The organism is Amycolatopsis sp. NBC_00345 (assembly GCF_036116635.1).
Lineage (GTDB): Bacteria > Actinomycetota > Actinomycetes > Mycobacteriales > Pseudonocardiaceae > Amycolatopsis.
Window position 1 is genome coordinate 567,338 of record NZ_CP107995.1, and the last position, 57,671, is coordinate 625,008.

The following is a 57,671-nucleotide window of genomic DNA, read 5'->3' on the forward strand; positions in this document are numbered from 1 at the left end:
GTGTCGTCGGGCTCAGTTGCGCGCACCGGCTGGCTGAAGCGGGCCACCGCGTCACGGTGTGCACGGCGGGCAAACCGGGGGAGTCCACGTCGGCGGTCGCCGGCGGGCTGATCTACCCGCCGATGCTGACCGCGGACGAGCGCGTGACGCGGTGGACGGACGTGAGTGTCGGCGTGTACCGGCGGTCGCTGGCCGCGCCGGGCATCCGGTTCCTGCCCGGTTCGATCACCCACGGGGCGGACCAGCCCAGCCCGCCCTGGCTGTCGGCCATGACCGACGTGACCCGCGACGGCGAGCGCATCGGCTTCACCACGGCGCTGGTGGACATGCCGGTGTACCTCGCGTGGCTCGCGGAGCAGGTGGCCGCGCTGGGCGTGCGCACGGAGTACGGCACGGTGGCGTCGCTGGCGGAGGTGGACGCGGACGTCGTCGTCAACGCCGCCGGGCTCGCCGGGGGAGCGCTGGCCGGCGACGACACGCTGGTGCCGGTGCGCGGCCAGCTCGTGCACCTCGCCGACCCGGGCCTGACCTCGTGGGCCGTCACGGAGGAGGGCGGCGAGGTGACGTACGTGATCCCGCACGGCCGCCACGTGATCTGCGGCGGCACCGAGGAAATCGGCCGCGGTGACCTCGACCCGGACCCGGCCGTCGCGGCGGCCATCGTGCGCCGGTGCCGGGCGTTGGTGCCGCGACTCGGTGACGCCGCCGTGCTCGGCACCCGCGTCGGCCTCCGGCCGGGCCGCCCGTCGGTGCGGCTGGAGCGGATCGGGAACGTCGTGCACGACTACGGCCACGGCGGCGCGGGCATCACCCTGGCCTGGGGCTGCGCGGACGACGTGGTGGAACTGATCTGAGTCGCCCTGTCTAGCGACAGCGGCTGATTGCTTGCCCGTTGCGTGCCCTGACGGCCGCCCTCCATGGTGTTGAGCGCGGCGAACAGAGCTTTCGCTGCGCTGAGCGTCGATACGGCGGTCGAGGCATCGGTGGGTGAGTGTGGACAGTTCACTCTCGGCGATCTTGCCGATGGTCCTGATCACTCGCTGGCCGTCTCGGCGGCTGGCTCAGCGAAGGTGCACGAGGTCGATCAGAAAGACGTTGATGGCGGAGACATTCGACCGATCTCAGCTTAAGACGAAGGCGCGTGGCCCTTTCCACGTCCAACCTCGGGGCGGCCCTCCCGGCCTGCGCCACGACAGACTATGGTTGCCAGGGTGTCCTTGATCACCTTATCCGTGAGTAGCTATCGATGCTTTGCAAGCGAGCAAACCATCGATCTTCGGCCGATCACATGCTTGTTCGGACGCAACAACTCCGGCAAGAGCGCGTTGGCTCGCGCACCGCTTGTGGTGTCCACCGGCGTCCGCACAGACTCACCGACTCCGCTGGACCTCGACTCCGTCGGGGACGACATCGTAGGCACTTTTCTTGAGCTTATCCATGGAAACCGGCCACACGGCAGCCTCGAAATCGGCATGACTTTCGATGACTCCCTGCCTGCCCCTTTGCGAGTGTCGATCAAGATTCAAAACATCGACGAATACCATACTCAAGTTGTCAGCGAACTGGAGCTGGAGTCTGGAGACGATCGGTTCTCGATGATCTGGCAAGGCGGAGACCTAAATTCAGGGCCTGCCGAATATTCAGTCTCGGGAACCGGCTTTGAATTGCACGGTGTTCAGATCACTTTTCGTGGTCTATTGCCAGAAGTAATCGATCCGAAGAATTTTCTGGATGCAGCACACGAAGAACTGACAAAGGCATTCGACGCAATCAGAAAAAGCTTTGATTCAATTCGCTACCTTGGACCATTTCGTGACCGACCCTCTCGCTTCTATCGAATGCCCAGCAGAATGCCAAGAAACGTTGGCCAGAGCGGAGAGAACACCGCCGGAATTCTCGCGACTGATCTCGTGCGGAATCAAGGAGGCTTGATCAGTTTTATTAACGAACACTTCGGCAGCAGTTTACCCGGGTGGTCCATCAACACCGTTGAGGCCGGCGGTCTATACAACATCGTCCTCCAGTCGAAGAGTGACGCTGGACTGCGGGTAAACTTGACCGACACTGGAACGGGTATTGCGCAGGCACTACCGATATTTGTGCAGCGCGCTCTGGATCTCTACCGCCCCGAAGGGCATCCCGTGTTGGAGATAGTAGAACAGCCGGAACTTCATCTGCACCCTGCTGCACACGGAGCCATAGCCGACCTATACCTTGCCGCGGCGAAAGACACCAAAACCAGATTTGTCATCGAGACACACAGTGAGACCTTCCTTCTCCGCTTACGGCGTCGAATCGCTGAGGGCGAAGTTGATCCCAAAGATGTGGCTATCTACTTCGTAGATAGCACAGGGGGCAGGAGTCATGCTCGCAGGATCAATGTCGATCGGTCCGGAAACCTGGATTACTGGCCGGAAGGGGTCTTCTCTGAGGATTACTACGAAGCTCGACAACTAACTCGCGCACAGCTGGCACATCTGGGCGAGAACGATGCTAATTGACATCGAAGTCGCCGCATTTGTTGGCGGACCAAGAAACCTCAAAGACCTCCTTGTGCTGATGGGAATGTTCGCCGACGGGCGCCATCAATGGATGCCGAGCGACCACGCTACCCTCGCGGCTGCGCACAGTTATTTCAGGGAACATGCTCCCACTATTGCCGACTCCACTATCGTGCTAGCAGAAAAGGCACTGGTTGCGACCGTTTGGCAGCCGGGGCAAGCTTCGATGCCGCTACAAATCAACGATGCAGATGTCCGCGACGCGACGGAAGACCTCAGCAAGGCTGCGGTCCTTGTGGTCGAAGACCTAACAAATGACGGTCACTTCATTCGCGCACTGGCGAAAATCTTCGAAAAGGAAGCCATCTTGTCTGCGCTAGAAAGGAAATGGCTGGTTATCAGGCATTCTGGCGGAGAACGACTCGAGATCGTAGCCAGGGCTGATCGGGAAAATTTCTCCAACATAGTGCGAGTCTTCGCCTTGCTCGACAGTGACAAGTTGACTCCCGAGCAGCAGACAAAAAGTCATAAAAAAGCTCAGCGACTGGCGGAACTGGGCATCAAGGTACATGTACTAGAGATGCGCGAAGCTGAGAACTATGTGCCGAATCAAATACTGGCACTCTGTGGGGCAAGTCGTACTAAATCCTCCCGAAAGATCACTCACCTCAAGAAACTCACAAAAGAGCAGAGGGCATATTTTGACATGAAGCACGGGTTTGGCCCAGAGGATCAGCCTGCACGAATTCATGAAAAACAAATAGACCTCTATCTGGGATTATCGGAACAAACAAAGAATGCGCTATGTGGCGGATTTGGAAATTCGATCCTGAAGACATTTAATGAGCATTCGAGGACGATTTCTTCGAAGGTCTATGACGGTATGACAATTAACTCTGTAAAAGAAGTCAAAGAACTTCTGTCGGCAATACAAAGTATACTCTGAGAGGGAATTTGCGCGTGACATCATCAGAGCTCGGAACAGTGGTAAAACCAGAGGTCATACTCCTGGAAAACGTACTGGGAGAGATCGCCACCGGGCGACTCAGGGTGCCAAAATTTCAGCGCCCATTTGTATGGCGTCCTGAGCAGATGACTGAGTTATTTGACAGTATCGATAGGTCATACCCCATCGGAAGTCTGCTCATCTGGGAGACCAACATCCAATTGGCGAGTCTTGACAAGATCGCCGATTTCGAAGTTCCTCCACCCCCTTTGGACGGCCGCGTTGCGTATCTCCTCGACGGACATCAACGTCTTTCTACTCTCTTCGGGTGCTTGCGAAAAACTGTTCCAAATACCAACAGTGACGAGCAACACGACTGGCTGTGGGAAGTCTATCGAGTTCTCGGAGAAAGAAACGATCGGAATCAGTTTCAACACTGGAAGAAACCATCGTTGCCTCCTGAGAATTATCTTCCAATGCGATCAGTGCTGCGGACAATGGATTTTCTCACTTTCGCACGCAGGCTACAGGAAGCAGAGAAATTCAGCGATCGAATCGATTTACTCGTTGACGAGGCCGAAGAGCTGGCCCAACGGTTCAAGTCTTACCAGATGGCCACGGTTCGCCTAGTGGGAGGTGACCTGAAGCAAGCTGTTACGGTTTTTTCCCGTCTCAACAGCAGCGGCCAGTCGATGACGCCCGACCAGATGGTGTCCGCGCTGACTTACCAGAATGACGACACGGAGACTCTCGCAGATCGCATCAAGGGTATCCAGGAGGATGTGGACTCTGACGGCTTTGGCACCGTGGCATCGATCACCATATTCCGGTCGATACTCGCAGTTGCTGGCGAAGAGGACGTTCAAGAAGCCCGCTGGGAAGTACTTGCCGAGCGAATCGGCGAAGGCTTGGCCGAGTCTGTCGAGGAGACGGCGACGGCACTGCGACGTGCCGTAGAATTTCTTAAAAAGGACGTTGGGGTACCGCTTGCGCGACTCGTCCCCTACAACGCTCAGATAATGTTGCTCGTGGCATTTTTTAATGCTGCCGACAATCCCCCTCAGAAGAAGCTTGATATTTTGTCAAAGTGGTTTTGGACTACTTCTTGGTCGGGTTACTTTGCGGGCGCCAACACCACTCAGATCAAATTTGCACTACAAGAGATGAAGAATTTTGCTGAAGGTCGGGGAAATCTTGATCTCAGCGGGCAGGTGGCACGTCCATTTCCTGACAGGTTCGACATGCGAAGTGCTAGGATTCGATCCTTTATTATCTGGGAATTGCAGCGTTACTCCCAGCGGCTGGACCATGCTGGTGAAGCAATCGATGCCGTCTCCTTGCTGGCAAAGCTGGATACCGGCGCATACCGACATGTTATGACACACGGGAAAGACGCGTCCAGTCCGGCAAACCGTGTCGTTATGCCCACTCTTCCAGGTGTTTCTATCAAGCGAACGCTGTTAGGCCTCGCCGACGAGATGGGAAATGAAGTATTAGCCAGTCATGGAATACCAGCAAAAGCTGTTGAAAAACTTCAATTAAACGATACCGGAGGCTTCATCAAAGAACGAGCTGCATTCCTTGCTGAAGAAGAACGCAAGTTCATTTCGGAACTTGGGGTACCGCTTTCGAAGAAGATTGCTGCGGAGGCTGACATCGACACGGACTGAGCCTGACTGGAATTGCTTACGCGAGCGCTACAGCGCTAAAGTGTGGCGCTCGCGCGAGCAGGTTCGGCTAGTTCCGGGACCCCGCCTCAGCCGGTGAACTCCGCGTGGTCGGCCTCGGTCTGGTCGGCGTACCGCACCGCGTACGCGCCGATCGCCTCGTCCAGATGCTCGTCGTCGGCGAAGTAGCCTGCGAGCAGTTGCGGGTGCAGGGAACGGGTGTGCGCGCGGGCCAGCAGGGCGCCGGCGAGGCGGCCGTAGTCGTCGAGGTGGTTCTCCCGTAGCGCGGCCGGGTCGATGGCGCCCTTGAGGTTGCGGAACTGCCGCACGATGAACGGCACTCCGTCGATGGTCGTCCAGCCCAGCAGGATGTCCGACTCCGCCTGCACGAGCCGGGCGCCGTCGACGATGCGGCGGCCCTCGTGCTCCGGCGCCGGTACCCCGAGGTGGGCCGCCAGCGCCGAGGGCCGCGCCTGTTTCACCTGCAGCACCAGGTCTTCCTCGTCGTTTCCGTGCAGCAGCACGACGTAGCTGCGCAGCCCGACGCTGCCGGTGCCGACCACCCGGAACGCGACGTCGGCGATCCGGTACCGCGCGGCCAGCGTCCGCCGCGATTCGCGCAGGGTGTCCACATAGGACACCAGTCCGCCGGCCACGGCGGCCGCGGTGGCGTCGTCCACATGGGTCAGCACCGGCGGGTCCTCGACGAACCGGTGCCGGGCCAGGCCGGTCTCGTGGTCGTCGACCTGCTGGGTCCACTTCGCGACGACCTTCGCGCTGGTGTTGCGCCGGGCTTTCTTCTCCGCATCCGCGAAGTCGTCGATCAGCTCGTCCGCCCGCGCCTTCGACAGCACGGACGCGTCCGGCAGCGCGTTCCACGACTGCAGGTACGGCAGCTCCGCCAGCGCCCGGATGGTGCGGCGGTAGGACTTCACCGCGTCCTCGGCCGCCTCGCGACAGCCCGCATCGCCGATGCCGCCCTCGCGACCGGCGAGCACGAGGCTGGCCGCCAGCCGCTTGAGGTCCCACTCCCACGGGCCGGGCACGGTCTCGTCGAAGTCGTTGATGTCCATCACGATCCGGCCCTCGGGCGTGCCGTACAGCCCGAAGTTGGCCGCGTGCGCGTCGCCGCAGAGCTGGGCGGCCAGCCCGGACGACGGCGTGCCCGCGAGGTCCGCCGCCATCAGCCCGGCCGCGCCGCGGAAGAAGGTGAACGGCGAGGCCGCCATCCGCTCCCGCCGCAGCTCGACCAGCTCCGGCAGCCGTCCGGCGTTGCTCGCCGCGAAGTACTCCTGCGCGCCCGGCCGGTCCGGGGCCGCGGCCGCGTGGTCGTGCGCCGTCACCGGCGCGCTGTCACGCAGCCGCTTGCCCCGCGCGTACAGCTCCGCCGGTTCGACGCTCGTGGTGCCGACCAGCGGCCGTTCCACCCAGTCCCCTCGGTTCATACCGGGCTTAACGAGCGAACCGGGCGAAACGCTCCCGAGATCAGTTCACGCCACGGATGACCTGGGCGATGGCGTCGATGCCGCGGTCCAGGTCCTCGCGGGAGATCACCAGCGGCGGCGCCACGCGCAGGGTGTTCTCGTGGGTCTCCTTGCACAGCACGCCGAGCCCGGCCAGCGCCTCGGACGCCGCGCGCCCGGACGGCCCGCCCGGCGCGATGTCGATGCCCGCCCACAGGCCGCGGCCGCGGACCTCGGACAGGCCGTGGCCGACCAGCCCGGCCAGGCGCTCGTGCAGGTGGGCGCCCAGTTCGGCCGAGCGCTGCTGGAACTCGCCGGTGTTCAGCAGCCGCACGACGGCGCGGCCGACCGCGCACGCCACCGGGTTGCCGCCGAACGTCGAACCGTGCTCGCCGGGCTGCAGGACCCCGAGCACGGCCCGGCTGCCGACCACGGCCGACACCGGCAGGATGCCGCCGCCGAGCGCCTTGCCGAGGGTGTAGACGTCGGCGCGCACGCCCTCGTGGTCCAGCGCCAGCACGGTGCCGGTGCGGGCGAGGCCGGACTGGATCTCGTCGGCGATCAGCAGCACGCCGTGCTCGTCGCAGGCGCCGCGGACGTCGGCGAAGTAGCCGGGCGGCGGCACGACCACACCCGCCTCACCCTGCACGGGCTCGATCAGCACGGCCGCGGTGCGCGGGGTGATCGCGGCGCGCAGGGCCTCGGCGTCGCCGTAGGGCACCGTCACGAAGCCCGGCGTGAACGGGCCGAAGCCGGCGCGCGCGGTCTCGTCGGTGGAGAACGACACGATCGTGGTGGTGCGGCCATGGAAGTTGGCTCCGGCGACGATGATCTCGGCCGTGCCGTCCGGGACGCCCTTCACCTGGTGCGCCCACTTGCGCGCGACCTTCACCGCGGACTCCACGGCCTCGGCGCCGGAGTTCATCGGCAGCACCATCTCGGTGCCGGTCAGCTCGGCCAGCTCACGGCAGAACAGGCCCAGCTGGTCGTGGTGGAACGCGCGCGAGGTCAGCGTGACGCGGCCCAGCTGCTCGATCGCGGCGGCGATCAGCGCGGGGTGGCGGTGGCCGAAGTTCAGCGCCGAGTAGCCGGACAGGAAGTCCAGGTAGGACTTGCCGTCCACGTCGGTCACGGTGGCGCCTTCGGCCTCGGCGATCACGACCGGCAGCGGGTGGTAGTTGTGCGTGCTCCAGCGCTCGTCGAGTGCGATGAACCCGTCGGCGGAGGCAGGGGTGGCGGTCTCCCGACCGGCGAACGTCGTCATGGGTTCAGGCTAGGCGCTGACTGCGGGGAGATCAGCCGGGAAACGTTGCTTTCACCCGTCGTTCGTTGCGCAGTCCGGCGGGATCCCCGGCGAATCGATGCGTACGGGGGACGGTGCCACTCCGATTCACCCGGGAACCACCCGGCCGGGTGGTTCCCGGGCACCGTGCGCGAGGGCGAAGGCCGCGACCTGAGGTTATCGTCGCCGGATGGCGAAGAAGGAGAACGGGAACCGGGTCCGGGACGCGCTCCGAGCGGGGGCGGAGCTGCCGGACCCGGCCTCCTCGCCGGTCGGGCCGGCCAAGAAGGCGAAGGGCGAGGAGAAGCTCGCCACCGCCGGGGAGCGGCTCTCGGCCCTGCAGGAGGCGCTGTACGCGGAGGGCACGGCCGGCGGCGGCCGCAGTGTGCTGCTGGTGCTGCAGGGCATGGACACCTCCGGCAAGGGCGGCACCGTCGGCCACGTGCTGGGCCTGGTGAACCCGATGGGCGTCAAGTACACCGCGTTCAAGAAGCCCACTGCCGCCGAACGCCGTCACGACTTCCTCTGGCGTGTCCGCAAGCAGCTGCCCACGCCCGGCCGGATCGGCGTGTTCGACCGCTCGCACTACGAGGACATCCTGGTGCCGCGGGTGTCCGGCCTGCTCACCGCGGCCGAGCGGCGGCAGCGCTACAAGGAGATCAACGCCTTCGAGCGCGAGCTGGCCGACGGCGGCACCACCGTGGTCAAGGTCTTCCTGCACATCTCGCCCGAGGAGCAGCTCAAGCGGCTGCGGGCCCGGCTGCAGCGGCCGGAGAAGCGGTGGAAGTTCGACCCCTCGGACCTCGAAGCGCGCAGCCACTGGACCGCCTACCAGGAGGCGTACGCCGACCTGCTGGCGAAGACCTCGCCGGACACCGCGCCCTGGTACGTCGTGCCCGCCGACCGGAAGTGGTACCGCAACTGGGCGGTCGCCGAGCTGCTGATCGAGGTGCTCACCGAGCTGGCGCCGCAGTTCCCGGAACCGGCCTACGACGTCGAGGAGGCGCTGGCCGCGCTGAAGGGTGTTGGCGTGGTGGGCTGATCGTCTGAAAGAGTGCCGGACGTGACCGACTCTGTTCTCGACGCCGCTCTCGACGACCTCTCGTTCCTCCGCCGCCAGGCCCGCACGCAGCGCTTCACCCTCGGCGCACCCAAGCTGTTCACCGTCTCCCCGGACGGCTCGCGCGTGCTGTTCCTGCGCAGCGAGTCCGGCACCGACCCGCGGCACAGCCTGTGGGCGCTCGACCTCACCTCCGGCGAGGAGGCGAAGCTGGTCGACGCCGCCGAGCTGCTGCCCGGCGACGAGGACCTGCCGCCGGAGGAGCGGGCGCGCCGCGAGCGCTCGCGACTGACCGGCAGCGGCGTGCTGGCGTACGGCGTCGACGACGCGTTCACGGTCGTGACCTTCACCCTGTCCGGCAAGCTCTACACGCTCGACCTGGCCACTGGCGAGATCAAGGTGCTGGTCGACGGCTCGGTGATCGACCCGCGGCCGAACCCGGCGGGCACGCACGTCGCCTACGTCCGCGACGGCCGGCTCCGGGTGATCGAGCTGGCCACCGGTGTAGACCGGGTGCTCGTCGAGGAAGACGGCGAAGATGTCACCTGGGGCCTCGCTGAGTTCATCGCCGGTGAGGAGATGGACCGTCACCGCGGCTACTGGTGGTCCCCGGACGGGCGTTCCCTGATCGCCGAGCGCTCGGACCGCGGCCCGGTGCCGCGCTGGACCATCGGCGACCCGGCGAACCCGCAGAACCCGCCGAACGTCGTCGCGTACCCGTCGGCCGGCTCGCCGAATGCCGAGGTGTCGCTCGCGCTCCTCGGCCTGGACGGCAGCCGCGTCGACCTCGCGCGCGGCGACTGGGAGTACCTGGTCACGGTGCACTGGTCGGCGGGCGGGCCGCCGCTGCTCGCGGTGCAGCCGCGGGACCAGCGCTCGCTTTCGGTGCTGGCGGTCGACGTCGCGGACGGCTCGGCCAGCGTGCTGCACACCGAGACCGACGAGCACTGGGTCGAGATCCTCCTGGGCGTGCCGGCGTGGACCGCGGACGGCCGCCTGGTCACGGAGAGCGCCGCCGACGGCGACCACCGGCTGGTGGTGGACGGCACGCCCGTCACGCCGCCGGGCCTGCAGCTGCGGTCGGTGCTGCACGTCGGCACCGAGGTCCTCTTCACCGCCTCCGACGACCCGACGCAGGTGCACGTGTACCGCACCGAGGGCGGCACCGTCCGCCGTCTGTCCACTGAGGACGGTGTGCACGGCGGTGCGGGCAGCGCGGGGCTGACCGTGGTCTCGTCGTGGGGCCTCGGGCACAGCGGCCCTATGGTGCGCGTGCTGCGCGACGGCGAGCCGGTGGGATCGATTGTTTCGTCCACTGTGGACCCGGAGATCGTGCCGAACCTGACCTGGCTGACGCTGGGCGAGCGCGGCCTGCGCGCCGCGCTGGTGCTGCCGCGCGGTTACGAGCCGGCCGAGGGCAAGCTGCCGGTGCTGCTCGACCCGTACGGCGGCCCGCACGCCCAGCGCGTGCTGCAGAGCCGCAACGCGTTCCTCACGCCGCAATGGCTGGCGGACCAGGGTTTCGCGGTGCTGGTGGTCGACGGCCGCGGCTCGCCGGGCCGGGGCGCGGCCTGGGAGAAGGCGATCGCCGGGAAGCTCGCCGAGGTCACGCTGGCCGACCAGGTGGACGGGCTGCACGCCGCCGCGGCCGCGCACCCGGAGCTGGACACCGAGCGCGTCGCGATCCGCGGCTGGTCCTACGGCGGGTACCTGTCGGCGCTGGCGGTGCTGCGCCGTCCGGACGTGTTCCACGCCGCCGTCGCGGGCGCGCCGGTGACCGACTGGTCGTTGTACGACACGCACTACACCGAGCGTTACCTGGGCACGCCGCAGGACGCGCCCGAGGTGTACGAGAGCAACTCCCTGATCGCCGGGGCCGGCGAACTGTCGCGCGCGCTGATGCTCATACACGGCCTCGCCGACGACAACGTGTTCCCCGCGCACTCGCTGCGGCTCTCGTCGGCGCTGCTGGCCAAGGGGCGCGCGCACGTGTTCCTGCCGCTCGCCGGGGCCACGCACATGACGCCGCAGGCCGAGGAGGTCGCGGAGAACATGATGCGCACGCAGGTCGAATGGCTGTTGCGTGAGCTTTCCGCCGTCGCAGCCGACAAGGAGGGGGCGTGAACACACCATCGCGCCAGCCTGTTCATGCCCCCGACCGGGTGCGGGTGTCCCGCAAAGATAAGGAGAATTCATGAGCCGCTGGGGCCTTACGATCCCGCTCACGGGTGTGCCGCTGACCGAGCACCGCGAGCTCATCGAGCAGCTGCCCGACCTCGGCTACACGGACGCCTGGACGGCGGAGACCGCCGGCACGGACGCGTTCACGCCGCTGGTGCTGGCGTCGCAGTGGGCGCCGCGGCTGCGGCTGGGCACGGCGATCGTGCCGGTGTACACCCGCGGGCCGGGGCTGCTGGCGATGAGCGCGTCGACGCTGGCGGAGCTGGCGCCGGGCCGGTTCGTGCTCGGCATCGGGGCGTCCTCGCCGGTGATCGTGGAGAGCTGGAACGCCGCGGAGTTCACCGAGCCGTTCGCGCGGTCGCGGGACACGCTGCGGTTCCTGCGCTCGGCGCTTGCCGGGGAGAAGGTGAGCGAGAAATACGAAACGTTCTCCGTGGGCAAGTTCCGGCTGGAGCGCGCCGCGGACCCGGCGCCGTCGATCATGCTGGCGGCGCTGCGGCCGGGGATGCTGAAGCTGGCGGCCCGGGAGGCGGACGGGGCGATCACGAACTGGCTGGCCGCGTCCGATGTGGCGCAGGTGCGCGGGGTGGTGGGGCCGGACGTCGAGCTGGCGGCCCGGATTTTCGTCTGCCCGACCGAAGACGCCGAGGCAGCACGGGGGCTGGGGCGGATGCTGATTTCTTCGTACCTGACCGTGCCCGTGTACGCGGCGTTCCACGAGTGGCTGGGACGCGGAGAGGCGCTGGCGCCGATGCACGCGGCCTGGGCCGCGGGGGACCGGCGGAAGGCCAACGAGGTGATCCCGGACTCCGTGGTGGACGAGCTGGTGATCCACGGGAGCGTGGCGTCGTGCCGGGAGCAGGTTCAGGCCTATGTGGACGGTGGGCTGACCACGCCGATCATCGCGTTGCTGCCGACCGGCGGTGACCCGTTCGAGCAGGTGCGGGGGCTGGCGCCGAAGGCCTGATCCGCCGGCGGGCGGGCAGCTTCCGGCGCCCTTGGTGGACGACCGCGGGTTTTCTTGCTACTACTCGGAAGATCGGCGGTCCCCACCCCGAACCCAGGAGGTTCGCACGATGACGATCGAGGCTCGCCCGTACCCGTTCCCGGAGGTCCCGCAGCTGGATCTGGCGCCGGAGTACGGCCAGTTCCGGCGGGCCGCCGGCCTCGCCCGGCTGGAGATGCCCTACGGCGGCACGGCGTGGCTGGCGACCAAGCTGGCCGACGTCAAGCTCGTGCTGGCCGATCCCCGGTTCAGCCGCGCGGCCGCGGTGGGCGCGGACGCGCCGCGCACGTTGCCGATGATCGAAACCACGCCCAGCATCCTGAACCTGGACCCGCCCGAGCACACCCGGGTGCGCCGGGTGGTGGCGAGGACGTTCACCGTGCGCCGGATCGAGCTGCTGCGCCCCCGGATCCAGCAGGTGGTGGACGGTCTGCTGGACCGGATCATCGAGAAGGGCCCGCCGGCCGACCTGGTCACCGATTTCGCGCTGCCGCTGGCGATCACCGGAATCAGTGAACTGCTCGGCGTGCCGGAGGACCGGCGGTCCCAGTTCCATCTCTGGTCGGACAAGGCCACCGCCATCGCCGACGTGCCGGTCGAGGAGATCATGGCGGCCCGGCAGTCGCTGGAGAACCTCTTCGGCGAGCTGGCCGAGAAGCGCCGGGTGGAGCCGACCGACGACCTGATCGGCACGCTCGTGTCGGCCCGGGACGCCGAAGAACGGCTTTCCGACGACGAACTGGTGCAGCTGGGCACCGTCCTGCTCAGCGCGGGGCACGAGACCACGGCCAACCAGCTCTCCGGCTACGTGTTCACCCTGCTGACCCAGCCCGAGCTGTGGCAGCGGCTGCGCGACGAGCCGGCGCTGGTGCCCACCGCGGTCGAGGAGCTGGCGCGGATCACGCCGCTGGGTGTGGTCACCTTCGGCCGGATCGCCAGGGAAGACGTGGAGGTCGGCGGCACGCTGGTCCGCGCGGGCGAGTCCGTGGTCTGCCAGATCGCGGCCGCCAACCGCGACGAGACCGCGTTCGAACGGAGCGGCGAGGTGGACTTCGACCGCGAGGCCAATCCGCACATCTCGTTCGGGCACGGCCTGCACCACTGCCTCGGCGCGCCGCTCGCTCGGGTCGAGCTCCAGTCCGGGCTCGCCGCGGTGGTGCGCCGGCTGCCGGAACTGCGCCTGGCGGTGCCGGCCGACGAGGTGCCGTTCAAGGCCGGCCGCCTGCTCCGCGGCCCCCGGTCACTGCCCGTCACCTGGTAGCCCGCCGCCACAGCCGGTCACCTGGCCGCCCGCCGCGCCGCCCGCGTCGGGCCTGGCCAGGATCTCCCGAATGGGCGACGCAATCCGCGGCTGGTCCCTCCATGCTGGGAGAGGATGCCTACCCGGTCACCTTCTGTCGGAGGGTGGCCGTAGTGTTGCGCAGGGTAGGCAACCCTAAGAAAGGCGGCTCCATGGGTGTTGATGCGGCAGCTGGTCTCAGCGGCGGGCGCGGCGGCGCGGAACGGCTCGGCGAGCTGATCCCGGTGGCGTTGCGCGGCATGGCGAACGGGATCGCCGAGCGGGGCGGGCCCGTGCCGGCCGGCGGGCCCGCCGCGGTGGCGGCGGCGCTGGCCGCGGCCGGGGGCGGGACGGGAGTGCTGCCGCGCACCGGCGTGGGGGCGGAGCGGGCGCTCGAAGAGCTCAGCGCGCTGCTCGCCGCCGGGGCGGCCGACCCCGCGGACCCCGCGTGCGCCGCGCACCTGCATTGCCCGCCGCTGGCCGTTTCGGTGGCCGCGGACGTGGTGGCCAGCGCGCTCAACCCGTCGATGGACTCGTGGGACCAGGCGCCCGTCGCGAGTGAGCTGGAACGGGAGTTCACCACTGGGATCGCCCGGCTCTGCTACCCGTCCGCCGCGGGGGCCGACGCGGTGGTGACGTCCGGGGGCACCGAGTCGAACCTGCTCGGGCTGCTGCTGGCCCGCGAGGCAAGCGGCATCTCCGTCCGGCCGGTGTGCGGGGCGAACTCCCACCACAGCGTCGCGCGCGCCGCTTGGCTGCTGGGGCTGCCCGCGCCCGTCGTCGTGGCCTGTGCGGGCGACCGGATGGTCCCGTCCGCGCTGGCCGAGGCCCTCGCCCAGCTCGGCGCGGCCGCGGTGGTCGTCGCGACCGCGGGCACCACCAACACCGGGCGGATCGACCCGCTGCCGGAGATCGCGGAGATCTGCCGCCGCGCCGGGGCCCGGCTGCACGTCGATGCCGCGTACGGCGGCATGGCCCTGTGCAGTGACACCCTCAGCCCGCGGCTGGCCGGGCTGGAGCTGGCCGATTCCGTCGCGCTCGACATGCACAAGTTCGGCTGGCAGCCGGTCGCCGCCGGGCTGCTGGCCGCGCGCGACGGCGCCGACCTGGCCGCGCTCACCGTCCGCGCCGAGTACCTCAACGCCGACGACGACACCGAGGCCGGCCTGCCCGACCTGCTCGGCCGTTCGATCCGGACTTCGCGCCGCCCGGACGCGTTCCGCATGGCCGTCACCGTCCGCGCGCTCGGCACCGAAGGCATCGGCGCGCTCGTGGAACGCTGCTGTGCCACCGCCGACGGCGTGCATGCGCTCGTCGCCGCGCACCCCGGCCTGCGCTCGTGGGGCGCGCCGGAACTGTCCACTGTGGTCTTCCGCCCGCGCGTCGCCGACGAGCTGGCCGGGGTGGACGCAGACGAGCTGGTGGCCCGCGTCCGCCGTTGCCTGCTGGAGGCGGGCACCGCCGTGATCGGCCGCGGCCTGCTGCCGACCGGGCCGGACGGCACGCCGCAGCTGTGGCTCAAGCTCACCCTGCTGCACCCGCACACCGGCCCCGAGGACTACCGCGCGCTGCTGGACCTCGTGGCGGCCACCGCGACCAGCACCGCCGCCGAGCGCACCGCCGTCGCCCGGCAGAGCCCGGTCGCCTCGTGAGGCGCTTCGACCTCGCCGGGGTGGGGATCGGGCCGTTCAACCTGTCGCTCGCGGCATTGGCCGACCCGCTGGAACAGCTGGACGTCGTGCTGTTCGACGCGCGCCCGGAGTTCCGCTGGCACCCCGGGCTGCTCGTCGAGGGCGCGACGCTGCAGGTGCCGTTTCTCGCCGACCTGGTCTCGCTCGTCGACCCGACCAGCAGGCACTCGTTCCTCAACTACCTGCGCGAACGCGGCCGGCTGCTGCCGTTCTACTTCGCCGAGCGGTTCCACCTGCCGCGCGCGGAGTACGACGACTACGGCCGCTGGGCCGCGGCGCGCCTGCCTTCGTGCCGGTTCGGCCACGAGGTCACGGGCGTCCGCTGGGTGGCGGCCGAGGAAGCGTTCGAGCTGACGGTATCCGGCGCGGAGCCCGTGCTGGCGGCGTCGGTGGTGCTCGGGGTCGGCAGCACGCCGAACGTCCCGCTGCCGCTGCGTGAACTCGTCGCGGCGCCGGACGTGCTCGCGCTGCACTCCGCGGACTACCTGACCCACCGCGAGGCCCTGCTGGCCGCGGAGACCGTGACGGTGGTCGGCTCGGGGCAGTCCGGTGCCGAGGTGTTCCTCGACCTGCTGCGGTCACGATCCACTGTGGATTCTGCTGGGGACGGACTGCGCTGGCTCGCGCGCACGCCCGCGTTCGCGCCGATGGAGTACTCGAAGCTGGGGCTGGAGCAGTTCACCCCGGACTACACGGCGTACTTCCACGGCCTGCCCGAGCCGGTGCGCGACCGGCTGCTGCCCGCGCAATGGCAGCTGTACAAGGGAATCGACGCCGAAACCATCGCCGCGATCCACGACGAGCTGTACCGCCGCAGCATCGGCGGGCAGTGGCCCGGCGCCGCGCTCACCCCCGGCGTGGAGGTGGTGTCGGCGAACGCGGGCGCGCACGGCATCGAACTCGGCTTGCGTCACGTGCATCAGTCACGCGGCGCCAGGCACCGCACCGGCGCCGTCGTCTGCGCCACCGGGTACGCGGAAACGCCGACCGGGCCGCTGCTGGCCGGGCTGGGTGACGCCGTCCAGCGTGACGGCCGCGGCCGGCTCGTCGTCGGTGAGGACTACCGGCTCGCGCTTGGCGGCGACGTCGCCGGCTCGGTGTTCGTGCAGAACGCCGAGCGGCACACGCACGGGCCCGGCACGCCGGACCTCGGGCTCGGCGCGTGGCGCGCCGCCACGATCCTCAACGCGGTGTGCGGCAAGGCGGTTTACGAGCTGCCCGCGCGCACCGCGTTCACCACGTTCGGCCTCGAGACCACGGAGGACCTGTGACCCTGACCGCCGACCGCTCCGAAGACAGCGCCGCGTGGCGTGCCGCGGGCTCGCTCGTCACGCACAAGATGCTCGGCGAGCTGTCGTACGAGGCGATGCTCGTGCCGAAGCCCGGTGAGCCGGCCGGCGACGGGCACCGCACCTGGCTGTTGGAGCTGCCCGGCGACGTCTCGTATCGCTTCGAGGCTCGGCGCGGTGCGTTCGAGTCGTGGACGGTCCGGCCGGGCAGCGCGGTCCGGGCCGCCGGCGGTGCGGAGGCGCCGGCCGACGACCCGCGCACGCTGGTCGTCGACGCGCGGGAAACGCTGGGGCTGACCGGGCTGCGGCTGGCCGACGTCCTCGCGGAGCTGACCGCGACGGTCGCGAACGAGGCGGCCCGCCTGCGCCGCGCGCCCACGGCCGTCGAACTGTCCATGATGGACTACAACCTCGCCGACGGGCACCTCACCGGGCACCCGCGGCTGGTGCTCAACAAGGGCCGCGTCGGCTTCTCCGCCGCCGACCGCGCGCGGTACGCGCCCGAGGCCGGGGCCGACATCCGGCTGCGCTGGTTCGCCGTGCACCGCGACCTCGCCGAGTTCCGCTGCGTCGCCGGGCTGACCGAGTCCGAGCTGCTGGCGGCCGAGCTGGACGAGGCCGAGCGGGCGGCGTTCACCGCGCGCGTCGCCGAGGTGGGCGAGCCCGCCGACTACCTGTGGGTGCCCGTGCATCCTTGGCAGGCCGACGAAATCCTCGGCACGCTCTACTCGGCCGAGCTGGCGACCGGGCGGCTGGTGGACCTCGGCGACGGCGGTGACGTCTACCGTCCACATCAGACAGTGCGTACTCTCGCCAACACCTCGCGGCCGGACCGGCACGACGTGAAGACGGCGGTTTCGGTGCGCAACACGCTGGTCTACCGCGGCCTGAACTCGGCGGCGACGCTGGCCGGCCCGTCGGTCACCGAATGGCTGCGCCGGATCGACGCGGCCGACCCGCTGCTGTCGCGCGAGTACCGGTTCGAGCTGCTCGGCGAGGTCGCCAGCGTCTCGGTGCGGCACCCGCTCTTCGGCGCGATCGAGGAGCTGCCGTACCGCTTCCACGAGACGCTGGGCGCGCTGTGGCGCGAGCCGCTCGTCGCCCGGCTCGGCGAAGGGGAGCAGGCGATCTCGTTCGCCGCGCTGCCCTACCGCGGCGCCGACGGCTCGGCCGTGCTCACGCGGCTGATCGAGCGCGCGGGCCATGGCGCCGAACAGTGGTGCGCGCGGCTGTTCGACCTGCTGCTCACGCCGTTGCTCCAGTGGCTGCTGCGTTACGGCGTCGGGTTCTGCCCGCACGGCCAGAACCTGATCCTCGTGGTCGACGCCGACGGGTGGCCGCTGCGGGTGGCCGTCAAGGACTTCGCGCAGGGCGTGGACCTGCTTGACGAGGAGCTGCCCTGCTACGCCGACCTCCCGCCGGAGGCGAACGCCGACATGCTGCGCTGGCCCGCGCACCTGCTCGCGCAATCGCTGTTCAGCTCGGTGTTCTCCGGGCAGCTGCGGTTCTGGGCGGAGGTCCTGCTCGACGACCTCGGCCTGCCGCGCGGGGTGTTCTGGGCGCTGGTGCGCACGGTCGTGGGCCGCTACCGCGACGAGAACCCGGACGTCGCCGCGCGGTTCGACGCGTGCCGCCTGTTCGCGCCGGACGTGGAGCGCGTGACGCTCAACCGCGAGCACTTCGCCGGGCAGGGCTTCGACAAGGTGGAGCGCGACGACGAGTTCGATGTCCGGTGGGGCCGGGTGCCGAACCCGCTGCACACGCCGGACCCGGACGGCGCCTGGTGACGCCGTTCGAGCGACCGGTCGGACCGCGTTCGCTGGCCGCGCGGGCCGCGGCCGCGGCGACGGCGGGGGAGGTGCTGCGGCGGGTGCTCGACGACGACGGCACCCGCCTGCTCCTGCTGGTGCCCGACCCGCACGCGCGGTTCGCCGCGGTGGAGGTCGGCGGGCCGTTCGCGGCCGAGGTGCTCGATGACGGTTACGGCGTGTGCAGCTACGTGTTCGCCTGGACCCCGGAGCGGGAGCCGTTGCCGGACGGCGGCGTGCTTTCCGCGTACCTCGGCGGTTTCGGCGACCTGCGGATGCGCCCGGACCCGGCCACGGCGGTGTCGCTCGGCGACCGGACGTGGGCGGTGGTGTGCGACGCGGAGTGGCCGTCGGGCGAGCCGGCAGGGCTGGCGCCGCGGTCGGTTTTGGGCGCGCAGCTGGCGGCGTTGGAGGAGCACGGGCTGGTGCCGTCGGCGGGGCTGGAGCACGAGGTCGTCTTCCGGGACGCCGGTGGCGCGCCGCTGACCTCACACGGCGTCGACTACGCGCTGGGCGGCACCGAACGGCTCGCGCCCCTGCTCGTCTCGCTGCGGGAGGCGGCCGCGGGCCTGGGTGTGGAGTCCGCGCGCGCCGAGTGTCACCCGGGTCAGTACGAGGTGGTGCTGCGGCATCGGGACCCGCTGGCCGCCTGCGACGACGCGTTGCTGCTGCAGCTGCTCACCCGCCGCGTCGCCGCCCGGCACGACGTCCGCGCCGACTACCTGGCCGCGCCGGAGCCGGGGCAGGGCAACTCGTGCCACGTCCACCTTTCACTGTCCACACCGGACGGACCGGCTCTGCTTTCCGGTCAGCTGGGTGCTTTTATGGCGGGCGTGCTGCGTGACGCGCGGGCGCTGACGGCCGTGTGGGCGCCGACGTGGAACAGCTACACCCGGCTGCGGACGGCGTCGTTCTCACCCCGCGTGCTCCGCTGGGGCCCGGACGACCGCACCGCCGCCGTCCGGCTGTGCGGGCCGCCCGCGTCGCCGCGGTTGGAGTTCCGCTTCGCGGGGGCGGACGCGCAGCCGCACCTCGTGCTCGCGGCCCTGCTGGCGTCGGGTCGCGCGGGTATCGAAGAGGAGCTGGCTCCGCCTTCCGCGGGGGTCGAGGTGGGTTCGCTCGCGCCGACGCCGTGGGAGGCGCTGGCGGCGCTGGAGGAAGGGCGCGTGGCCACGTTGCTCGGCGAGGACGTCGTGGCGCAGCAGTCGGCGTTGCTGCGCGAGGAAATCGCGGCGGGCCTCGACGGTGTGACGGACTTCCACCGGCGCCGCGGCGCGCTGCGGTCCTGACTCGTGAGGTCTCGGGTCGAACGCCGTCAAGGCCTCCTTGCCAGCGTGGGACGCGGGTAAGGAGGCCTTGACGGACTTTGGCCGCCGGGGGACTTGCGCGGCGGCGGGGGAGTGCGCAGGCTTCAGCACGTGAGCGAACACGAGTACGACCTCATCGTCATCGGCTCGGGGCCCGGCGGGCAGAAGGCGGCCATCGCCGCCGCGAAGCTGGGGAAGAAGGTGGCGGTCGTCGACCGGCACGACATGGTCGGCGGGGTGTGCGTCAACACCGGCACGATCCCGTCCAAGACACTGCGCGAAGCGGTGCTCTACCTGACCGGCATGAACCAGCGGGAGCTCTACGGGGCGAGCTACCGCGTCAAACAGGACATCACCATCGCCGACCTGCTGGCGCGCACGCAGCACGTGGTGGGGCGCGAGGTGCAGGTGGTGCGGTCGCAGCTGCTGCGCAACCACGTCGACCTCGTCGCGGGCACCGGCTCGTTCGCCGACCCGCACACGATCATGGTCGAGGGCAGGCACCCGGGCGACCGCCGGACCATCACCGGCGACTACGTCGTGATCGCCACCGGCACCCGCCCGGCCCGCCCCGCGCACGTCGACTTCGACGCCGCGCGGGTGCTCGACTCCGACGAGATCCTCCGGCTGGAGCAGATCCCGTCCTCGCTCGTGGTGGTCGGCGCCGGGGTGATCGGGATCGAGTACGCGTCGATGTTCGCCGCGCTCGGCTCGCGCGTGACCGTGGTCGAGCAGCGGGACCAGATGCTCGACTTCTGCGACCCGGAGATCGTCGAGTCGCTCAAGTTCCAGCTGCGCGACCTCGGCGTCACCTTCCGCTTCGGGGAGAAGGTGGCGAACGTGGCGGTCTCCGCCGACTCGACCGTCACCACGCTGGTGAGCGGCAAGCGCATCCCGGCCGACGGCGTCATGTACTCGGCCGGCCGGCAGGGCGTGACCGGCGAGCTGGCGCTGGACAACGCGGGCCTGATGGCCGACGAGCGCGGCCGGCTGTCCGTGGACGAGCACTACCGCACCGAGGTGGAGCACGTCTACGCGGTCGGCGACGTGATCGGTTTCCCGGCGCTCGCCGCGACCTCGATGGACCAGGGCCGGCTCGCCGCGTACCACGCGTTCGGCGAGCGCGCGAACGGCTTGGGCGCGCTGCAGCCGATCGGGATCTACACGATCCCGGAGATCTCGTACGTCGGCGCCACGGAGGCGCAGCTGACGTCGTCCTCGGTGCCGTACGAGGTCGGCATTTCGCGCTACCGCGAGCTGGCGCGCGGGCAGATCACCGGTGACAGCTACGGAATGCTGAAGCTGCTGGTGTCCACTATGGACCGCAAGGTGCTGGGCGTGCACGTGTTCGGCACCGGCGCCACGGACCTCGTGCACATCGGCCAGGCGGTGATGGGCTGCGGCGGCACCGTCGACTACCTGGTGGACGCGGTGTTCAACTACCCGACGCTGTCCGAGGCGTACAAGGTCGCCGCGCTGGACGCGACCAACAAGATCCGGGCGCTGGAGCGGTTCCCGGTGTGATCGGTCCCTCGGCCCGGTGACCAGCGTCGCGAGCGGGACGTTCGAACATATGTTTGACAGCTCTCTAGAACATGTGTTCGACTTGATGGGTGCGATGGGAACGGCAACGGGCAGGGGAGGGTGAGCCGATTCTGCCGGGCCTGGACGGCCTGGTGCGGTCGGTGCGATCACCGGAGTTCGACGGCGTCACCTTTCACGAGGTGCACGCCCGGTCGGTGCTGAACAAGGTGCCCGGGGCGTCCCCGGTGCCGTTCCGGTGGACGGTGAACCCGTACCGGGGCTGCTCGCACGCGTGCACGTACTGCCTGGAGGGCGGCACCCCGGTGCTGCTGGCCGACGGGCGGGCCAAGCCGATCGCCGACCTGGCGGTGGGCGAGGCGATCCTCGGCACGCGCGGCCACGGCGTCGCGCGGCGGCTGGTGCCCACGGAGGTGCTGGCGCACTGGACCACGGTGCGCGAGGCCTACCGCGTGACGCTCGACGACGGCACCACGCTCGTCACCGGGCCGGACCACCGGTTCCTCAGCGCCCGCGGGTGGAAGTACGTCACCGGCAGCAGGCTCGGCACCGCGCAGCGGCCGCACCTCGAGGCGGGCACGGAACTGGTCGGCGGCGGGCGGTTCGCGCGCACGCCGGACGACACGCTCGGCTACCGCGCCGGCTACCTGTGCGGGATGCTGCGCTCCGGCGGTTTCGCGGCGGAGCCGGACGCGGCCGAGCGGGCACTGCGGTACCTGCCGGACTTCGGCTCCTCGGTGGGGTTCATGCGCATCCCGGCGGAACCGGACGCGCACTGGTCGCGCGGGTTCCTCGCCGGGCTGTTCGACCTCGCGGGCTCCTACCGCCGCGGGGTGCTGTCGATCGCGCACGACGAGACGGATGTCGTCGACACGCTGTTCGCGGCGCTGGAACGGTTCTCCTTCGGCTACGAGACGGTGGGGCACCGCAGCCACCCGGGCCGCCGCGTGGCGCGGGTGTCCGGCGGCACCGGCGAGGTGCTGCGGTTCCTGCACCTGGCCGACCCGGCCGTGGCGTGGAAGCGCTCGCTCGACGGGACCACCATCGGCTCCGTGCGGCGCACCGTCGCGGCGGTGGAGTCACTGGGGCTGGAGCTGCCGCTGTACGACATCACCACCGGCACTGGCGACTTCGTGGCCGACGGCATGGTGTCCCACAACTGCTTCGCCCGCAACACCCACACGTACCTCGAGTTCGACGCGGGCCACGACTTCGACACCCAGGTGGTGGTGAAGGTCAACGCGCCGGAAGTGCTTGCGGCGCAACTGAAATGTCCGGGCTGGCAGCGCGAGCACGTGGCGATGGGCACGAACACCGACCCGTACCAGCGCGCGGAGGGCCGCTACCGGCTGATGCCCGGGATCATCCGCGCGCTCGCGGGCTCGGGCACGCCGTTGTCGATCCTGACGAAGGGCACGGTGCTGACGCGCGACCTGCCGCTGCTGGAGTCCGTGGCGAAGGACGTCCCGGTGCGGCTGGCGGTCTCGATCGCGCTGCTGGACCGGGAGCTGCAGCACCGGCTGGAGCCGGGCACGCCGAGCCCGCAGGCGCGACTGGACCTGGTCCGCAAGGCGCGCGCGGCGGGCCTGCCGTGCGCCGTGATGGTCGCCCCGGTGCTGCCGTGGCTGACGGATTCCGCCGAGGCCCTGGACGCCCTGTTCGCCCGCCTCGCGGAAGCCGGGGCCGGCAGCGTCAGCGTGCTGCCGCTGCACCTGCGCCCCGGCGCGCGCGAGTGGTTCGCCTCATGGCTGGGCCGCACGCACCCCGAGCTGGTGCCCCGGTACAAACGCCTGTACTCCCGCGGCGCCTACGTGGACCGCGGCTACCGCGAACGCCTCGGCGAACGCGTCGGCCCGCTCCTGCGCCGCCACGGCCTCGCCCCACGCCACGAGGACGACCCCCGGCCGCCCCGGCGCATGGTGGAGGTTCCGGAGCCCCGGGTCGAGGAGGTGGTCGCGGGAGCGGAACAACTCCGCCTGCTGTGACGGCGGCGCAACCCGGCTTGCTGCGACGGCGGCGCGGCTGGCTTGCTGCTGGGGCGGCGTGGCTTGGCTTGCCGCGGCGCTGGCGCAGCGCGACTTGTTGCGGCGATGGCGTGGCTCGGCTCGCTGGGACGGCGGCGTGGCTTGGCTTGCTCTGAAAGCGGTGCGACTCGGCTTCCGGTGACAGCGCTGGCGGTCGGGCCGCCCCGAGCGCAGCAGGGCTCTGCTGCGGGTGCGTAGCTTCGCGTGTGCGGAGCCGAGCGCGGACCGAGCACGCGGGACCCACGTATGCGGCCGCGCTTGCGGATCCGGGCGCGCTGGCCGGGTGTGCGAACCCGAGCATGCAGACCCGAGCATGCAGACCCGAGCATGCGGACCCGCGTATACAGACCCGCGTACACAGACCTGGTCGCGCGGATCGCGGGTGCCCGGATCCGGAGCCAAAGTCGTCCCGCACCCGTCGCGCCTGGCCGTCCCGCTGCCCGGCCAGGCCGGACCCGGACCGGCCGGAGAAGCCTGGTAGCACGGCCGCCGGGGCCGTTCGTTAGCCTCTGTGTTCGGCGAAAACCGTCGTGAACCCGTGGGCGAAGGAGAGCAGTCGCAGTGCTCCGCACTCATCAAGCCGGCACCCTGCGTGCCGGGCAGGCCGGTCAGAACGTCACCCTCACCGGCTGGGTGGCCCGGCGGCGAGATCACGGCGGAGTCATCTTCATCGACCTGCGCGATGCCAGCGGCGTCGCCCAGGTGGTGTTCCGCGAGGGCGAGATGGCCGAGCGCGCGCACGCGCTGCGCTCCGAGTTCTGCGTGAAGATCGTCGGCGAGGTCGCCCGGCGGCCCGAGGGCAACACGAACGCCGAGATCCCCACCGGGGAGATCGAGGTGCTCGCCACCGAACTCGAGGTGCTGTCCGAGGCGGCGCCGCTGCCGTTCCCGATCGACGACCGCGTGGACGTCGGCGAGGAGATCCGCCTCAAGCACCGCTACCTCGACCTGCGACGCAGTGGCCCGGCCGCCGCGATGCGGCTGCGCAGCGAGGTCAGCCGCACCGCGCGCGAGGTGCTGCACGAGCAGGACTTCGTCGAGGTCGAGACGCCGACGATGACCCGCTCGACCCCCGAGGGCGCGCGCGACTTCGTCATCCCCGCGCGGCTCAAGCCCGGCTCGTGGTACGCGCTGCCGCAGTCGCCGCAGCTGTTCAAGCAGCTGCTCATGGTCGGCGGCCTGGAGCGGTACTACCAGATCGCCCGCTGCTACCGCGACGAGGACTTCCGCGCCGACCGCCAGCCCGAGTTCACCCAGCTCGACATCGAGATGAGCTTCGTCGAGCAGGACGATGTGATCGCGCTCGGCGAGGACATCGTCACCGCGCTGTGGAAGCTGATCGGCCACGAGATCCCGCGGCCGATCCCGCGCATCACCTACCACGAGTCCATGGCGAAGTACGGCTCAGACAAGCCGGACCTGCGCTTCGACCTCGAGATCACCGACATGACGGAGTTCTTCGCGGACACGCCGTTCCGCGTGTTCCAGGCGCCGTACGTCGGCTCGGTCGTGATGGCCGGCGGCGCCGACCAGCCGCGCCGCCAGCTCGACGCGTGGCAGGAGTGGGCGAAGCAGCGCGGCGCGCGCGGCCTCGCGTACATCCTCGTCAACACCGACGGCACGCTCGGCGGGCCCGTCGCGAAGAACCTGTCGGAGACCGAGCGCGAGAACGTCGCGGCCGCCGCCAGCGCGAAGCCCGGCGACTGCATCTTCTTCGCCGCCGGCAAGGCGGGCGCCACGCAGCCGCTGCTCGGCGCCGCGCGCGACGAGATCGGCAAGCGCCTCGGCCTGATCGACGAGGACGCCTGGTCGTTCGTCTGGGTCGTCGACGCGCCGCTGTTCGCGCCGGTCGAGGACATCGGCGACGACGTGGCCGTCGGCTCCGGCAAATGGACCGCCGTGCACCACGCGTTCACCTCGCCGACGCCGGAGTGGATCGACAAGTTCGAGTCCGACCCGGGCAGCGCGCTCGCGTACGCCTACGACATCGTCTGCAACGGCAACGAAATCGGCGGCGGCTCGATCCGTATCCACCGCGGCGACGTGCAGAAGCGCGTGTTCAGCCTGATGGGCCTGTCCGACGAGGAGGCGCAGGAGAAGTTCGGCTTCCTGCTCGACGCCTTCGCGTTCGGCCCGCCGCCGCACGGCGGCATCGCGTTCGGCTGGGACCGCATCGTCATGCTGCTGGCCAAGGCCGACTCGCTGCGCGACGTGATCGCCTTCCCGAAGACCGGCGGCGGCTACGACCCGCTCACGGCCGCCCCCGCGCCGATCACCGCGCAGCAGCGCAAGGAGGCCGGCATCGACGCGAAACCCACGCCCCCGGCGCCGTCGGCCTAGTGCTGCACTTGCGGGCCGTGTGCCCGCCGGAGCGGACCACCGAGGTGGTCGGGTTCCTGCGGGCCCACGCCGGCACCGCGCACCTGGTGGTGCACCGCGGGGTCGCCGTCCAGCCGGAGGGCGACCTGATCGAGGCGGACATCGCCCGCGAGGCCGCGGACGAGATCGTCGACGCCCTGTGCGCGCTGCGCCTCGACCGTTACGGCGGCATCACGCTCGAGGCACTGGACACGGCGCTGTCCGACGCGGCCGACGCCGCGGAGGAGGCCGCGCCCGGTGAGGGCGCGGATGCCGTGGTGTGGCAGGAACTGCTGGGCCGCACGGGCGAGGAGTCGCGCTGGAACCTGACGTTCCAGGCGTTCCTGGTGATCGCGTGCCTGCTCGCGGCCGTCGGGGTCGTCACGGACTCGGCGGTCACGATCGTCGGCGCGATGGTGGTGGGGCCCGAATTCGGGCCGCTGGCCGCGATCGCGGTCGGCCTGGTGCTGCGCCGGCGCGACCTGATCGGCCGGGCCGGGGTGGCTCTCCTGATCGGCTTCCCGGTCTCGATGGTCGTCACGCTCGGCGCGGCGCTGCTGGGCTCCGTGACCGGGGTCTTCGATCCCTCGGCGATCGTGGACAACCACGAGGTCGACTTCGTCTACCAGGTCGGGGTCGCGTCGTTCGTCGTCGCGCTGCTCGCCGGCGCGGCGGGCATGCTGGCGATGACCTCGGCGAAGTCCGCCGCGCTGGTCGGGGTCTTCATCTCGGTGACCACGGTGCCGGCGGCCGGTTACGCCATGGTGGCCGCGGTGGCCGGGCGCTGGGACCGCACCGGCTACTCGCTCCTGCAGCTGCTGGTCAACCTGCTCGGGATCGTGCTCGCCGCGGCCGTGGTTCTCTTGGTGCGCCGCCGCAAACAGAGTTCTTCCGCGTTGACGCGACCGCTTTCGCCCGGATGACGAGGCAAACGGGTCACTTCGCACTTCGGGATCGGTTCGGTGTTTTCCCACTGCTCGCGCTGGGTAAGGAAAAGCGGTGAACCATCGCAGAGGAGTCCCCGCCGCGCCGGTACCCACGGTTTCCCGGATCGGTTCAGGTGGCAGGCGGACCAGCGCGGAACCGCGCCCGATACGGCCATTCCGCTGATCCTTCGCCTCAACAAGCAACGTTGCGGCGCTTTGTCACGTCCCGCTTTTCTGCAAGGAAGCAGTTTGCGCATGGGAAGCAGTTCGCGTCCCGCTGCCCGGATCAGTGTGGTCATGGTTGCTCAGTCACGAGTAGGGTCGGTGCCAATGACAGTCGACACCTCCTCCACCGACGATTCCACCGTCGGTGCGGGAGCCGAGCCCGTCGCCGCGGCGATCGCGGCGGGGGAAAGCGTGTTATCGCGCCGCTTCGGCAGCGCGATCACGCTCGTGTCGCCCGAGAACCTCGCCGGCAGCGGGCCCGCGACGGTGCTGCGGGCGCGGGTCGTTTCCTCGTCCTTCGCGCTGCCGCGCACGTTGGTCATCAAGCACTACCCGGATCCGCCGGAGCCCGGTTACGCCGACCCGTTCGCGCAGGAGGCGGTGAGCTACCAGCTCTTCACCGCGCTCTCGCCCGACGAGCGGATGTGCCCCGAACTGCTTGCGCACGACGGCCGCCAGCGGGTGCTCGTGATCGAGGACCTCGGCCGCGCCCCGACGTTGCACGACAAGCTCTCCGCGCGTGATTCCCGCGCGGCGGAGCGGGCGCTGCTGTCGTGGGCCCGTTCGCTCGGCCGGCTGCACGCGAGCACCGCGAGCCGCGAGGCCGACTTCAACGCGCTCCTGCGCCGGCTCGGCGGCCCGGTCCGCAACGAGGACAACGACCTCGCCGAAACCCTCGACGAGGTCCCGCCGCTGCTCGAGGAACTGCTGGGCATCGTCACGCCGGAGCCGATCCGCGCGCGCGTGGCGGAGTCCGTGGCGCTGGCGCGGTCGGCGGCGTTCCGCGCGTTCAGCCCGTCGGAGCTGAGCCCGGAGAACAACCTGGTCACCGGCTCGGGCGTGCGCTTCCTGGACTTCGAGCGCGGCCGCGTCCGCACGGCACTGGTGGACGCCGCGTACCTGCGCCTGCCGTTCGCCTCGTGCGACGACGCCCTCGCGTTGCCCGCGGGGATGAGCGAGGCGATGATCGCCGCGTGGCGCGCCGAAGTGGTCGGCGTCTGGCCCTCCTTCGCGGACGACGAGGAACTCGCGGCCCAGCTGACGGTCAGCGAGCTGCTGCTCGTCTGGCTCATCACCAGCGACATGCTCCCGACCCTGGACCTCACCCGCCACGCGACGCCGGTCAGCCGCGAGGCCGCGCTGGTCACCTGGTGGCGCGAGCTGGCGAAACACGCTGGTTACGCGCGCCTCACCGACATCGCCGAGCACGCCACCCGCGTGGCCGCCGCGCTGGGCGCCCGGCTGGGCCCTCACGCCGACCTGGCCTTTTACCCCGCCTTTCGCTGACAGCCCGGCCGGAACCGCCGACGTGCGCTGACGCGCGCCGGCGGGTGGGCCACGCCGTGGTTCTCGCCCGTACGCCCCCGAGCGGCTGGGGGACAGTGCCGCTGTGTGCCCACGCACGGCTTGGCACGGCCGTGTGACCGTTTCGCGCCGTGAATCCGCTTTCCCGGCGAAAACCCGTGTGACCGGGTTGTCCTTTCCGAAGGACCGGGCCCGGGGCGTGCCAAGAGTTCCCCGCCCCGTCCATGCCGCGTTACCTCACCATCACCGAGGGTGGGTTTCGGTGCCGGATGGTCTTTCGCGTGACCGTGATCAGTGTCCAAGTCACCCAGGTTCCGCAGCCCGCCGCGTCGCCGGAACCGCGGGAGCCTGCCGCACCGCGGGAATCCGCAGCGCCGCTGAAGAACGCGCGGCGCCTCGCCGTGCTCGGGGACTCCACCGCGGTGGGCCTCGGCGACCCGCTGCCGCACCGGGGCGGCTGGCGCGGGGTCGGGCCGCTCGTCGCCGAGGCGCTGGGCGTCGGCGAGGACGGCTACCTCAACCCGTCCTTCACCGGTGCCCGCATGAACTGTGTGCTCTCCCAGCAGCTACCGCTCGTGCTGGCGCACCGGCCGGACGTCGCGCTGATGGTGGTCGGCATGAACGACACGCTGCGCCCCGACTTCGACGCGGCGCGAATCTCCGCCGACCTCACCGAGATCATCCGCACGCTCGCCGCGGCCGGCACCACGGTCGTGCCCGTGCGGTTCCACGACCACGGCAAGGTGTTCCGCCTGCCGCAGGCGCTCAAGCGGGCGCTCAGCGCGCGGGTCGCCGAGCTGAACGCCGCCATCGACTCGGTCGTCGCCACCGAGGGCGTGCCCTGCCTCGACCTCGACACGATGCCCGGCGCCTACGACCTCACCGCGTGGAGCGTCGACCGCCTGCACCCCTCGGAACTCGGCCACCGGATGCTCGCGGTGGGCTTCACCGCGCTGCTCGCCGACGCCGGGTTCGCCGTGCCGGAGCCGGTCAGCCTGACCTGCTCGGGCGGCGTGGAACCGAGCGCCGCGGGGCACTTCGGCTGGCTGGTGGCCAAGGGCGTGCCGTGGCTGTGGCGTCGGGGACGCGAATTCCTGCCCTACGCCGCGGTGATCATGTGGCGCTCGTTCCGCGGGCACGCGGGCTGAACACCCGCAGCGCTTCGGCGTCCGAGACCGGGTGCCGCACGAAGTAGTCCGCGAACTCCCCGACGTCCTCGTACCCCGATTCCGCGACGAGCTGCCGGCACGCTTTCTCGGCGTCGTAAGGAGTTCGCCGAAGTTCGACGCCCGGGCCGAGCCGCGCCCAGTGCGCACCCGTTGTCCCGTAAGGCATTCCGACGCTGCCGGGGTTGACCACGCGGCGCCGGTCGGCGAGCCGGGTGAACGGCATGTGCGTGTGCCCGCACACCACGGTCGGGGCGGTGACGCCTTCGAGCACCTCCGCCCAGCGCGAAAGTGGACTGTCGACGAGCACTACTTCCTCGTCGTCACGCGGTGTCGCGTGGCAGAACAGCACCTCGCCGAGCCCGTCGATGTCCAGCGTGACGGTGAGTGGCAGCCCCGCCAGCAGCCGCACCTGGTCAGGCCTCAGCCGCGCGGCGGCCCACGGCGCGATCGGGTCCGGGATGCTCGTCGTCCCGCCGCCGGCCAGCGTGACCAGCTCGCGGTCGGCGTTGCCGCGCACCCAGACCGCGCGGTCGCCGAGCGCCACGAGCCGGTCCAGCGTCGGCACCGGAAGCGGTCCCGCCGCGTGGTCGCCGCACAGCACCACGACGTCGGCCGCTTGCACGTCCGGCTCCGCCAGCACGGCGTCGAGCGCCGGCAGCACGCCGTGGATGTCCGAGAGCACCGCGACCGAGGAGGGCATCGGCCCAGCCTGCCCGCCGCCAGGCCGTCGGCGAAGGGTGTTCGCCGACGGCGCAAGGACTTCAGGCCTGCAGCGGCAGCACCTTCACCCCGGTCATGTTGGGGTTGGGCTGGAACGTCGGCGGCTCGCCCGGGATCGTGCGCAGCGACGGGTACCGGTCCAGCAGGACGTTCAGCGCCACCCGGCCTTCCAGCCGCGCGAGTGGCGCCCCGATGCAGAAGTGGACGCCGCGGCCGAACGCCAGGTGCGGGTTCTCCGCACGCGTCGGGTCGAACACGCCGGGGTCGGGGAACTGCCGCGCGTCCCGGTTGGCCGCGGCGACCCACAACAGGAGCATCTGGTCGGCGGGGATGGTCGTGCCGCCCAGCTCCACCTCGGTGGTGGTGACGCGGGCGACGGCGGAGAACGGCGACAGGAACCGCAGCGACTCCTCGATCACCGGCGGCACCAGCGCGCGGTCGGCGCGGGCCCGGCCGGCCCACTCCGGGAACGCGTCGAGGCACAGCACGGTGTTGCCGAGCAGCATCGTGGTCGTGATGTGCCCGGCGATCAGCAGCACGTTCGCGAAGTTGACGATTTCCGCGCGGTTGAGCCGTTCCCCGTCGACCTCGGCCTCCACCAGCTTGGTGAGCAGGTCCTCCCGCGGGTGCTTCCGGCGCTCGTCGGCGTGCCCGCCGAGGTAGTCGGTGAAGTTGCGGGTGATCCTCAGCTGCTCCTGGAACAGCTTCTCCTGCTCCTCGGTCCGCTCGCCGAGGGAGATCTGGTCGCTGCTGCTGAACAGCTGCTCCACCCAGTCCCGGAACAGCTCGCGGTCGCTGGCCGGCACGCCGAGCAGCTCGGCGATCACGATCACCGGCAGCGGGTAGGCGAGGTCCTCCACCAGCTCCAGCCGGTCGCGCCCGGCCGCGGCGTCGAGCAGCTCGCGGGTGATCTGCTCGATCCTCGGCTCGAGGTCGGCCACCACCTTCGGCGTGAACGCGCGGCTGACCAGCTTGCGCATCTTGTTGTGGAACGGCGGGTCCATCTGCAGCAGGTTGCCTTCGGTGAACTCGGCGAGGTCCTTCTCCGACGCGGCCGGCACCAGCCGTTTGGTGTCGGACGAGAACGTGGCCGGGTCGCTCAGCGCCTGGTGCGCTTCGGCGTGCCCGTAGACGTTCCAGGTGCCCAGCTCCTCCTTGAACTCCACCGGGCCGGCGGGCTGGACCCCGCGCAGCCAGAACTGGTCGTGGTGGACGGCCCAGGTCGACGGGAGTGTGGTGGTCATGGTTACTGGTTCCCCTTCCAGTTGGCCGGCGCGCCGGGATCAGCCGGGCGCCGTGGCGGATTCGCCGGTGTAGATGACCGCGCGGCAGGCCGAGACGTAGGCCTCGGATACCGAGCGGAGTTCGGTTGCCGCCGCTTCGACGGCGGCGGGATCGGGCTCGCCGGGCGGCTCGAACGCGGCCTGGACGACCCGGGCCATCGAGTCGGCCCGGTCCTCGACCGTGAGGTCGGCCCGGGCGGCGTCGGCGTTGTCCCGCAGGTAGAAGCCGATGGTCGCGGCGCTGAGGGCGTACGGCAGGTCCGGCACGTCGGCTCGCAGCAGCCCGTGCCGGACGAACACCTCGAACGTCCCGTCGGTCGCCGCCACCCCGGCCGCGCGCGTTTCGGACGCCGCGTCCGAATAGTGGCCCAGCAGCATGACGTCGTTCGTGAGCATGGCCGACAGCAGGGGGTCGCGGACCACGTCGAGGAACAGGCCCCGCAGGTAACGGTGCGGCACGGCCTCGCCGGGGTCGGTGCGCAGCCGGGTCGCGATCCCGGCGAGCAGGTCGGCCGCGGCGCGCGTGAGCAGCGCTTCGAACAGCGTGTCCTTGGTGCGCCAGTGCAGGTAGACGGTGCCCTTGCCGATACCGGCCCGGCGCGCGACGTCGTCGATCGTCACCTTGCGCGAGCCCCAGCGCACGAGCAGCTCGGAGGCGGCGTCGAGGATCCGGTCGGCGCGGTCGTGGTTCGGGTGTCCCGGCATGGCTCCCTCAAGTGTTTGACTGTTTGACCAGATTTGCTGATCTGGTCAAACCACGGTAGCGCAGGAGATCCGGGCCGGGCAAGCGGTCTTGTCGGTGCGGTCGGTTAACGTCATCCGGGTGGCACAGGACGAACTCTTCACGGTGAACCCCGACGTGGGCCCGCCCCCGGAGCCCACCGGGTCCAACCGGGTCGAACCGCGGGCCGACCCCGCGAGCTCGCCGCTCGCGGTGCGGATGCGGCCGCGCACCCTCGAGGAGGTCGTGGGCCAGCAGCACCTGCTGCGCGAGGGCGCGCCGCTGCGCCGGCTGGTGGAGGGCGCCGCGCCCGCGTCCGTGCTGCTCTACGGCCCGCCCGGCACGGGCAAGACCACGCTGGCCAACCTGGTTTCGATCGCCACCGGCCGCCGGTTCGTCGCGATGTCCGCGCTGTCGGCCGGGGTCAAGGAGGTGCGCGGCGTGATCGAGGAGGCCCGCCGCCGCCGGAGCTACAACGCCGAGAACACCGTGCTGTTCATCGACGAGGTGCACCGGTTTTCCAAGACGCAGCAGGACGCGCTGCTCGGCGCGGTCGAGGACCGCACGGTGCTGCTGGTGGCGGCCACCACGGAGAACCCGTCGTTCTCGGTGGTTTCGCCGCTGCTGTCGCGCTCGCTGGTGCTGCAGCTGCGCCCGTTGACCGATGAGGACATCGTGCGGCTGCTGGAGCGCGCGCTGACCGACGAGCGCGGCCTCGGCGGCGAGCTGCAGCTGACGGACGAGGCGCGCGACCACCTGGTGCGGCTCGCGGGCGGCGACGCGCGGCGGGCGCTCACCGCGCTGGAGGCGGCGGCCGACGCCGCGGGCGCGACCGAGCACAAGACCATCGACCTGGCCATCGTCGAGTCCACTGTGGACAAGGCGGCGGTGCGGTACGACCGCGACGGCGACCAGCACTACGACGTGATCAGCGCGTTCATCAAGTCGATCCGCGGCTCCGACGTCGACGCCGCGCTGCACTACCTGGCCCGGATGATCGAGGCGGGGGAGGACCCGCGGTTCCTCGCGCGCCGGCTCGTGGTGCACGCGAGCGAGGACGTCGGGATGGCCGACCCGACGGCGCTGCAGGCGGCCGTCGCCGCGTCGCACGCCGTGCAGTTCATCGGCATGCCGGAGGGACGGCTCGCGCTCGCGCAGGCCACCATCCACCTGGCCACCGCGCCGAAGTCCAACGCCGTGGTCACCGCGATCGACGCGGCGCTGGCCGACGTGCGCTCGGGCGCGATCGGCACCGTGCCGCCGCACCTGCGCGACGGGCATTACGCGGGGGCGAAGCAGCTCGGCAACGCGCAGGGCTACCGCTACCCACACGGGGTCCCGGAGGGCGTGCTCGCCCAGCAGTACCCGCCGGACGAGCTGGTGGGCCGCGACTACTACGAGCCCACCCAGCGTGGCGGCGAGCGGACGCTGGCCGAGCGCGTGCCGCGGCTTCGGCGCACCATCCGCGGGGAGCGCCAGTAGTTCCCGCCAGTAGTTCCCGCTTGCCGAGTTCCCGCCTGCTGAAACTTCCGTGAGCGTCGCCACGTTCTCCCGTAGAACGGTGGTTACGGGAATGCGCGGCCGTGGAGTGCCGGTTGTTCCCGGGCAGCCGAGGTCGGTGCGAGGGGGAGTGATGACGCTTCTGACGGTGTGGCCGGACGACCAGCCCGGGCACGTGCTGCTGCGGACCGAGGACACGGGCACGATCACGGTCGAGCTCAAGCGGCACGGCGTGGGGTTCGCCCGCTGGCCGCTGGCCGGCCTGGCGCCCGACGCCGGCGAGGCCGAGGTGCTGGCCGGTTACCGCGACCGCGTCGACGGGCTCACCGCCGCCGTCGGCTACCACTCGGTGGACGTGGTGCGCGGGGACACTCAGCCTGCCGTCACTCTGCCCGCTGTCGCCGAGCACAGCTCCGGCACCGACGAGGACCGGTTCTTCGTCAGCGGCTCCGCGGTCTGGTACGTGCACGCGGGCCGCTGGGTGCACGCCGTGCTGTGCGAGCCGGGCGACCTCCTGCGCATCCCGGCTCACACCCGCCACTGGCACGACGGCGGCGAGCGCCCCGGCCACGTCACCATCCGCGTCCGCCACCCGGCCTCGGCCACCGCCGCACAGCCCGGGACCCCGTTGCGCCCGGCCGATTTCCCCGGTTTCGACGCACTGGTCGCCGACCGGGCGACGGCCCGGCCCGCCCTCACCCGCTAGCGCGCCACGCCACCCGATCTCAGAGCGCCCTGAAGGCCACCTTGAGGGACCTGGATGCCCTCATGGTGGCCTTCAGGGACCTCGGCCGGAAAAATCGGCGCCGCACGGTGAACAGCGGGCTGCGGAGCGTGCCGGGCGTGGGCACGATGGACGGCATGACCACAGTCGCGTTCCTGGGCACCGGGATCATGGGCCTGCCGATGGCCGCCAACCTCGCCCGCGCCGGGCACGACGTGCGGGCGTGGAACCGCACCCGTGCCAAGGCCGAGCCGCTCGCCGCCGACGGCGCGACCGTCTTCGCGTCTCCGGGTGAGGCGGTGGCCGGCGCCGATGTCGTCGTCACCATGCTCGCGGACGGGCCGACGGTCGCCGAGGTCTTCGCCGCCGCCGGCGTCGCGCCGGGCACTTTGTGGCTGCAGACCAGCACCGTGGGGATCGAGTGGGCCGGCAAGCTCGCCGAGGCGGCGGAGCGGGCGGGCGTCGTGTTCGTCGACTGCCCGGTGATGGGCACCAAGATCCCGGCCGAACAGGCCAAGCTGCAGGTCCTCGCCGCCGGCCCGGACGACGTGCACGAGCGGGCCGCGGCGGTGTTCGACGCCATCGCCGTGACCACCCGCTGGCTCGGCACCACGCCCGGCACGGCCACGCGGCTCAAGCTCGTGATGAACGGCTGGGTGCTCGCGCTGACCAACGCCACGGCGGAGAGCCTCGCGCTGGCCGACGCGCTCGGCATCGACCCGGCGCTGTTCTTCGACGTGATGACCGGCACCGGTTTCGACGTCGGCTACGCGCGCATGAAAGGCCCCCTCATGCTTTCCGGCGACTACCCGGCGTCGTTCCCGGCTTCGCTGGCTGCCAAGGACGCGCGCCTGGTGGTGGAGGCCGCCGGGGACGCGATCGACGTCGCGGGCGCGAAGGCCGCGCTGGCCCACCTCGAAACCGTCGTCGCCGCCGGCCACGGCGAGGAGGACATGGCCGTGCTCTACCGCGCTGTCACGAAGGAGGCCGGGAACGCTGATTGAGCGGTCCCGCCGCAGGTCGGGAACGGTCCGGCTGCGCTGAGTGACCGACGGGCGGGGCGACACCGCCGAACGGCTGGCCAGGCGGTAACCTCACTGGCACCGAAGACCGCGCAACCCCCGAGGAGGGCCCGTGTCGGCAGGGCAGATCGCCGCGCTGATCGCCGCAGGAGCATTCGTAGTGCTGGTCTTGCTGCTGGCGATCCCGCTGCTCAAGCTCGGCCGCACGCTGGACGAGGCGACCATCGCCATCCGGAAGGCCCACGAGAGCAGCGACCCGATCCTGCTGGGCGCGAACGAGACCATCACGCACGTGAACACCCAGCTCGAGCGCGTGGACGGGATCACCGCGAACGCGCAGGCCGTGACCGGCAACGTTTCGGCGCTGTCGTCGGTGTTCACCGCGACGCTCGGCGGCCCGCTGGTGAAGATCGCCGCGCTGTCCTACGGGCTCAGCAAGGCCGTCCGCGCGCGGCGCCGGAAGCAGGAAGCGAAGGCAGCCGCCCCGGCCCGCCGGAGGAAGAAGTGAAGCGGCTGTTCTGGCTCGGCGTCGGGGTCGTGACCGGCGTCGTGCTGTCCCGCAAGGCCGCCGAAACGGCTCGTCAGGCCACTCCGGCCGGGTTAGCATCGAACCTGGGCGAGGCCGTGCGCGAGCTGGCCGGCGCCGTCGGCTCGTTCGGCGCCGAGGTGCGCGCCGGGATGAGCGAGCGGGAACAGGAGCTGCACGACATGGTCGAGGAACGGTCCGGATTCCCCGCGCCGCAGGGCGCCGCGGGCCGGCACGCCGCCGCACAGCGCCCCGCCCGGCGAGCTCGCCGGGCGGAGGGCTGACCTCGTCGCGTCCCGCGCGAGGAGCGGCGCCCTCCGCCGTCGCCGCCTCCCCGTCTATCCGGCGTGGTGCGTCCGCTCGGACCCGCGCCCCCAGTACAAGGACTGACCCGTGGACACACACGAAATCACCGATCGTTTCCTGCGCCATTTCGAGGGCAAGGGCCACACGCGCGTGCCCAGCGCGCCGCTGATCCTCGACGACCCGAACCTGCTGTTCGTCAACGCGGGCATGGTGCAGTTCAAGCCCTACTTCCTCGGTGAGGCCCCGCCGCCGTACCCGCGCGCGACCAGCGTGCAGAAGTGCGTGCGCACGCCGGACATCGACGAGGTCGGCAAGACCACCCGGCACAACACGTTCTTCCAGATGGCCGGCAACTTCTCGTTCGGCGACTACTTCAAGGAAGGCGCGATCGCCAACGCCTGGGAGCTGATCACCGGCTCCCATGACGAGGGCGGCTTCGGCCTCGACCCGGACCGGATCTGGGCGACCGTCTACGAGGGCGACGCCGAGGCGGCGGGCCTGTGGCGCAAGCTCACCGGGCTGCCGGGCGAGCGCATCCAGGTCCGTGACGGCAAGGACAACTACTGGGACATGGGCGTGCCCGGTCCCGGCGGCCCGTGCTCGGAGATCTACTACGACCGCGGCCCGGGGTACGGCCGCGAGGGCGGCCCGGTGGCCGACGAGGACCGCTACATCGAGATCTGGAACCTCGTCTTCATGCAGGACGTCCGCGGCGAGCAGAGCCCGAAGCTGGGCTTCCCGCCGGTCGGCGAGCTGCCGAAGAAGAACATCGACACCGGCATGGGCGTCGAGCGGGTCGCGACGATCCTGCAGGGCGTCGAGAACGTCTACGAGACCGACCTGGTGCGCCCGGTGATCGGCCGCGCCGAGGAGTTCTCCGGCCGCCGCTACGGCGCGAACCACGCCGACGACGTCCGCTTCCGCGTGATCGCCGACCACGCCCGCACCGGCGTGATGCTGATCGGCGACGGCGTCACCCCCGGCAACGACGGCCGCGGCTACGTGCTGCGCCGGCTGCTGCGCCGCATCGTCCGCTCCACCCGCCTGCTGGGCGTGCAGGAGCCGGTGCTGCAGGCGTTCGCCGAGGTCGTGCGCGACACCATGGGCCCGACCTACTCCGAGCTGGTCAGCGGGTTCGACCGGATCTCCGAGGTCGTCCGCGTGGAGGAGGAGGCGTTCCTCGCCACCCTGACCAGCGGCTCGCGCATCTTCGACCTCGCCGCGGCCGAGACCAAGCGCGACGGCGGCGACGTGCTGGCCGGGGACAAGGCGTTCCAGCTGCACGACACCTACGGCTTCCCGATCGACCTGACCCTCGAGATGGCGGCCGAGCAGGGCCTGAACGTCGACGAGGCGGGCTTCCGCACGCTGATGGACGAGCAGCGCAAGCGCGCGAAGGCCGACGCGGCGACGCGCAAGAGCGGCCACGGCGACCTGTCCGAGTACCGCAAGGTGCTGGAGCAGCACGGCGAGACCGAGTTCCTCGGCTACACCGAGCTGCAGGCGGCCGCGAAGGTCGTCGGCCTGCTCGAAGACGGCCTGCCGGTGCGCAGCGTCGCCGAGGGCCACAAGGCCGAGCTGGTGCTCGACCGCACGCCGTTCTACGCCGAGAGCGGTGGCCAGGTCGCCGACACCGGCGTGCTGCTCGGCGACGGCGTCGAGCTGAAGGTGCTCGACGTGCAGAAGATCGTGCCGGGCCTGTTCGTGCACCGCGTGGAGGTCACCGCGGGCGAGGTCGGGATCGGCACTGAGGTGACCGGATCGGTCGACGGGCACCGCCGGCTCTCGATCGAGCGCTCGCACTCCGCGACGCACCTGGTGCACGCGGCCGTGCGCGGCGCGTACGGCAAGCGCGCGGCGCAGGCCGGTTCGCTGAACTCGCCGGGCCGGATGCGCTTCGACTTCACCACGCCCGGTTCGGTGTCGGCCGACATCCTCACCGAGGTCGAGGAGGAGGTCAACGAGTACCTCCAGACCGACGTCGAGGTGCAGAACTACGTCACCACCAAGGACAAGGCGCTCGAACTGGGCGCGGTCGCGCTGTTCGGCGAGAAGTACGGCAACGACGTGCGCGTGGTCGACATGGGTGACTACTCGCGTGAGCTGTGCGGCGGCACGCACGTGGACCGGATCGGCCAGCTCGGCCTGGTCAAGCTGGTGTCGGACTCCTCGATCGGCTCCGGCGTGCACCGGGTCGAGGCGCTCGTGGGGCCGGACGCGCTGAAGTACGTCCGCAAGGAGCAGCTGCTCGTTTCGCAGCTGGCGAACACCTTCAAGGTGCCCTCGGACCAGCTGCCCTCGCGCATCGAGGACGTGCTGACCCGGCTGAAGAACGCGGAAAAGGAGATCGAGCAGCTGCGCACGCAGCAGGTGCTCGGCTCGGCCGGCAAGCTCACGGACCAGGCGCAGGACGCCGGCGGTGTCTCCGTCGTCGCCGAGGTCGTGCCCGACGTGGACAGCAACGGCCTGCGCGCGCTGGCGTCCGACATCCGCGGCCGGCTCGGTGAGCGGCCCGGCGTGGTGGCGCTGTTCGCGCCGTCCGGTGACAAGGTCGCGTTCGTCGTGGCCACCACGGCGGCGGCGCGTGACAAGGGCATCGCGGCGGGCAAGCTCGTCCCGTCGTTCGCCGGGGCCATCGGGGGCCGCGGGGGCGGCAAGCCCGACATGGCCCAGGGCGGCGGCAGCAACCCGGGCGGAGCGCACCAGGCCGTGACGGACCTGCGCGCCGCAGTCGCCGACGTTGCCCAGTAGACCCCAGCGGGGCCCGGATCGGCCGGATGCGTCCGGTCCGGGCCGGGGCAGGCGGCTCGGGGTCGATGTCGGCTCTGTCCGGGTCGGGGTGGCCCTCAGCGATCCCGCCCCCATTCTCGCGAGCCCGCTCGTTACCCTCTCCCGTGATGCGAAGGACGACAGCGATCTGGACCGGCTTGCCGAACTCGTCACCGAACACGAGGTGGTCGAGGTGATCGTGGGCCTCCCGAGGACACTGGCGAACCGGCAGGGACCGGCCGCGCTCATCGCCGTGGAGTACGCGGACAAGCTGGCGGCGCGGCTCGGCGACGTGCCGGTGCGCCTCGGCGACGAGCGGTTGACGACGGTCACCGCGTCCCGGATGCTCTCCCAGCGGGGGGTCAAGGGACGGAAGCAGCGGGCGGTGGTCGACCAGGCCGCCGCCGTCGAGATCCTGCAGGCCTGGCTCGACGCCGCCGCCGCGCAGCGCGCCCGGAAAGGCGAGTCATGACCGAGCCCCGCGGTCCCGAGGACGAACGCGGCCGCCGGCGGCTACGCGGTCCCGAGACCGAGCCGCCGTCCGCCGACGCCCCCCGTCGCGCGCGCCGCACGCCGCCGCGCCCGTCGGGATCCCACGAGCTGCCCCCGCCGCCGGCGCGCCCGCGCCGCGGCCAGCCCGCCGAGCCGTACGACGCGCCGCCCGCAGCGAGGCCTCCTCGCCGCCGCCGCGAGGAGGCCGACGACCTGCCCCCGCAGCCGTCCCAGCCTCCGCCGGGCCGCCGCCGACGCCGCGACGAGGCTGATCTGCCTCCTTCGGATGTTGCTGCTCCGTCGGGCCGTGGTCGTCGTGGTGATGCTGCGGACTTGCCTCCGTCGGACGTGCCCCCTTCGCCGGGTCGCCGTCGTCGTGGAGACGCGGCTGACCTGCCTGCCTCGGATGTGGCTCCTCCGGCGGGCCGTGGTCGTCGTGGAGACGCGGCTGATTTGCCTCCTTCGGACGTGCCTCCCTCTCCGGGTCGCCGTCGCCGTGGGGACGCGGCCGATCTGCCGCCGTCCGATGGTGATGGGCCGCCGCCGGGACGTCGTCGCCGTGGCGAGCTGCCCCAGCCTTCGGGCGACCCCCGTGATGCCGGGCCGCGCCGGGCCGCGCCGCCTTCGGGTGACCCGCGTGGTGCCGGTGCGGAGGACGCGCCGCCACCGCGCCGTCGCCGTCGGGCCGACACCGGTGACGTGCCGCTGCCCGGTGAGGCGCCGCCTCCCGGACGCCGGCGTCGCGCCGACCCGGCCGATCTGCCGCCCCCGGCGGACCCGCGCCTGGCCGCCGGCCCGCCGCCGCGCCGCCGCGACCCCGGCGACCCGTCCATGCCGCCGGATCCGCGTCTGAACCGTGGTGGCGACCCGTCGATGCCGCCTGACCCGCGCTTTGCTGGGCCGGTGGACGGTTCCATGCCGCCGGATCCGCGTCTGAACCGTGGTGGCGACCCATCCATGCCGCCTGACCCGCGTTTCGCTGGGCCGGTGGACGGTTCCATGCCGCCGGACCCGAGGTTCGCCGGTCCGGCCAACGGTGCCGTCCCGCCGCGCCGCCGCCGTCCCGAGCCGCGGCCGGTGGAGAACCCGACGGACGTCATCCCCGCCGTGGCCGAGCCGGAGCCCGAACACGGCACGCAGATCGACGGCCTCTTCGGCGATGACGACGAATACGACGAGTACGAAGGCGAGTACGAGGACTACGACGGCGAGTACGAAGAAGACGACGAGGCCTACGAGGAAGAGGCCGAGGAGCAGCCCGGCCGCGGCAAAAAGGCCAAGCAGGGCAAGAACAAGGCCAAAGGCAAGGGCAAGAAGCGCAAGCGGGCCCTCGGCTGGGTCGCGGCCCTCACCGTGCTCGTGCTGCTCGCCGGCGGCGCCTGGTTCGGCTACCAGAAGATCTTCGGCTACGCGGACTACGACGGCGACGGCGAGGGCAACACCCTCGTGCAGGTCGACGACGGCGACACCACGTCCGCGATCGGCGCGAAGCTGACCGACGCCGGGGTGGTCGCGAGCGCCAAGGCGTTTGTCAAAGCCGGGGCGGACAACACCGCGCTGAACCGCATCCAGCACGGCTACTACGTGCTCAAGCAGCACATGTCCGGCCAGAGCGCGGTCGCCCTGATCACCTCGCCCGCCGCGCTCGCGGGCCGGCTGGAGATCCGCCCGTACACGCAGTTCGACGACATCAAGCAGCCCGGCGGCAAGGTCACGCCGGGGGTGTTCAGCTTGATGTCGAAGGCCTCCTGCGCGACGCTGAACGGCAAGAGCACCTGCATCTCGGTCGACGATCTGCGCAAGACCGTCGCGGAGGGCGACCTCAAGGCGTTCGGCGTGCCGGACTGGGCGCTGGAGCCCGCGGACAAGGCACTGAGCAAGGACAAGCGCCTCGAAGGCCTGATCGCGGCCGGCGTCTACGACGTCAAACCCGGCTGGACCGCGACCGAGCTGATCACCAACCTGGTGCATCAGTCGACCGACTCGTTCCAGGCCGCGGGCCTGACCGACCAGAAGACCGGGCCGGGCATGACGCCGTACCAGACGCTGATCATCGCTTCGCTGGTCGAGCGTGAGGCGGTGAAGTCCGACTTCGGCAAGATCTCGCGGGTCATCTACAACCGGCTCGCCCAGAAGGTGCGCCTGCAGCTGGACTCGACCGTCAACTACCCGCTCGACCGGCCCACGTTGAAGACGAGTGACGAGGACCGGAACAGGCCCGGGCCCTACAACACCTACACGATGACCGGGCTCACCCCCACCCCGATCGCGGTGCCGAGCACCGACGCCATCAAGGTGGCGCTGGACCCGCCCGCGGGCGACTGGATGTACTTCGTCAAGTGCGAGACGAACGGCCAGTCCTGCTTCGCCGTGACGTACCCCGACCACCAGAAGAACGTTCACGAGGCGCAGGCAAAAGGTGTCTTCTGACGCTGCCCCCCGCAAGGCCGCGGTGCTCGGCCGTCCGGTGGCGCACTCGCTGTCACCGGTGCTGCACGACGCCGCGTTCCGGGCGCTGGGCCTGACCGGCTGGACGTACGAGCGGATCGAGACCGGCGCCGAAGAGCTGCCCGCGCTCGTGGACGGCCTCGGCCCGGAGTGGGCCGGCCTCTCGGTGACAATGCCGGGCAAACGGGCCGCGCTCGACCACGCCACGGAGGTCACCGATCGGGCGGCGGCCGTCGGCGCGGCAAACACGCTGGTGCGTGTTCCCGGCGGGTGGCTCGCCGACTGCACGGACGTCGACGGTGTCACGGGCGCGCTGCGGATCGGCGGCGGCTACACGCCGTCGCCCGGTGACCGGGCCGTGGTGCTCGGTGCCGGGGGCACGGCGGCGGCCGCGGTGGTGGGGCTCGCGGCCCTCGGCATCACCGCGGTCAGCCTGGTCGTGCGCGAGCCGGCGCGGGCGAGGGAGACCCTCGGCGCGGCCGAGCGCGCGGGCCTCGACGTGGATGTGCGACGCTGGTCCGAAGCGGACTTCCCCGCGCTGGCCGCGCGCACGGCCGTGCTGGTGAGCACCGTGCCGCCGGAAGCCGTGCTGCCGCACGTGCCCGCGCTCGCCGCGGTGCCCTGCGTGCTCGACGTGATCTACCACCCGTGGCCGACCCCGCTGGCCGAGGCCGTCGCCGCGCGCGGCGGGCGGCTCGCGACTGGGCTGGACATGTTGCTGCACCAGGCTTTCGGCCAGTCAGAGCACTTCACCGGGCGCCCCGCGCCCCGAGCCGAGATGCGGGACGCCCTGCGCGCGGCCACTGGCGGCCTGGTGCCGTTACGTCTCGCTTGATATCCTGGCCGACTGCCTTCCGCACGTCTGAGGGGAAAGACCTGTGCCCGAAACCAGTCAGCCGGCCTCGACCGACGAAGAGATCCAGGCCTCCTGGGTCGGCGAGGCGCCGCAGCTCAACAGCACGGTGACGCTCGCCGAGTACGACCCGGAGTGGCCGGAGCTCTACCGGCGCGAGGCCGAGCGCATCCGCGGCGTGCTGGGGGACCGCGTGGTGCTGCTCGAACACGTGGGCTCCACGTCCGTGCCCGGGCTCGCCGCCAAACCGGTGATCGACATCCTGCTGGAGGTTCCGGACTCCGACGACGAGAACGCGTACCTGCCCGCACTGGAGGCCGCCGGCTACCGCCTGATCATCCGCGAGCCGGACTGGGAGAAGCACCGCCTCTTCAAGGGCCCGGACACCAACATCAACCTGCACGTCCACTCGCCCGGCAACGGGCAGACCGAGCGCTTCCTGCTCTTCCGCGACCGGATGCGCACGCACCCCGCGGAACTCGCGCGGTACCTGGGCAAGAAGCGCGAGCTGGCGGCCCGGACCTGGCGCTATATCCAGAACTACGCGGACGCCAAGGGTGAGGTGATCGAGGAGATCCTCGGCCGTGCCCGCGCCGCGCAGTATGACAGTTTCAGTGCGGCGTATGCGAAACACGCCGCGACCAGCGCCGCGAACGCGCTGTACGACCGTCCGGCCATCGCCGGGCTGGCCGGTGACGTCGCGGGCAAGCGGGTGCTCGACGTCGGCTGTGCGGCCGGCCACCTGAGCGCGCTGCTCGCCGGCCGCGGCGCCGACGTGCTCGGTTTGGACGTGAGTGAGGGCCTGATCTCCTTGGCGCGCAAGGAGTTCGGCGACGTCGCACGCTTCGAGCAGGCGGACGTGACCGAGCCACTGTCCCTTGAGGACGGTTCGATCGACGTGATCACGGCCTCGCTCGTGCTGCACTACCTGGCGGACTGGGGGCCGGCGCTCGCCGAGTTCCGGCGCGTGCTGCGTCCCGGCGGGGCGCTGGTGTTCTCCGTGCACCACCCCGGCGAGGACTGGCACTGGTTCGACCGCGAGAACTACTTCGAGCTGGAGCTGCTCGACGACGAGTTCGAGCTGGGCGAGCACCGGCAGCAGGTCCGGTTCTACCGCCGCCCGCTCAGCTGGACGTTCGGCGCGGTCCGCGACGCGGGCTTCACCGTCGACCGGCTCGAGGAGCCCATGCCCGTCGACGAGGTGGACGAGGCCGACCCGAGGATGGCCGGGCTGCTCCGCACCAAGCCGCGGTTCCTGTACTTCCGCTGCCTGGCCGGGGGCGAGTGAGCCCGGCTACGGTGGCGGGTATGAAGATCGCGATTCTCGACGACTACCAGAACGTGGCACTGACCTTCGGCGACTGGGACTCGCTCGAGGCCGAGATCGAGGTCTTCACGGAGGCGTTCGCCGGCCCGTCGGAAGTGGTGGAGCGGCTGGCCGGCTTCGACGTCGTCGTCGCGATGCGTGAGCGGACGCGGTTCCCGGCCGAGGTGCTCGACCGGCTGCCCGACCTCAAGCTGCTGGTGAGCACCGGCCCCCGCAACGCCGCGATCGACCTGGACGCGGCCGGCCGCAACGGGGTCGTCGTGTCGGCGACCGGGCACGTCGGCCCGCCGACTTCCGAGCTCACCTGGGCGCTCATCCTCGCCGCGGCCCGGAATCTGCCCGCCGAGTTCCGTTCGATGCGCGAGGGCGGCTGGCAGGTCGGCGTCGGCACGATGCTGCATGGCAAGACGCTCGGCCTGCTGGGGCTGGGCCGGCTCGGCGCCGAGGCGGCGAGGATCGGCCAGGCGTTCGGCATGAAGCCGATCGCGTGGAGCCAGAACCTGACCGCGGAGAAGGCCGCCGAGCACGGCGTCACCGCGGTTTCGAAGGACGAGCTGTTCGCATGGTCGGACGTGCTGTCGATCCACCTGGTGCTCTCGGACCGCAGCCGGGGCCTGGTCGGCGCGCGCGAACTCGCGCTGATGAAGCCGTCCGCGATGCTGGTGAACACCTCGCGCGGCCCGATCGTCGAGGAGGCCGCGCTGGTGGATGCCTTGCGCCGCAAGGTGATCGGTGCCGCCGCGCTCGACGTCTACGACACCGAGCCGCTGCCGGCCGACCATCCGCTGCGCACGTTGGACAACGCGGTCCTCACCCCGCACATCGGCTACGTCAGCCGGGAGACCTACGAGGTCTTCTACGGCGACGCCGTCGAGGACATCGCGGCCTTCCAGGACGGCTCGCCGTTGCGCGTCATGAACTGACCCGCCAAGGTCCGTCAAGGCCTCCTTACCCGCGTACCACGCGGGTAAGGAGGCCTTGACGGCGTACGGGCCCACCTGAGCACGGTCGGCGCGGCTTAATTCGGTCGCCACGGCGGGGTGCGCGGTGTGACCATCGACGGATGTCCAGTCAGCTGCGGGTCCGCCTCCGGGAGGCCATCACCTGGCGCGGCGACCGTACCGACGACAACCGGTACGCCGACGTGACCGGGTGGTGGCGTGCTCCCGCGTTGCTGCGGGAGCTGGGCCCGGCGCTGGGCGCGCTGTTCGAGGCCGAGCGCCCGACCGTCGTCCTCGGGCCGGAGTCGCGCGGGTGCCTGCTGGGGCCGCTGGTCGCGATGCACCTCGGCGTGGGCTTCGTCGAGGTGCGCAAGAACCGCGGTCCCTGCTGCGACAGCGACGCTTGGCGGCTCCGGACGACCCCGCCGGACTACCACGACCGCCACCTCGAACTCGGCTTCCGCAAGCACCTCGTGCGCGCGTCCGACCGGGTGCTGTTCGTCGACGAGTGGATCGAGACCGGGGGACAGGCACTGGGCGTGCAGGGGCTGGCCGAGGACGCCGAGGCCACCTGGCTCGGCGCCGCGACCATCGTGGACGCCTTGCCCGGCAACGAAGTCCGGCGCCGGCTGGGCCTGCGGTCCCTGGTCAACATCCGGGACCTGTGACTCAGGGGAACAGCACTCAGGGAAATGGCACGGTGTCCGGGGCGCAGGTCGCGCCGTCGGCCGGTGGGGTCAGGTCCGTGAAGTAGCGGGTGACCGCGGCCGAGGCGCACGCGCTGTGCACGTCGAGTGAGGTGTGGCCGAAGCCGTCGACCACGAGCAGTTTGCCGTTGCCCAGTTCGGCGGCGGTCGCCCGCGCGTTGGCCAGGGGTGTGGCCGGGTCGTAGCGGTTGTTGAGCACCAGGATCGGGTGCGGCCGCGGCCGGTTCCACGGCCCGGTGTAGCGGTCCTCGTCGCGCGCGGGCCAGTCGACGCACTGCGCCATGGAAAACACCGGCGCCAGGCCGAAGTACGGCTGGCGCTTCTCTTCGGCGGCGGCCAGCGGCAGGTAGTCCGCGGTCTGCTGCGGGACCTCACTGTCCAGGCACTGCACGGCGAGGAACCCCGTGCTGTGGACCGGCACGTACGGGTCGAGCACCGGCACCGGTGGCTCGGCCGACGATGGCACGAGCGCGGCGAGCGTCTGCCCGAGCCGCTTCCACCGTCCCGACTGGTACAGCGCGCTCTGGATGGTCTGCAGCAGCGACGCGGTGGTCACGCCGCCGACCGGCCCGTGGCTCAGCCGCGCGAAGACCGCGGCGAACTTCTCCTTCGGGTCACCGCCCGCGAAGGCGCAGTTCGACGGCCCGGCGGCAGTGCACGCGGCGAAGAACTGTTCCAGCTCCTGCTGCTGGGCGGAAGCGACGTCGGCGCGGACGTCCACCGGCTGGTGCTCCTGGCCGGGTTTGCCGGTGGAGTTGGCGACGAGGTCGAGCGTGCCGTCGAGTGTCATCGCGCGCAGCCGGCCGGGGAACAGGTTCGCGTACGTGCCGCCAAGGTAGGTGCCGTAGGAATAGCCGTAGTAGTTGAGTTCCTTGTCGCCGACGGCCTGGCGCAGCAGGTCCAGGTCCCGGGCGACGTTCGCCGTGGACAGGTGCGCCAGCTCCGCGCCGGAGCCGGCCGCGCACGCCTTCCCCGGCGCCGCGCTGGCCGACCAGAACGCGGCGCTCTGCTCGGGCCGCAGCGGTGACCCGCCCGGGCGGACGTCCTCCGCGCCGGGACAGTGGATCGGCGCGCTGCCACCGATGCCGCGCGGGTCGAAGCTCACCAGATCGAACCGCGCGCGCAGCTCGGCCGGGTAGCGGGCGCCGAACCGCGTCAGCTCGCCGACGCCGTCGGAGCCGGGGCCGCCGAAGTTGAAGAACAGCGAGCCGATCCGGTGCGCGGGGTCGGTGGCGGGCAGCTTGATCACGGCCAGCGTGACCTGCGCGCCGTGCGGCTCGCGGTAGCTGAGCGGGACGGGCGCGCTCGCGCACTGGAACCCGCCGTGGCACGGCGCCCAGTTCAGCGCGGGCACGGCGGCGCCGTTGGTGCCCATGGCCGGGGGAGCGTCGGCGCTGTCGCCGCGCATCGCGGGCACGGCCGGGGCCGCGGCTTCCGGCGCACTGCACGCGCTCGCCGCGAGCAGCAGGGCGACCGCGGCGAGGGCTCGCCTCACGCGGCCAGTTCGGCCAGCACGGCGTCGGTCAGGCGCGGCCACACCTCGGCCGCCCACGGGCCGAACGAGCGGTCGGCCAGCGCGACGCAGGCGTGCCGCGCGTCCGGGTCCACCCACAGGAACGTGCCGGACTGGCCGAAGTGGCCGAACGTGCGGGGCGAGCTGGCCGAACCCGTCCAATGTGGACTCTTGTGGTCGCGCAGCTCGAAGCCGAGGCCCCAGTCGTTGGGCTTCTGGTGGCCGAAGCCGGGCAGCACGCCGCTCAGCCCGGGGAAGGCGACCTCGGTGGCCGCGGCCAGCGTCTCCGGCGCGAGCAGCTTCGGGGCCTGCAGCTCGGCGGCGAACCGGGCCAGGTCGTCCACAGTGGACGAGGCGCCGGACGCGGGCGAGCCGTCGAGCTTCGTCGCGGTCATGCCGAGCGGTTCCAGCAGCGCCTCGGACAGGTAGTCGGCGAACGCGATGCCGGAGTGCGACGCGAGCGCGCCGGCCAGCTCCTCGAACCCGGCGTTGGAGTACAGCCGGCGCGTGCCGGGCTCGGCCATCGCCTTGTGCGCGTCGAACGCGAGCCCGGAGGTGTGCGCGAGCAGGTGGCGCACCGTCGACCCCTCGGGGCCGGCCGGGGTGTCCAGCTCGAGCACGCCCTCCTCCAGCGCGATGTGCGCGGTGTAGGCGGTGAGCAGCTTGGTCACCGAGGCCAGCCGGAACACCTTCGCGGTGTCGCCGTGGCCGGCCACGACCTCGCCGCTCGCGGCCACCACCGCGGCCGCCGCGTTGTCCACCGGCCACTCGTCGATCAGGCGCAGGCTGTCCATGACCGCCAGCGTAATGGAACGCGTGAAGGGGCTGTCCGGGACCGTTTGAAGGTCCCGGACAGCCCCTTCACGGCTGCCGCCTCCGGCTTGGCCCGGAGCGCCCCAATGTGGCGTTGGTTGCGTTGAACGCACCGAACGCCACATTGGGTGCGCTGGACGCACCGAACGCCACATTGGGGCGTAAACCCGCCAGAGTCACACGACACTACTGAGCGTCGAGATCCGTGGCGACGAGCTCCGCGACCGCGTCCACCGCGGCCTCGGCCCCCTCGCCCTCAGCACTGATGACGACCTCGTCGCCGTAGCCGGCGGCCAGCGTCATCAGGTTGAGCACGCTGCCGGCGGCCACCGGGTCGCCGCCGGCCTTGGCGATGCTCACCGCGACGGGCTGCGCCGCGGCCGCCTTGGCGACCAGCGCGGCCGGCCTGGCGTGCAGGCCCACCTTGCTGGCCACGGTGACTCGTTTCTCCGGCATGTCCGTCCTCACTCTTCGTTCAGGTATCCGGTGGTGATCTTACTTCGCGGCGGTGCGTTCGAGGTCGGCCTCGACCGAGTCGTCCTCACGGCCCGGGGTGCGCAGGTTCCACTTCGTGATGACGAACCGGAACACCACGTAGTAGATGACGGCGAGGACCAGCCCGATCGGGATCAGCAGCCACGCCTTGTGGGCGGTGTCCAGCGACGAGTTCAGGGCGAAGTCGATCGCGCCGCCCGAGAACGAGAAGCCGAGCTTGATGCCGAGCGCGTTGCAGACCGCGAGCGAGACGCCGGTCATCACCGAGTGGAAGATGTACAGCGGCCACGCGACGAACATGAACGCGAACTCGATCGGCTCCGTGACGCCCGTGATGAACGAGGTCAGCGCCGCCGAGATCATGATGCCGCCGACGATCTTCTTCTGCGACGGCTTCGCGGTCTGCCAGATCGCCAGCGCCGCGGCGGGCAGGGCGAACATGAAGATCGGGAAGAAGCCGGTCATGAACGTGCCGGAACCCTGCACGTGGTTGAAGAAGTTGGTCAGGTCACCGCCGCCGAAGATGAACCACACCGGCACGTTCAGCAGCTGGTGCAGGCCGATCGGGATGAGCAGGCGGTTCAGGAAGCCGTAGATGCCGCCACCGATCACCGGTGAGCCGACGACCGCCTTGCCGATCGAGGTGATGCCCTCGTCGACGTACTTGAACAGCAGGCCGAAGATCACGCCGAGGATGATCATCGCCAGCGCGGTGATGATCGGCACGAACCGGCGCCCGCCGAAGAACGCCAGCCAGGCCGGCAGCTTGATGCGGTGGTAACGCTGCCACAGCAGCGCCGCCACGATGCCGGAGACGACACCGGTCAGCACGCTGTAGGGCCAGTGGATGGGCGCACCGTCCCAGCCGGCCTTGTAGCCCTGCTGGCTGTTGATCGGCGCGATGGCCTGGATGACCTTGTTGAAGACGACCCAGCCGACGGCCGCGGCGACGGCGGTCGAACCGTCGCCCTTGCGGGCGAAGCCGACCGCGATGCCGATCGCGAACAGCAGCGGCAGCCAGTCGAACAGGCCACCGCCCGCCGCGCCGATCACGGCCGCGACCTTGTCCCAGCCCAGCCCGTCCTTGCCGAACACGTCGTCCTGGCCGAGCCGGTTCAGCAGACCGGCCGCGGGCAGGGTGGCGATGGGCAGCATGAGGCTGCGGCCGAAGCGCTGCAGACCGGCGAGGCCGCTGCCGCTCTTCTTGCCCTTCGCCCCCTCCGCGGTGGTGGCGCTCATCGGGTACCTCCATAGTGGGGTTCGTGGCCGGAATCCGGGGTGTTCCGGTCCAACTGCATGGTCACCTGGTAGTGGTCTCCCCGGTACCAGGACGTCATGTCCTCGACCGGCTCTCCGTTCGCGCTGGAGACCCGGCGGAAGACCAGGAGCGGACTGCCGGTGCGCATGCCGAGCAAGCGCGCCGTTTCGCGGTCCGCGGACTCGGCCCACACCGTCTGGTACGCCTGGTCCGGGCGGAGGTCGAAGGCCTCGCCGAGCTGGGCGTACAGCGAACGGGACAGGTCGAGGTCGAGCAGGCCGGGGGTCCGGCCCGCGTGGTACCAGCCGCGTTCCACGGCCAGTGGCACTCCGTCGGCGCGCCGCAGCCGCACGAGGCGGTGGGCGGGCACGCCCTCACCGAGGCCCAGTGCGTGGGCCGAGGTCACCGGCGGGATCTCCGTGGCGGTCGAGACGACCTCCGTGGTCGTGGTGAGCCCGCGCCGGCGCATGTCGTCGGTGAACGACATCAGGTAGAGCTGCAGCTCCATCCGCCGCGCCGCGGTGAAGGTGCCCTTGCCGCGCACCCGGGCCAGCAGGCCCTCCTCGACGAGCTTCCCGATCGCCGAGCGGACTGTGAGCCGCGAGACACCGTAACGCTGGGCGAGCTCCCGCTCCGACGGGATCGGTGATCCCGGCGGCAGCTCTCGCTCGACCGAGCGGCGCAGGATCTCCCGCAGCTGGGCGTGCTTGGGCGTGGGCCCGTTCACCACCCGCTCGACCCGATCGGGTGGCGGGACGTGCGCGGCCGCGCTCATCGGCGTCACCCTCCCTCGTCTCGTCGCACCGAAACCGGTGCTCGCGTCCGGGCCGGAAGATTGGTACGTTCCGGTCTAGACCAATGACATGATGGGGCAGGATGCTCCGGCGGGCGAGCGGGTGTCAACCACCGTTATGCGTTCGTGGCCGATCGCGGCGTGCATGCCGACGAACGGCGTAGTAAAGCTGGAACTCCAGCCTGCTCACGTGGGAAAGCAACAGGAAACGAGGAGGCCGCGATGGCGGACGACAGGCCGGAGAAGATTCTCGCGGCACTCGGCGGATCGGACAACGTCGTCGAGATCGAAGGCTGCATCACGCGGCTGCGGTGCGAGCTGGAGGACATGAGCCTGATCGACGAGCCGGCGCTCAAGGCCGCGGGCGCGATGGGCGTGGTGAAGATGGGCTCGGCCGTGCAGGTGATCGTCGGCCCCGAGGCCGACACGATCGCCAGCGACATCGAGGACCTGATGTGAGCCTGCGGATCCTGAGCCCCGTCGCCGGGAAGGTCGTCGCGATCACCGAGGTGCCGGACCCGGTGTTCGCCGAGGCCATGGTCGGCCCCGGCATCGCCGTGGTGCCGAGCGGCGGTCGCTCCGACGCCGTCTCGCCGGTCGACGGCACCGTCGTGACGCTGCACCCGCACGCGTACGTGGTGGCCACCGAGGACGGCCGCGCCGTGCTCGTCCACCTGGGCATCGACACGGTGAAGGAGAAGGGCGAGGGCTTCACCCTCCACGTGGTGAAGGGCGAGGCGGTGCGCGCCGGGCAGCCGGTGGTGGGCTGGGACCCGGAGGCCGTCGCGGCCGCCGGCTACTCGCCGATCGTGCCGGTGGTCGGGCTGGACGCGCCGGCCGAGGTGCTCGCGGACCTGGAGCCCGGGCGCGAGGTCGCCGCCGGCGACCCGCTGTTCACCTGGAGCGACTGAACGATTTCGCACGACAGCAGGGCCCCTTGTGGACGGCGACCGTCCACAAGGGGCCCTGTTCGTGGTGGTGGGCAGGGGTTTCCGCCTCGTCAGGCGGTGGTGACCTGTCCGTTCTCGACCTTCACGTTCACCTTCGGCAACGGCTTGTCCGCGGGCCCCTTCTTCACCGCGCCGGTGAGCGCGTCGAAGACCGAGCCGTGGCACGGGCAGTCCAGCTCGCCGCCCTTGGGCGCGTTGACGGTGCAGCCCTGGTGCGTGCAGATGGCGCTGAAGCAGGCGACGGTCCCGGCGGTGGGCTGGGCGACGATCACGTCCTGGCCGTCCGGGGTCTTGGCGGATTTCGCCTCGCCCACGGGCACTTCGGCCAGCGCGATCACCTTTCCGCCCGGCTTCGGGGCTTCCGCGCTCGCCCCCGAGCCACCGCCGCAGGCGGCGAGGGCCACGGTGCCCACGGCGGCACCGGCCACGGCGGCCCCGGTGGTGAGGACGGAACGGCGTGAGTGCAGTTCGGCAGTCATACCCCTGGGAACGAGATCCGGGCCGGTCCGGTTCACCGGTTCGGCGAGAATTTTCGCCCGCCCCCGCCGGTGAACCGGATCGGGGCGGGATCCGTGTACCTGCCGAAGGGATCCAGGGTGGGTCGGAGTGGAGGTTCGGTCATGGACAAGTGGTTCCGCGTGCTCGCGGCGGTGGGGCTGGTGGGCTCGGCGTTGGTGCACTTCTACCTGTACTGGGGCAGTGGTTACTCGGACATCGACGTGGTCGGCCCGCTGTTCCTGCTCAACGGCGTCGCGGGCGTCGTGATCGCGGTCGCCGTGCTGTTCTGGAAGCACTGGCTGCCCGCGCTGGCGGCGTTCGGCTTCGGCGCCGTGACGCTGGTGTCGTACTTCCTGGCCACGTCGGTCGGGTTCTTCGGGGTGCACGACCAGTTCAACAGCCAGTTCGAGTACTGGGGCGTGGTGACCGAGGCGCTCTGCGTGATCTTCGGGCTCGTCCTGCTGGTCCGCGACCTCCAGTCCCGCCGGGCGGTGACCGTGTCCCGCTGAGGGCACCGGTTCGGGCGGCGACGTGGGTTTCACCTGTCGCCGCACCGTTGTCGGCCATGACGCGTTTCGGGCGCCTTGAACTTCCTTGCCGCCTGCCAACCCCTGATCCTGCTACCCGGTCGGGTGAAAAGCCGTCCGGAGTGTCGCGAGGGGACCTTTCGCGACAGCGTTTGATTGCCTGCGAGGGCCGTTCCCTGCCAGCGTGGACGGCATGGAATGGGGACTGTTCTTGCTGGTCGTAGCGGCCGGCACCCTCGCCTCGACGGGCGCGGGGCTACTGGTGCGTGGAGCCGCCGCGCCGATTTCGCTCAGGCTCGCGGCGGTGGTCGCGGGTGCCGGGGCGGCGATCGTCGCGTGGCGGTGGCAGGCGGGTGGCTGGCCGGGCTGGTGGCTGCCGGTCACCTGGCTCGTCACGGTGCTCGGCGTGCCGCTCGCACTGGCCGACCTCCGCCACCGGCGGCTGCCGGACGTCCTGACCCTGCCCGCGTACCCGCTCCTCGCCGCCGGTCTGGCCGGCGGCGGGCTCGAAACGCTCACCGCCGCCCTCACCGGCGTCCTGCTGTTCGGCGGCGCACACCTGCTGGTCCGCCACTTCGCGCCAGGACAGCTCGGCGCGGGGGATGTGAAGCTGACCGGCATCCTCGGCGCCGTGCTGGGCGCTGTCGGATGGCCCGCGCTCGCCTTCGCCGCCGTGGCCGCCAGTGTGCTGAGCGCCGCCCTCGCCGCTGCCGGTCACATCCACGCCGTGACCCGACGGCCCCCGGAAAACCCCGCACCCAAGCCAAAACCGGGCGCCGGGCCGGCGCACCGGACCACCCACCCGCCTGCCTCGGCAGTCTCTGCCGCAGCGGCCGATGAGTCGCTGTCTACGCCCGTCCCGCACCGGACCACCCACCCGCATGCCTCGGTGATCTCTGCGGCTGCGGCCGAGGACCCGCCACCCGCGTCGGCGCCGAGTTGCCACCCGACCGGCGTGCCCCACCACCGAGCGGCCCAGCCCCGCACCCCGGGCCGCTCCCACCGGTCACCGCGGGTGCCGCACGGTCCGGCGTTGCTGCTGGCCACCTGGCTGTGCGCCGTGTTCGCCGGGCCGGGATCGGGGGTGGCGACGAGCTGAGGGGTTCCCGCCTGCGCCGGCGGGGGACGTGACAGGATTACCCGGTGTTGCGCTGGATCACCGCAGGAGAATCACACGGACCCGCCCTCGCCGCTGTGCTCGAGGGCCTGCCCGCCGGAGTGGCGGTGACCACCGATGACCTCACCGCGCAGCTCGCGCGGCGGCGGCTCGGATTCGGCCGCAGCCCGCGGATGGGCTTCGAGACCGACAACGTGCAGTTCCTCGGCGGCGTCCGCCACGGGCTGTCGCAGGGCGGCCCCATCGCGGTGCAGATCGAGAACGCCGAGTGGCCCAAGTGGGAGCAGGTCATGGCGGCCGACCCCGTGGACCCCGAGGTGCTCGCCGGCCTGGCGCGCAACGAGCCGCTGACCCGGCCCCGGCCCGGGCACGCCGACCTGCCCGGCATGCAGAAGTACGGCTTCGACGAGGCGCGACCCGTCCTCGAACGCGCGAGCGCCCGCGAGACCGCTTCGCGCACGGCGCTGGGCACGGTGGCGCGGAACTTCCTGCGCCAGCTGCTGGGCGTCGAGGTGCTGAGCCACGTCGTGTCCATCGGTGGCGCGGACGCGCCCGAAGGGCCGCTGCCGCAGCCGGGCGACCTCGCCGCCGTGGACGAGAGCCCCGTGCGGGCGTTCTCGGCCGCGGGCACCGAGGCCATGGTCGCCGAGGTGGACGCTGTCCGCAAAGCCGGCGACACCGTCGGCGGCGTGATCGAGGTGATCGCCTACGGGCTGCCGCCGGGCCTCGGCTCGCACGTGCACTGGGACCGCAGGCTCGACGCCCGCCTCGCCGGCGCGCTGATGGGCGTGCAGGCCATGAAGGGCGTCGAGGTCGGCGACGGCTTCACCACCGCCCGCCGCTGGGGCAGCCAGGCGCACGACGAGATCGACCGCGGCACCGGCCCGGTCGGCGTCACCCGCCGGTCCAACCGCGCGGGTGGGCTGGAGGGCGGCATCACCAACGGCGAGCCGCTGCGCGTGCGCGTCGCGATGAAGCCGATCTCCACCGTGCCGAAGGCGCTGTCCACTGTGGACGTCCGGACGGGCGAGCCCGCCGTCGCCATCCACCAGCGCTCCGACGTGTGCGCCGTGCCCCGCGCGGGTGTGGTGCTGGAGTCGGTGGTCGCGCTGGTGCTGGCCGACGCCGCGCTGGAGAAGTTCGGCGGCGACTCGCTGGCCGAGAGCAAGCGCAACGCCGAGGGCTACCTGAAGGCGCTCGAGGAGCGCTGGTGAGCCCCCGCGCGGTGGTCGTCGGCCCGCCCGGCTCGGGCAAGAGCACGGTCGGCCCACTGCTCGCCGACGCGCTCGGTGTGGTGTTCCGCGACACCGACGACGACATCGTCGCGCGGGCCGGACGGTCCATTTCGGACATCTTCGCCGAGGACGGCGAGCCGGCGTTCCGGGTGCTCGAAGCCGAGGCCGTCGCCACCGCGCTGGCGGAGCACGACGGCGTGCTGTCGCTCGGCGGCGGCGCCCCGCTCACGCCGGCGACCCGCGCGCTGCTGGCGGAGCACACGGTGGTGTTCCTGAACGTCGGCCTGGCCGCCGGCGTCCAGCGCGCCGGCCTGTCCACGGCCCGGCCGCTGCTCGCGGGCGTGAACCCGCGCGCCACCTTCAAGACCCTGCTCGACGCGCGCCTGCCGGTTTACCGGGAGGTCGCGACCGTCGAGATCGACACCGACACGCGGACGCCCGCCGAGGTGGTGGCGGCCACGACCGCCGCGCTCGCCGGCGTCCAGGAGCTTCAGGAGTAGTGAGGAAAACCGTGTCCGACAACCCGGCCGACCCGGTCCGGATCCGCGTCGCCACCGCAAGCCCGTACGACGTGGTCGTGGGCCGCGGCCTGCTCGGCGAGCTCACCACGCAGCTCGCCGACGCGTCGAAGATCGCGCTGATCCACCCGCCGACGCTCACCACCACCGCCGAGGCCGTCCGCGACGAGCTGGCCGCCGCGGGCCTCGACGCGCACCGCGTCGAGATCCCGGACGCCGAGGACGGCAAGGCGTTCGGCGTCGCGAGCTTCTGCTGGGAGGTGCTCGGCCGGATCGGGCTCGACCGCCGCGGGGTGGTCGTCGGCCTCGGCGGCGGCGCGGTCACCGACCTTGCCGGGTTCGTCGCGGCCACCTGGATGCGCGGCGTGCGCCTGGTCAACGTGCCGACCACGCTGCTGGGCATGGTCGACGCGGCCGTCGGCGGCAAGACCGGCATCAACACCGAGGCCGGCAAGAACCTGGTGGGCGTCTTCCACGAGCCGTCCGCCGTGTTCGCCGACCTCGCCACGCTGGAGACGCTGCCGCCGAACGAGCTGGTCGCGGGCATGGCCGAGGTGGTCAAGACCGGCTTCATCGCCGACCCGCGCATCCTCGAGCTGATCGAGCAGGACCCGGCCGCGGCGCTCGACCCCGCCGGTGACGTGCTGGCCGAGCTGGTCCGCCGCTCGATCCAGGTGAAGGCCGACGTCGTCGCCGCCGACCTGCGCGAGTCCGACCTGCGCGAGATCCTCAACTACGGCCACACCCTCGGCCACGCCATCGAACGCCGCGAGCGCTACCGCTGGCGCCACGGCGCGGCGGTGAGCGTGGGCCTCGTCTTCGCCGCGGAGCTCGCGCGGCTCGCCGGCCGGCTCGACGACGCCACAGCGGCGCGCCACGCGTCCGTGCTGAAGCTGCTCGGCCTGCCGACGACGTACGACGCCGACGCGCTGCCCCAGCTCGTCGAAAGCATGAAGGGCGACAAGAAGACCCGCTCCGGCGTGCTCCGGTTCGTGGTCCTCGACGCGCTCGCGAAGCCGGGCCGCCTGGAGGGCCCGGACCCGGCGCTGCTGGCGGCCGCGTACTCCGCGATCGTGGACGACGCCCCGAAGAACAGCGGGAGTGTGCTGCTGTGAAGGCGTTCGTGTTCAACGGCCCCAATCTCGGCCGCCTCGGCAAGCGCGAGCCGTCCGTCTACGGCTCCACCACGCACGAGGACCTCGCGGCGCTGTGCGTGAAGACCGGCGCCGAGCTGGGCCTCGACGTCGAGGTCCGGCAGACCGACCACGAGGGCGAACTCGTCGGCTGGCTGCACGAGGCGGCTGACGGCGGTTACCCGGTCGTCCTCAACGCGGGCGCCTGGACGCACTACTCGATCGCCGTCCGCGACGCCGCCGCGCAGCTCACCGCGCCGCTGATCGAGCTGCACATCTCGAACGTGCACAAGCGCGAGGAGTTCCGGCACCACAGCGTGCTCTCGGACATCGCGACCGGCGTGATCGTCGGGCTCGGCGTGGACGGGTACGCGCTCGCGCTGCGCTGGATCGCCGCGAACGCTTAAAGCGCTGGAGGCGACCGCTCCGGCGGAAGAGACTCAGCCACATGAACAACCCACCCGAACTCACCACCGCGCGGCTCAAGCTGCGGGCGCTGACGGAGGCTGACTCCGAAGCCGTCGTCGAGGTGTTCACCGCTCCGGAGATGAGCCGGTTCTTCAAGGCCGACTTCTCCGATCCCGCGCAGGCACGGGAGATGGTCGCGCGCCGGCTGGCCTACGACGGGCCCGCCGGGCAGGGCCACTGGGTGATCGAGCGGGACGGCGAGGTGGCCGGCATCGCGCACCTGCGGCCGTCCACCGAGCTGCCTGGCGGGGTGTCCGAACTGGGTTACTCCGTGGCGGTAAAGCACGCCGGGCAGGGGCTGGCGAGCGAGGCGGCCCGCGCGGTCGTGGACTACGGCCTCGGCGCGCTCGGGCTGCCCGCGGTGTGGGCGCTGGTGCACCAGGACAACGCGGCCAGCCTGGCCGTGACGGGCCGCCTCGGATTCCTGGACGTCGGCAGCGGCGTCCACTACGGCGACACCCACCGCGTGCTCGTCGCGCTGCCCGCCCAGCACGGGCGGCCCCACCACATCGAGCTGTGGGTGCCGGACCTCGCGCGGGCCGAGCGGGCCTGGGGCTGGCTGCTGGGCCGCCTCGGCTGGCGGGAGTTCCAGCGGTGGCCGGCGGGCGTCAGCTGGCGCCTCGGCGGCACGTACCTCGTGGTCGAGGCTTCGCCCGCGACCACCGGCGACAGCCACGAGCGCACCCGGCCGGGCCTCAACCACCTGGCGCTGCACGTCGGCACCCGCGCGGAGGTCGACGAGCTGGCCGACGGCGGGCCCGGCTGGCGGCCGCTGTTCGCCGAGCGGTTCCCGTACGCCGGCGGGGACGCGCACTACGCGGCCTATCTGGAGAACGACGACGGCTTCGAAGTGGAGCTGGTCGCGATCGAGGGCCCGCCACACGGGAGTTGAGTCACCCGACCGGTGCAGGCCTGGCTACACTCGGCAATCGTGCACCCGTTTCGTCGTGGGGGTCGGCGACCCGTGCGTGTCCTCCTCGCCCTG

At 71.1% G+C, this 57,671-nt stretch carries 51 protein-coding genes (2 of these 51 running past the window's edge); 40 read left to right on the forward strand and 11 right to left on the reverse strand.

What is annotated here, in order from left to right; genetic code table 11:
- The 4 genes from OG943_RS02695 to OG943_RS02710 form a co-directional block, all read left to right on the forward strand.
- Positions 1-854, forward strand: partial view of an FAD-dependent oxidoreductase gene (locus OG943_RS02695; RefSeq protein ID WP_328608057.1) — the 3' portion only. It extends 25 nt beyond the left edge of the window; only the last 854 of its 879 coding nucleotides appear in the window; its start codon lies beyond the left edge, outside the window; it ends in the stop codon at positions 852-854.
- A gap of 357 nt (positions 855-1,211) precedes the next feature.
- A complete protein-coding gene (locus OG943_RS02700) occupies positions 1,212-2,501 on the forward strand; it encodes a DUF3696 domain-containing protein (protein WP_328608058.1) in 1,290 nt (429 codons plus the stop codon).
- Positions 2,491-3,447, forward strand: a complete 957-nt coding sequence (locus tag OG943_RS02705; protein ID WP_328608059.1) for a hypothetical protein — start codon at positions 2,491-2,493, stop codon at positions 3,445-3,447. Before OG943_RS02700 ends, OG943_RS02705 begins: the two co-directional genes overlap by 11 nt.
- A 14-nt stretch (positions 3,448-3,461) precedes the next feature.
- Positions 3,462-5,117: a DUF262 domain-containing protein gene (locus OG943_RS02710; RefSeq protein ID WP_328608060.1), complete on the forward strand. Its 1,656-nt coding sequence runs from the start codon at positions 3,462-3,464 to the stop codon at positions 5,115-5,117.
- Positions 5,118-5,203: 86 nt separating this feature from the next.
- Here the strand turns inward: OG943_RS02710 and OG943_RS02715 are convergent, their stop codons facing one another.
- Together OG943_RS02715 and rocD are read right to left on the reverse strand one after the other, a co-directional pair.
- Positions 5,204-6,559: a DUF2252 domain-containing protein gene (locus OG943_RS02715; protein ID WP_328608061.1), complete on the reverse strand. Its 1,356-nt coding sequence runs from the start codon at positions 6,557-6,559 to the stop codon at positions 5,204-5,206.
- 40 nt (positions 6,560-6,599) lie between these two features.
- Positions 6,600-7,841, reverse strand: coding sequence for an ornithine--oxo-acid transaminase (rocD, locus tag OG943_RS02720; RefSeq protein ID WP_328608062.1), 1,242 nt, complete (start codon positions 7,839-7,841; stop codon positions 6,600-6,602).
- A gap of 208 nt (positions 7,842-8,049) precedes the next feature.
- Between rocD and OG943_RS02725 the strand changes: the two genes are divergently transcribed.
- From OG943_RS02725 to OG943_RS02790, 14 genes are all read left to right on the forward strand, one after another.
- Positions 8,050-8,901 (forward strand): PPK2 family polyphosphate kinase, encoded by an 852-nt coding sequence (locus OG943_RS02725; RefSeq protein ID WP_328608063.1) that lies wholly within the window; start codon positions 8,050-8,052, stop codon positions 8,899-8,901.
- 21 nt (positions 8,902-8,922) lie between these two features.
- Positions 8,923-11,043, forward strand: a complete 2,121-nt coding sequence (locus OG943_RS02730; RefSeq protein WP_442874683.1) for a prolyl oligopeptidase family serine peptidase — start codon at positions 8,923-8,925, stop codon at positions 11,041-11,043.
- Between the two features lie 70 nt (positions 11,044-11,113).
- Complete coding sequence (locus tag OG943_RS02735; RefSeq protein ID WP_328608065.1) at positions 11,114-12,067, forward strand: LLM class F420-dependent oxidoreductase; 954 nt, start codon at positions 11,114-11,116, stop codon at positions 12,065-12,067.
- A 109-nt stretch (positions 12,068-12,176) separates the two neighbouring features.
- The gene (locus OG943_RS02740; RefSeq protein WP_328608066.1) at positions 12,177-13,367 is read left to right on the forward strand and encodes a cytochrome P450; all 1,191 of its coding nucleotides are present in this window, start codon (positions 12,177-12,179) and stop codon (positions 13,365-13,367) included.
- 191 nt (positions 13,368-13,558) lie between these two features.
- The gene (locus tag OG943_RS02745; protein WP_328608067.1) at positions 13,559-15,037 is read left to right on the forward strand and encodes a pyridoxal phosphate-dependent decarboxylase family protein; all 1,479 of its coding nucleotides are present in this window, start codon (positions 13,559-13,561) and stop codon (positions 15,035-15,037) included.
- The gene (locus OG943_RS02750; RefSeq protein WP_328608068.1) at positions 15,034-16,347 is read left to right on the forward strand and encodes a lysine N(6)-hydroxylase/L-ornithine N(5)-oxygenase family protein; all 1,314 of its coding nucleotides are present in this window, start codon (positions 15,034-15,036) and stop codon (positions 16,345-16,347) included. The genes OG943_RS02745 and OG943_RS02750 overlap by 4 nt, the downstream gene beginning before the upstream one ends.
- Positions 16,348-16,415: 68 nt before the next feature.
- On the forward strand, positions 16,416-18,152 hold the full coding sequence (locus OG943_RS02755) for an IucA/IucC family protein (RefSeq protein ID WP_328611980.1): 1,737 nt from the start codon (positions 16,416-16,418) through the stop codon (positions 18,150-18,152).
- The gene (locus tag OG943_RS02760) at positions 18,149-19,462 is read left to right on the forward strand and encodes a glutamine synthetase (protein WP_328608069.1); all 1,314 of its coding nucleotides are present in this window, start codon (positions 18,149-18,151) and stop codon (positions 19,460-19,462) included. Before OG943_RS02755 ends, OG943_RS02760 begins: the two co-directional genes overlap by 4 nt.
- 129 nt (positions 19,463-19,591) lie before the next feature.
- Positions 19,592-21,004, forward strand: coding sequence for a Si-specific NAD(P)(+) transhydrogenase (sthA, locus tag OG943_RS02765; protein ID WP_328608070.1), 1,413 nt, complete (start codon positions 19,592-19,594; stop codon positions 21,002-21,004).
- An 89-nt stretch (positions 21,005-21,093) separates the two neighbouring features.
- The gene (locus tag OG943_RS02770; protein WP_328608071.1) at positions 21,094-23,007 is read left to right on the forward strand and encodes an intein-containing Rv2578c family radical SAM protein; all 1,914 of its coding nucleotides are present in this window, start codon (positions 21,094-21,096) and stop codon (positions 23,005-23,007) included.
- Between the two features lie 600 nt (positions 23,008-23,607).
- A complete protein-coding gene (gene aspS, locus OG943_RS02775) occupies positions 23,608-25,386 on the forward strand; it encodes an aspartate--tRNA ligase (RefSeq protein WP_328608072.1) in 1,779 nt (592 codons plus the stop codon).
- Complete coding sequence (locus OG943_RS02780) at positions 25,386-26,327, forward strand: DUF389 domain-containing protein (RefSeq protein ID WP_328608073.1); 942 nt, start codon at positions 25,386-25,388, stop codon at positions 26,325-26,327. Before aspS ends, OG943_RS02780 begins: the two co-directional genes overlap by 1 nt.
- Before the next feature lie 333 nt (positions 26,328-26,660).
- A complete protein-coding gene (locus OG943_RS02785; protein WP_328608074.1) occupies positions 26,661-27,842 on the forward strand; it encodes a phosphotransferase in 1,182 nt (393 codons plus the stop codon).
- Positions 27,843-28,129: 287 nt separating this feature from the next.
- A complete protein-coding gene (locus OG943_RS02790) occupies positions 28,130-29,008 on the forward strand; it encodes an SGNH/GDSL hydrolase family protein (RefSeq protein WP_328608075.1) in 879 nt (292 codons plus the stop codon).
- Here OG943_RS02790 and OG943_RS02795 read toward each other — a convergent pair.
- From OG943_RS02795 to OG943_RS02805, 3 genes are all read right to left on the reverse strand, one after another.
- Complete coding sequence (locus OG943_RS02795; protein ID WP_328608076.1) at positions 28,974-29,729, reverse strand: metallophosphoesterase family protein; 756 nt, start codon at positions 29,727-29,729, stop codon at positions 28,974-28,976. The two genes, OG943_RS02790 and OG943_RS02795, sit on opposite strands and share 35 nt — an antisense overlap.
- A 61-nt stretch (positions 29,730-29,790) precedes the next feature.
- Positions 29,791-30,993, reverse strand: a complete 1,203-nt coding sequence (locus tag OG943_RS02800) for a cytochrome P450 (RefSeq protein ID WP_328608077.1) — start codon at positions 30,991-30,993, stop codon at positions 29,791-29,793.
- 39 nt (positions 30,994-31,032) lie between these two features.
- Positions 31,033-31,737, reverse strand: a complete 705-nt coding sequence (locus OG943_RS02805; RefSeq protein WP_328608078.1) for a TetR/AcrR family transcriptional regulator — start codon at positions 31,735-31,737, stop codon at positions 31,033-31,035.
- Positions 31,738-31,855: 118 nt separating this feature from the next.
- Between OG943_RS02805 and OG943_RS02810 the strand changes: the two genes are divergently transcribed.
- From OG943_RS02810 to OG943_RS02865, 12 genes are all read left to right on the forward strand, one after another.
- On the forward strand, positions 31,856-33,235 hold the full coding sequence (locus tag OG943_RS02810; protein ID WP_328608079.1) for a replication-associated recombination protein A: 1,380 nt from the start codon (positions 31,856-31,858) through the stop codon (positions 33,233-33,235).
- 151 nt (positions 33,236-33,386) lie between these two features.
- A complete protein-coding gene (locus OG943_RS02815) occupies positions 33,387-33,959 on the forward strand; it encodes a cupin (protein ID WP_328608080.1) in 573 nt (190 codons plus the stop codon).
- 155 nt (positions 33,960-34,114) lie between these two features.
- Entirely contained in the window at positions 34,115-34,981 is an 867-nt protein-coding gene (locus OG943_RS02820; protein WP_328611981.1) for an NAD(P)-dependent oxidoreductase, read from the forward strand.
- A 130-nt stretch (positions 34,982-35,111) separates the two neighbouring features.
- Positions 35,112-35,507, forward strand: coding sequence for a DUF948 domain-containing protein (locus OG943_RS02825; RefSeq protein ID WP_328608081.1), 396 nt, complete (start codon positions 35,112-35,114; stop codon positions 35,505-35,507).
- The gene (locus tag OG943_RS02830; RefSeq protein ID WP_328608082.1) at positions 35,504-35,809 is read left to right on the forward strand and encodes a hypothetical protein; all 306 of its coding nucleotides are present in this window, start codon (positions 35,504-35,506) and stop codon (positions 35,807-35,809) included. Before OG943_RS02825 ends, OG943_RS02830 begins: the two co-directional genes overlap by 4 nt.
- A 109-nt stretch (positions 35,810-35,918) precedes the next feature.
- Positions 35,919-38,582: an alanine--tRNA ligase gene (gene alaS / locus OG943_RS02835; protein ID WP_328608083.1), complete on the forward strand. Its 2,664-nt coding sequence runs from the start codon at positions 35,919-35,921 to the stop codon at positions 38,580-38,582.
- Positions 38,572-39,072 (forward strand): Holliday junction resolvase RuvX, encoded by a 501-nt coding sequence (gene ruvX / locus OG943_RS02840; protein WP_328608084.1) that lies wholly within the window; start codon positions 38,572-38,574, stop codon positions 39,070-39,072. Before alaS ends, ruvX begins: the two co-directional genes overlap by 11 nt.
- 1,007 nt (positions 39,073-40,079) lie before the next feature.
- Entirely contained in the window at positions 40,080-41,522 is a 1,443-nt protein-coding gene (gene mltG, locus OG943_RS02845) for an endolytic transglycosylase MltG (RefSeq protein WP_328608085.1), read from the forward strand.
- Positions 41,512-42,375: a shikimate dehydrogenase gene (locus OG943_RS02850; protein WP_328608086.1), complete on the forward strand. Its 864-nt coding sequence runs from the start codon at positions 41,512-41,514 to the stop codon at positions 42,373-42,375. The genes mltG and OG943_RS02850 overlap by 11 nt, the downstream gene beginning before the upstream one ends.
- Before the next feature lie 43 nt (positions 42,376-42,418).
- A complete protein-coding gene (locus tag OG943_RS02855; RefSeq protein WP_328608087.1) occupies positions 42,419-43,681 on the forward strand; it encodes a GrpB family protein in 1,263 nt (420 codons plus the stop codon).
- Between the two features lie 20 nt (positions 43,682-43,701).
- Complete coding sequence (locus OG943_RS02860) at positions 43,702-44,643, forward strand: D-2-hydroxyacid dehydrogenase family protein (RefSeq protein WP_328608088.1); 942 nt, start codon at positions 43,702-43,704, stop codon at positions 44,641-44,643.
- A gap of 140 nt (positions 44,644-44,783) precedes the next feature.
- Positions 44,784-45,329 (forward strand): adenine phosphoribosyltransferase, encoded by a 546-nt coding sequence (locus OG943_RS02865; protein ID WP_328608089.1) that lies wholly within the window; start codon positions 44,784-44,786, stop codon positions 45,327-45,329.
- 16 nt (positions 45,330-45,345) lie between these two features.
- On the opposite strand, the gene OG943_RS02870 is transcribed toward OG943_RS02865, so the two are convergent.
- The 5 genes from OG943_RS02870 to OG943_RS02890 form a co-directional block, all read right to left on the reverse strand.
- Positions 45,346-46,863: an alpha/beta hydrolase gene (locus OG943_RS02870; protein WP_328608090.1), complete on the reverse strand. Its 1,518-nt coding sequence runs from the start codon at positions 46,861-46,863 to the stop codon at positions 45,346-45,348.
- Positions 46,860-47,675, reverse strand: coding sequence for a serine hydrolase domain-containing protein (locus tag OG943_RS02875; RefSeq protein ID WP_328608091.1), 816 nt, complete (start codon positions 47,673-47,675; stop codon positions 46,860-46,862). Before OG943_RS02875 ends, OG943_RS02870 begins: the two co-directional genes overlap by 4 nt.
- 205 nt (positions 47,676-47,880) lie before the next feature.
- Complete coding sequence (locus tag OG943_RS02880) at positions 47,881-48,150, reverse strand: HPr family phosphocarrier protein (protein WP_328608092.1); 270 nt, start codon at positions 48,148-48,150, stop codon at positions 47,881-47,883.
- Between the two features lie 39 nt (positions 48,151-48,189).
- Positions 48,190-49,428, reverse strand: coding sequence for a PTS transporter subunit EIIC (locus OG943_RS02885; RefSeq protein WP_328608093.1), 1,239 nt, complete (start codon positions 49,426-49,428; stop codon positions 48,190-48,192).
- Positions 49,425-50,222: a GntR family transcriptional regulator gene (locus tag OG943_RS02890; protein WP_328608094.1), complete on the reverse strand. Its 798-nt coding sequence runs from the start codon at positions 50,220-50,222 to the stop codon at positions 49,425-49,427. The genes OG943_RS02885 and OG943_RS02890 overlap by 4 nt, the downstream gene beginning before the upstream one ends.
- Before the next feature lie 159 nt (positions 50,223-50,381).
- On the opposite strand from OG943_RS02890, the gene OG943_RS02895 reads away from it, so the two are divergent.
- On the forward strand, positions 50,382-50,699 hold the full coding sequence (locus OG943_RS02895; RefSeq protein ID WP_328611982.1) for a PTS glucose/sucrose transporter subunit IIB: 318 nt from the start codon (positions 50,382-50,384) through the stop codon (positions 50,697-50,699).
- Entirely contained in the window at positions 50,696-51,151 is a 456-nt protein-coding gene (locus OG943_RS02900; protein ID WP_328608095.1) for a PTS sugar transporter subunit IIA, read from the forward strand. Before OG943_RS02895 ends, OG943_RS02900 begins: the two co-directional genes overlap by 4 nt.
- Positions 51,152-51,240: 89 nt before the next feature.
- Here OG943_RS02900 and OG943_RS02905 read toward each other — a convergent pair whose 3' ends face one another.
- A complete protein-coding gene (locus OG943_RS02905) occupies positions 51,241-51,669 on the reverse strand; it encodes a Rieske (2Fe-2S) protein (protein WP_328608096.1) in 429 nt (142 codons plus the stop codon).
- Between the two features lie 141 nt (positions 51,670-51,810).
- Here OG943_RS02905 and OG943_RS02910 point away from each other — a divergent pair, with 141 nt between their 5' ends.
- The 8 genes from OG943_RS02910 to OG943_RS02945 all read left to right on the forward strand — a co-directional run.
- Positions 51,811-52,197, forward strand: a complete 387-nt coding sequence (locus OG943_RS02910) for a hypothetical protein (protein WP_328608097.1) — start codon at positions 51,811-51,813, stop codon at positions 52,195-52,197.
- 211 nt (positions 52,198-52,408) lie between these two features.
- Entirely contained in the window at positions 52,409-53,314 is a 906-nt protein-coding gene (locus OG943_RS02915) for an A24 family peptidase (RefSeq protein ID WP_328608098.1), read from the forward strand.
- A gap of 44 nt (positions 53,315-53,358) precedes the next feature.
- Positions 53,359-54,546, forward strand: coding sequence for a chorismate synthase (aroC, locus tag OG943_RS02920; RefSeq protein ID WP_328608099.1), 1,188 nt, complete (start codon positions 53,359-53,361; stop codon positions 54,544-54,546).
- Positions 54,543-55,067: a shikimate kinase gene (locus OG943_RS02925; protein WP_328608100.1), complete on the forward strand. Its 525-nt coding sequence runs from the start codon at positions 54,543-54,545 to the stop codon at positions 55,065-55,067. The genes aroC and OG943_RS02925 overlap by 4 nt, the downstream gene beginning before the upstream one ends.
- 11 nt (positions 55,068-55,078) lie before the next feature.
- Positions 55,079-56,200: a 3-dehydroquinate synthase gene (gene aroB, locus OG943_RS02930; RefSeq protein ID WP_328608101.1), complete on the forward strand. Its 1,122-nt coding sequence runs from the start codon at positions 55,079-55,081 to the stop codon at positions 56,198-56,200.
- Positions 56,197-56,625 carry a type II 3-dehydroquinate dehydratase gene (gene aroQ, locus OG943_RS02935; RefSeq protein WP_328608102.1) on the forward strand — a complete coding sequence of 143 codons (429 nt, stop codon included), beginning with the start codon at positions 56,197-56,199 and terminating at the stop codon, positions 56,623-56,625. The genes aroB and aroQ overlap by 4 nt, the downstream gene beginning before the upstream one ends.
- A 41-nt stretch (positions 56,626-56,666) precedes the next feature.
- Positions 56,667-57,578 (forward strand): GNAT family N-acetyltransferase, encoded by a 912-nt coding sequence (locus OG943_RS02940; protein WP_328608103.1) that lies wholly within the window; start codon positions 56,667-56,669, stop codon positions 57,576-57,578.
- Between the two features lie 72 nt (positions 57,579-57,650).
- Positions 57,651-57,671, forward strand: the beginning of a protein-coding gene (locus OG943_RS02945) for a beta-xylosidase (protein WP_328608104.1). It continues 1,482 nt past the right edge of the window; 21 of the gene's 1,503 nt are visible here — the first part of the coding sequence; its start codon is at positions 57,651-57,653; its stop codon lies beyond the right edge, outside the window.

Bases quoted from the DNA above. Each gene is read 5' to 3' on its own strand.
- OG943_RS02705 (WP_328608059.1), top strand. From the start codon at position 2,491: ATGCTAATTGACATCGAAGTCGCCGCATTTGTTGGCGGACCAAGAAAC.
- OG943_RS02715 (WP_328608061.1), bottom strand. From the start codon at position 6,559: ATGAACCGAGGGGACTGGGTGGAACGGCCGCTGGTCGGCACCACGAGC.
- rocD (WP_328608062.1), bottom strand. From the start codon at position 7,841: ATGACGACGTTCGCCGGTCGGGAGACCGCCACCCCTGCCTCCGCCGAC.
- OG943_RS02725 (WP_328608063.1), top strand. From the start codon at position 8,050: ATGGCGAAGAAGGAGAACGGGAACCGGGTCCGGGACGCGCTCCGAGCG.
- OG943_RS02735 (WP_328608065.1), top strand. From the start codon at position 11,114: ATGAGCCGCTGGGGCCTTACGATCCCGCTCACGGGTGTGCCGCTGACC.
- OG943_RS02740 (WP_328608066.1), top strand. From the start codon at position 12,177: ATGACGATCGAGGCTCGCCCGTACCCGTTCCCGGAGGTCCCGCAGCTG.
- OG943_RS02745 (WP_328608067.1), top strand. From the start codon at position 13,559: ATGGGTGTTGATGCGGCAGCTGGTCTCAGCGGCGGGCGCGGCGGCGCG.
- OG943_RS02755 (WP_328611980.1), top strand. From the start codon at position 16,416: ATGCTCGGCGAGCTGTCGTACGAGGCGATGCTCGTGCCGAAGCCCGGT.
- OG943_RS02785 (WP_328608074.1), top strand. From the start codon at position 26,661: ATGACAGTCGACACCTCCTCCACCGACGATTCCACCGTCGGTGCGGGA.
- OG943_RS02790 (WP_328608075.1), top strand. From the start codon at position 28,130: ATGGTCTTTCGCGTGACCGTGATCAGTGTCCAAGTCACCCAGGTTCCG.
- OG943_RS02795 (WP_328608076.1), bottom strand. From the start codon at position 29,729: ATGCCCTCCTCGGTCGCGGTGCTCTCGGACATCCACGGCGTGCTGCCG.
- OG943_RS02800 (WP_328608077.1), bottom strand. From the start codon at position 30,993: ATGACCACCACACTCCCGTCGACCTGGGCCGTCCACCACGACCAGTTC.
- OG943_RS02805 (WP_328608078.1), bottom strand. From the start codon at position 31,737: ATGCCGGGACACCCGAACCACGACCGCGCCGACCGGATCCTCGACGCC.
- OG943_RS02815 (WP_328608080.1), top strand. From the start codon at position 33,387: ATGACGCTTCTGACGGTGTGGCCGGACGACCAGCCCGGGCACGTGCTG.
- OG943_RS02820 (WP_328611981.1), top strand. From the start codon at position 34,115: ATGACCACAGTCGCGTTCCTGGGCACCGGGATCATGGGCCTGCCGATG.
- OG943_RS02860 (WP_328608088.1), top strand. From the start codon at position 43,702: ATGAAGATCGCGATTCTCGACGACTACCAGAACGTGGCACTGACCTTC.
- OG943_RS02865 (WP_328608089.1), top strand. From the start codon at position 44,784: ATGTCCAGTCAGCTGCGGGTCCGCCTCCGGGAGGCCATCACCTGGCGC.
- OG943_RS02875 (WP_328608091.1), bottom strand. From the start codon at position 47,675: ATGGACAGCCTGCGCCTGATCGACGAGTGGCCGGTGGACAACGCGGCG.
- OG943_RS02880 (WP_328608092.1), bottom strand. From the start codon at position 48,150: ATGCCGGAGAAACGAGTCACCGTGGCCAGCAAGGTGGGCCTGCACGCC.
- OG943_RS02885 (WP_328608093.1), bottom strand. From the start codon at position 49,428: ATGAGCGCCACCACCGCGGAGGGGGCGAAGGGCAAGAAGAGCGGCAGC.
- OG943_RS02890 (WP_328608094.1), bottom strand. From the start codon at position 50,222: ATGAGCGCGGCCGCGCACGTCCCGCCACCCGATCGGGTCGAGCGGGTG.
- OG943_RS02905 (WP_328608096.1), bottom strand. From the start codon at position 51,669: ATGACTGCCGAACTGCACTCACGCCGTTCCGTCCTCACCACCGGGGCC.
- OG943_RS02910 (WP_328608097.1), top strand. From the start codon at position 51,811: ATGGACAAGTGGTTCCGCGTGCTCGCGGCGGTGGGGCTGGTGGGCTCG.
- OG943_RS02915 (WP_328608098.1), top strand. From the start codon at position 52,409: ATGGAATGGGGACTGTTCTTGCTGGTCGTAGCGGCCGGCACCCTCGCC.
- OG943_RS02940 (WP_328608103.1), top strand. From the start codon at position 56,667: ATGAACAACCCACCCGAACTCACCACCGCGCGGCTCAAGCTGCGGGCG.